This is a genomic window from Amycolatopsis sp. NPDC003676 (assembly GCF_053587275.1).
In genome coordinates, this window is the sequence record NZ_JBSFNS010000005.1 from 1 (window position 1) to 57671 (window position 57671).

At 68.7% G+C, this 57671-nt stretch carries 50 protein-coding genes, 1 pseudogene and 1 riboswitch (1 of these 52 running past the window's edge); of the genes and pseudogenes, 24 read left to right on the forward strand and 27 right to left on the reverse strand.

The genetic code is table 11. The annotated features are described in order from the left end of the window. The 9 genes and pseudogenes from ACWDNU_RS04290 to ACWDNU_RS04330 all read right to left on the reverse strand — a co-directional run. Positions 1 to 191 (reverse strand): annotated as a pseudogene (locus tag ACWDNU_RS04290) (lipoyl synthase); the annotation flags it as partial. Further along, positions 188 to 1465: a serine hydroxymethyltransferase gene (gene glyA / locus ACWDNU_RS04295; RefSeq protein ID WP_370939561.1), complete on the reverse strand. Its 1278-nt coding sequence runs from the start codon at positions 1463 to 1465 to the stop codon at positions 188 to 190. The pseudogene ACWDNU_RS04290 and the gene glyA, both read right to left, overlap by 4 nt. Then, the gene (gcvH, locus tag ACWDNU_RS04300; protein ID WP_067589411.1) at positions 1465 to 1842 is read right to left on the reverse strand and encodes a glycine cleavage system protein GcvH; all 378 of its coding nucleotides are present in this window, start codon (positions 1840 to 1842) and stop codon (positions 1465 to 1467) included. Before gcvH ends, glyA begins: the two co-directional genes overlap by 1 nt. Positions 1843 to 1857: 15 nt before the next feature. Then, positions 1858 to 2946 (reverse strand): glycine cleavage system aminomethyltransferase GcvT, encoded by a 1089-nt coding sequence (gene gcvT, locus ACWDNU_RS04305; protein WP_449667718.1) that lies wholly within the window; start codon positions 2944 to 2946, stop codon positions 1858 to 1860. A gap of 35 nt (positions 2947 to 2981) precedes the next feature. Beyond that, a complete protein-coding gene (gcvP, locus tag ACWDNU_RS04310) occupies positions 2982 to 5813 on the reverse strand; it encodes an aminomethyl-transferring glycine dehydrogenase (RefSeq protein WP_449667837.1) in 2832 nt (943 codons plus the stop codon). Positions 5814 to 5953: 140 nt separating this feature from the next. After that, positions 5954 to 6046, reverse strand: a riboswitch (glycine riboswitch). Positions 6047 to 6198: 152 nt separating this feature from the next. Further along, on the reverse strand, positions 6199 to 6966 hold the full coding sequence (locus ACWDNU_RS04315) for a 3-oxoacyl-ACP reductase (protein WP_182892139.1): 768 nt from the start codon (positions 6964 to 6966) through the stop codon (positions 6199 to 6201). Between the two features lie 5 nt (positions 6967 to 6971). Beyond that, entirely contained in the window at positions 6972 to 8336 is a 1365-nt protein-coding gene (locus tag ACWDNU_RS04320) for an aldehyde dehydrogenase family protein (protein ID WP_449667719.1), read from the reverse strand. Continuing rightward, positions 8333 to 9046 (reverse strand): gamma-glutamyl-gamma-aminobutyrate hydrolase family protein, encoded by a 714-nt coding sequence (locus ACWDNU_RS04325; protein WP_449667720.1) that lies wholly within the window; start codon positions 9044 to 9046, stop codon positions 8333 to 8335. The genes ACWDNU_RS04320 and ACWDNU_RS04325 overlap by 4 nt, the downstream gene beginning before the upstream one ends. Continuing rightward, positions 9027 to 10373, reverse strand: coding sequence for a glutamine synthetase family protein (locus ACWDNU_RS04330; protein WP_449667721.1), 1347 nt, complete (start codon positions 10371 to 10373; stop codon positions 9027 to 9029). The genes ACWDNU_RS04325 and ACWDNU_RS04330 overlap by 20 nt, the downstream gene beginning before the upstream one ends. A 256-nt stretch (positions 10374 to 10629) precedes the next feature. Here ACWDNU_RS04330 and ACWDNU_RS04335 point away from each other — a divergent pair, with 256 nt between their 5' ends. Then, positions 10630 to 11151, forward strand: coding sequence for a general stress protein (locus ACWDNU_RS04335; protein ID WP_009074217.1), 522 nt, complete (start codon positions 10630 to 10632; stop codon positions 11149 to 11151). 298 nt (positions 11152 to 11449) lie between these two features. Here ACWDNU_RS04335 and ACWDNU_RS04340 read toward each other — a convergent pair whose 3' ends face one another. Together ACWDNU_RS04340 and ACWDNU_RS04345 are read right to left on the reverse strand one after the other, a co-directional pair. Continuing rightward, positions 11450 to 12682, reverse strand: a complete 1233-nt coding sequence (locus ACWDNU_RS04340) for an HAAS signaling domain-containing protein (protein WP_449667722.1) — start codon at positions 12680 to 12682, stop codon at positions 11450 to 11452. A gap of 46 nt (positions 12683 to 12728) precedes the next feature. After that, positions 12729 to 13052: a PadR family transcriptional regulator gene (locus ACWDNU_RS04345; protein ID WP_449667723.1), complete on the reverse strand. Its 324-nt coding sequence runs from the start codon at positions 13050 to 13052 to the stop codon at positions 12729 to 12731. A gap of 161 nt (positions 13053 to 13213) precedes the next feature. On the opposite strand from ACWDNU_RS04345, the gene ACWDNU_RS04350 reads away from it, so the two are divergent. Both ACWDNU_RS04350 and ACWDNU_RS04355 read left to right on the forward strand, forming a co-directional pair. Continuing rightward, on the forward strand, positions 13214 to 13795 hold the full coding sequence (locus ACWDNU_RS04350; protein ID WP_449667724.1) for a TetR/AcrR family transcriptional regulator: 582 nt from the start codon (positions 13214 to 13216) through the stop codon (positions 13793 to 13795). Further along, positions 13779 to 15227: a nitrilase-related carbon-nitrogen hydrolase gene (locus ACWDNU_RS04355; protein WP_449667725.1), complete on the forward strand. Its 1449-nt coding sequence runs from the start codon at positions 13779 to 13781 to the stop codon at positions 15225 to 15227. Before ACWDNU_RS04350 ends, ACWDNU_RS04355 begins: the two co-directional genes overlap by 17 nt. A 20-nt stretch (positions 15228 to 15247) precedes the next feature. Here ACWDNU_RS04355 and ACWDNU_RS04360 read toward each other — a convergent pair whose 3' ends face one another. Continuing rightward, positions 15248 to 15817, reverse strand: coding sequence for a TetR/AcrR family transcriptional regulator (locus tag ACWDNU_RS04360; RefSeq protein WP_370939572.1), 570 nt, complete (start codon positions 15815 to 15817; stop codon positions 15248 to 15250). Between the two features lie 91 nt (positions 15818 to 15908). On the opposite strand from ACWDNU_RS04360, the gene ACWDNU_RS04365 reads away from it, so the two are divergent. Then, positions 15909 to 16868, forward strand: a complete 960-nt coding sequence (locus tag ACWDNU_RS04365; protein WP_449667726.1) for a ketopantoate reductase family protein — start codon at positions 15909 to 15911, stop codon at positions 16866 to 16868. A gap of 201 nt (positions 16869 to 17069) precedes the next feature. Here the strand turns inward: ACWDNU_RS04365 and mutM are convergent, their stop codons facing one another. From mutM to rsmD, 8 genes are all read right to left on the reverse strand, one after another. Beyond that, complete coding sequence (mutM, locus tag ACWDNU_RS04370) at positions 17070 to 17930, reverse strand: bifunctional DNA-formamidopyrimidine glycosylase/DNA-(apurinic or apyrimidinic site) lyase (protein ID WP_449667727.1); 861 nt, start codon at positions 17928 to 17930, stop codon at positions 17070 to 17072. Between the two features lie 110 nt (positions 17931 to 18040). After that, the gene (gene rnc, locus ACWDNU_RS04375; protein WP_182892148.1) at positions 18041 to 18781 is read right to left on the reverse strand and encodes a ribonuclease III; all 741 of its coding nucleotides are present in this window, start codon (positions 18779 to 18781) and stop codon (positions 18041 to 18043) included. 14 nt (positions 18782 to 18795) lie between these two features. Next, positions 18796 to 18978 carry a 50S ribosomal protein L32 gene (gene rpmF, locus ACWDNU_RS04380; RefSeq protein ID WP_009074209.1) on the reverse strand — a complete coding sequence of 61 codons (183 nt, stop codon included), beginning with the start codon at positions 18976 to 18978 and terminating at the stop codon, positions 18796 to 18798. Between the two features lie 74 nt (positions 18979 to 19052). Next, complete coding sequence (locus ACWDNU_RS04385; protein ID WP_449667728.1) at positions 19053 to 19670, reverse strand: YceD family protein; 618 nt, start codon at positions 19668 to 19670, stop codon at positions 19053 to 19055. Positions 19671 to 19948: 278 nt separating this feature from the next. Beyond that, complete coding sequence (locus ACWDNU_RS04390; RefSeq protein ID WP_449667729.1) at positions 19949 to 20674, reverse strand: DivIVA domain-containing protein; 726 nt, start codon at positions 20672 to 20674, stop codon at positions 19949 to 19951. 153 nt (positions 20675 to 20827) lie between these two features. After that, positions 20828 to 21547, reverse strand: coding sequence for a ribonuclease domain-containing protein (locus tag ACWDNU_RS04395; RefSeq protein WP_449667730.1), 720 nt, complete (start codon positions 21545 to 21547; stop codon positions 20828 to 20830). Positions 21548 to 21688: 141 nt separating this feature from the next. After that, positions 21689 to 22171 (reverse strand): pantetheine-phosphate adenylyltransferase, encoded by a 483-nt coding sequence (coaD, locus tag ACWDNU_RS04400; protein WP_344285825.1) that lies wholly within the window; start codon positions 22169 to 22171, stop codon positions 21689 to 21691. 52 nt (positions 22172 to 22223) lie between these two features. Beyond that, a complete protein-coding gene (gene rsmD / locus ACWDNU_RS04405; protein WP_449667731.1) occupies positions 22224 to 22790 on the reverse strand; it encodes a 16S rRNA (guanine(966)-N(2))-methyltransferase RsmD in 567 nt (188 codons plus the stop codon). Positions 22791 to 22915: 125 nt separating this feature from the next. Here rsmD and ACWDNU_RS04410 point away from each other — a divergent pair, with 125 nt between their 5' ends. From ACWDNU_RS04410 to ACWDNU_RS04480, 15 genes are all read left to right on the forward strand, one after another. Continuing rightward, the gene (locus ACWDNU_RS04410) at positions 22916 to 25036 is read left to right on the forward strand and encodes a HelD family protein (protein WP_449667732.1); all 2121 of its coding nucleotides are present in this window, start codon (positions 22916 to 22918) and stop codon (positions 25034 to 25036) included. Positions 25037 to 25121: 85 nt separating this feature from the next. Then, positions 25122 to 26117: an LLM class flavin-dependent oxidoreductase gene (locus tag ACWDNU_RS04415; RefSeq protein ID WP_449667733.1), complete on the forward strand. Its 996-nt coding sequence runs from the start codon at positions 25122 to 25124 to the stop codon at positions 26115 to 26117. Further along, the gene (locus tag ACWDNU_RS04420) at positions 26117 to 26920 is read left to right on the forward strand and encodes an alpha/beta fold hydrolase (protein WP_449667734.1); all 804 of its coding nucleotides are present in this window, start codon (positions 26117 to 26119) and stop codon (positions 26918 to 26920) included. Before ACWDNU_RS04415 ends, ACWDNU_RS04420 begins: the two co-directional genes overlap by 1 nt. Positions 26921 to 27209: 289 nt before the next feature. Continuing rightward, a complete protein-coding gene (locus ACWDNU_RS04425) occupies positions 27210 to 27983 on the forward strand; it encodes an MlaE family ABC transporter permease (protein ID WP_009074192.1) in 774 nt (257 codons plus the stop codon). Further along, positions 27983 to 28825, forward strand: a complete 843-nt coding sequence (locus ACWDNU_RS04430; protein WP_449667735.1) for an MlaE family ABC transporter permease — start codon at positions 27983 to 27985, stop codon at positions 28823 to 28825. Before ACWDNU_RS04425 ends, ACWDNU_RS04430 begins: the two co-directional genes overlap by 1 nt. Further along, on the forward strand, positions 28822 to 30063 hold the full coding sequence (locus ACWDNU_RS04435; protein WP_449667736.1) for an MCE family protein: 1242 nt from the start codon (positions 28822 to 28824) through the stop codon (positions 30061 to 30063). The genes ACWDNU_RS04430 and ACWDNU_RS04435 overlap by 4 nt, the downstream gene beginning before the upstream one ends. Further along, a complete protein-coding gene (locus ACWDNU_RS04440; protein ID WP_449667737.1) occupies positions 30060 to 31061 on the forward strand; it encodes an MCE family protein in 1002 nt (333 codons plus the stop codon). The genes ACWDNU_RS04435 and ACWDNU_RS04440 overlap by 4 nt, the downstream gene beginning before the upstream one ends. Then, positions 31058 to 32041, forward strand: coding sequence for an MCE family protein (locus ACWDNU_RS04445; protein WP_370939586.1), 984 nt, complete (start codon positions 31058 to 31060; stop codon positions 32039 to 32041). Before ACWDNU_RS04440 ends, ACWDNU_RS04445 begins: the two co-directional genes overlap by 4 nt. Continuing rightward, positions 32038 to 33036: an MCE family protein gene (locus ACWDNU_RS04450; RefSeq protein ID WP_449667738.1), complete on the forward strand. Its 999-nt coding sequence runs from the start codon at positions 32038 to 32040 to the stop codon at positions 33034 to 33036. Before ACWDNU_RS04445 ends, ACWDNU_RS04450 begins: the two co-directional genes overlap by 4 nt. Continuing rightward, on the forward strand, positions 33033 to 34079 hold the full coding sequence (locus ACWDNU_RS04455) for an MCE family protein (protein WP_449667739.1): 1047 nt from the start codon (positions 33033 to 33035) through the stop codon (positions 34077 to 34079). The genes ACWDNU_RS04450 and ACWDNU_RS04455 overlap by 4 nt, the downstream gene beginning before the upstream one ends. Next, positions 34079 to 35284, forward strand: a complete 1206-nt coding sequence (locus tag ACWDNU_RS04460; RefSeq protein WP_449667740.1) for an MCE family protein — start codon at positions 34079 to 34081, stop codon at positions 35282 to 35284. Before ACWDNU_RS04455 ends, ACWDNU_RS04460 begins: the two co-directional genes overlap by 1 nt. Continuing rightward, the gene (locus ACWDNU_RS04465) at positions 35263 to 35973 is read left to right on the forward strand and encodes a hypothetical protein (protein WP_449667741.1); all 711 of its coding nucleotides are present in this window, start codon (positions 35263 to 35265) and stop codon (positions 35971 to 35973) included. Before ACWDNU_RS04460 ends, ACWDNU_RS04465 begins: the two co-directional genes overlap by 22 nt. Positions 35974 to 36587: 614 nt before the next feature. Then, on the forward strand, positions 36588 to 37058 hold the full coding sequence (locus tag ACWDNU_RS04470) for a hypothetical protein (RefSeq protein ID WP_370939591.1): 471 nt from the start codon (positions 36588 to 36590) through the stop codon (positions 37056 to 37058). A gap of 34 nt (positions 37059 to 37092) precedes the next feature. Further along, the gene (locus tag ACWDNU_RS04475) at positions 37093 to 37728 is read left to right on the forward strand and encodes a hypothetical protein (protein WP_449667742.1); all 636 of its coding nucleotides are present in this window, start codon (positions 37093 to 37095) and stop codon (positions 37726 to 37728) included. Between the two features lie 330 nt (positions 37729 to 38058). Further along, positions 38059 to 38670, forward strand: a complete 612-nt coding sequence (locus tag ACWDNU_RS04480; RefSeq protein ID WP_449667743.1) for a DUF6801 domain-containing protein — start codon at positions 38059 to 38061, stop codon at positions 38668 to 38670. Positions 38671 to 38717: 47 nt separating this feature from the next. Here the strand turns inward: ACWDNU_RS04480 and ACWDNU_RS04485 are convergent, their stop codons facing one another. Beyond that, entirely contained in the window at positions 38718 to 39530 is an 813-nt protein-coding gene (locus ACWDNU_RS04485) for an RCC1 domain-containing protein (RefSeq protein ID WP_449667744.1), read from the reverse strand. Between the two features lie 366 nt (positions 39531 to 39896). Here ACWDNU_RS04485 and ACWDNU_RS04490 point away from each other — a divergent pair, with 366 nt between their 5' ends. Further along, positions 39897 to 41441, forward strand: coding sequence for a DUF6801 domain-containing protein (locus ACWDNU_RS04490; protein ID WP_449667745.1), 1545 nt, complete (start codon positions 39897 to 39899; stop codon positions 41439 to 41441). Positions 41442 to 41780: 339 nt separating this feature from the next. Here ACWDNU_RS04490 and ACWDNU_RS04495 read toward each other — a convergent pair whose 3' ends face one another. Beyond that, positions 41781 to 43079, reverse strand: coding sequence for a PucR family transcriptional regulator (locus ACWDNU_RS04495; RefSeq protein ID WP_449667746.1), 1299 nt, complete (start codon positions 43077 to 43079; stop codon positions 41781 to 41783). A 349-nt stretch (positions 43080 to 43428) separates the two neighbouring features. Between ACWDNU_RS04495 and ACWDNU_RS04500 the strand changes: the two genes are divergently transcribed. Both ACWDNU_RS04500 and ACWDNU_RS04505 read left to right on the forward strand, forming a co-directional pair. Continuing rightward, a complete protein-coding gene (locus tag ACWDNU_RS04500) occupies positions 43429 to 44157 on the forward strand; it encodes a hypothetical protein (RefSeq protein ID WP_449667747.1) in 729 nt (242 codons plus the stop codon). After that, a complete protein-coding gene (locus tag ACWDNU_RS04505; RefSeq protein ID WP_449667748.1) occupies positions 44158 to 44544 on the forward strand; it encodes a GntR family transcriptional regulator in 387 nt (128 codons plus the stop codon). It begins immediately after the preceding gene. A 146-nt stretch (positions 44545 to 44690) separates the two neighbouring features. On the opposite strand, the gene ACWDNU_RS04510 is transcribed toward ACWDNU_RS04505, so the two are convergent. From ACWDNU_RS04510 to ACWDNU_RS04525, 4 genes are all read right to left on the reverse strand, one after another. Continuing rightward, positions 44691 to 45488 carry an arginase family protein gene (locus ACWDNU_RS04510; RefSeq protein WP_370939599.1) on the reverse strand — a complete coding sequence of 266 codons (798 nt, stop codon included), beginning with the start codon at positions 45486 to 45488 and terminating at the stop codon, positions 44691 to 44693. 119 nt (positions 45489 to 45607) lie between these two features. Continuing rightward, the gene (locus ACWDNU_RS04515; RefSeq protein WP_449667749.1) at positions 45608 to 48985 is read right to left on the reverse strand and encodes a pyruvate carboxylase; all 3378 of its coding nucleotides are present in this window, start codon (positions 48983 to 48985) and stop codon (positions 45608 to 45610) included. A gap of 142 nt (positions 48986 to 49127) precedes the next feature. Further along, positions 49128 to 50060 carry a S8 family peptidase gene (locus tag ACWDNU_RS04520; RefSeq protein ID WP_449667750.1) on the reverse strand — a complete coding sequence of 311 codons (933 nt, stop codon included), beginning with the start codon at positions 50058 to 50060 and terminating at the stop codon, positions 49128 to 49130. Positions 50061 to 50313: 253 nt separating this feature from the next. Continuing rightward, a complete protein-coding gene (locus tag ACWDNU_RS04525) occupies positions 50314 to 51531 on the reverse strand; it encodes an erythromycin esterase family protein (protein WP_449667751.1) in 1218 nt (405 codons plus the stop codon). A gap of 31 nt (positions 51532 to 51562) precedes the next feature. On the opposite strand from ACWDNU_RS04525, the gene ACWDNU_RS04530 reads away from it, so the two are divergent. Further along, the gene (locus ACWDNU_RS04530; protein ID WP_449667752.1) at positions 51563 to 52195 is read left to right on the forward strand and encodes a TetR/AcrR family transcriptional regulator; all 633 of its coding nucleotides are present in this window, start codon (positions 51563 to 51565) and stop codon (positions 52193 to 52195) included. A gap of 362 nt (positions 52196 to 52557) precedes the next feature. On the opposite strand, the gene ACWDNU_RS04535 is transcribed toward ACWDNU_RS04530, so the two are convergent. Beyond that, a complete protein-coding gene (locus ACWDNU_RS04535) occupies positions 52558 to 53085 on the reverse strand; it encodes a GNAT family N-acetyltransferase (protein ID WP_370939604.1) in 528 nt (175 codons plus the stop codon). Between the two features lie 344 nt (positions 53086 to 53429). On the opposite strand from ACWDNU_RS04535, the gene ACWDNU_RS04540 reads away from it, so the two are divergent. Beyond that, positions 53430 to 57671, forward strand: partial view of an RHS repeat-associated core domain-containing protein gene (locus ACWDNU_RS04540; RefSeq protein WP_449667753.1) — the 5' portion only. Its footprint extends 966 nt past the window's final position; the window shows 4242 of its 5208 coding nt (coding positions 1-4242); it begins with the start codon at positions 53430 to 53432; its stop codon lies beyond the right edge, outside the window.

Below are 57671 nucleotides of genomic sequence, written 5' to 3' on the forward strand. Positions count from 1 at the left end.
TAGATGTTGGGACAACCAGCTTCTTCGCAAACCGTGTGCAGACCCTCGCGCTTGACCAGGCCCTTGAGTTCGGTGAACTCCGGACCCATCCGCACCCGGGTCTTGATCCACGACGGCTTCTTCTCGATCGGCGTCTCGCTGTTGCGCACCTCAAGCCGCAACAGCTTCCGCCCCTCGGGCTGCGCGCTCATCGGCTCAGGTCCGCGTACAGCGGGTGCTTCTTGGCCAGCAGCTCCACGCGACCCCGCAGCGCCTGCTGCGCGGCTTCGTCGAAGTCCGGCTTCAGCGTCTCGGCGATGATGTCGGCGACCTCGGTGAAGTCGTCGGCGCCGAAACCGCGGGTGGCCAGCGCCGGGGTGCCGATCCGCAGCCCCGAGGTGACCATCGGCGGACGCGGGTCGAACGGCACCGCGTTGCGGTTGACGGTGATCCCGACCGAGTGCAGCCGGTCCTCCGCTTCCTGGCCGTTGAGCTGGGAGTTCACCAGGTCGACGAGCACCAGGTGCACGTCGGTGCCGCCGGTGAGGACGCGGACGCCCGCCTCGGCGCAGTCGGTGCGCGAGAGCCGGTCGGCGAGGATCTTCGCGCCTTCCAGGGTGCGCTCCTGGCGCTCGCGGAACCCGTCGGTCGCGGCGATCTTCAGCGCCACGGCCTTGGCCGCGATCACGTGCTCCAGCGGACCGCCCTGCTGGCCGGGGAACACCGCCGAGTTGATCTTCTTCGCCAGCTCTTGGCGGGACAGGATCAGGCCGCCGCGCGGACCGCCGAGGGTCTTGTGCGTGGTGGTCGTGACGATGTCCGCGTGCGGCACCGGCGACGGGTGCAGCCCGGCGGCCACGAGACCGGCGAAGTGCGCCATGTCGACCATCAGCTTGGCGTCGACCAGGTCGGCGATCCGGCGGAACTCGGCGAAGTCGAGCTGGCGCGGGTAGGCCGACCAGCCGGCGACGATCAGCTTCGGCTTGTGCTCGACCGCGAGCCGCTCGATCTCGGCGACGTCGACGATCCCGGTCTCCTTGTCGACGTGGTAGGCGACCACGTTGTACAGCTTGCCGGAGAAGTTGATCTTCATCCCGTGCGTCAGGTGGCCGCCGTGCGCGAGGTCGAGGCCGAGGATGGTGTCGCCCGGCTTCAGCACCGCGAACATCGCCGCCGCGTTGGCCTGCGCGCCCGAGTGCGGCTGCACGTTCGCGTGCTCCGCGCCGAACAGCGCCTTGGCCCGGTCGATCGCGAGCTGCTCGACGACGTCGACGTGCTCGCAGCCGCCGTAGTAGCGGCGGCCCGGGTAGCCCTCGGCGTACTTGTTGGTCAGCACCGAGCCCTGCGCCTCGAGCACGCCGACCGGCGCGAAGTTCTCCGAGGCGATCATCTCGAGCGTCGACTGCTGGCGGTCCAGCTCCGCGGCCACCGCGGCGGCGACCTCGGGGTCGACCTCGGACAGGCGGGCGTCGAACGGGGCGGTCATCAGTTCTCCTGGGTCAGCTCGGCGTACGCGGACGCGTCGAGCAGCTCCGGGACGTCGCCCGAGAGCCGCACCTGCAGCAGCCATCCTTCGGTGTAGGGGTCGGAGTTGATGACCTCGGGGGTGTCCGATGTGGCCTCGTTCACCGCCACCACCTCGCCGCTGACCGGCGAGTACAGCTCGCTGACCGATTTCGTCGACTCGACCTCGCCGAACACCTCGCCCGCGGTGACGGTGTCGCCGACGCCGGGCAGCTGCACGAACACGATGTCGCCGAGCGAGCCGGCCGCGAACGCGGTGATGCCCACCGTCGCGACGCCGTCGGAGACCGACAGCCACTCGTGTTCCTTCGTGTAGGACAGGTTCTGGGGGATGCTCATTGTGCGAAGGGCCTCTCAGGCTCGGGAGTAGAAGGGCAGGGCGACGACCTCGACCGGCTCGACGCGGCCCCGGATGTCGACGGACAGCGCGGTGCCGGGCTCGGCGTGCTCCCGGTCTACATACGCCATGGCGATCGGGTAGCCCAGCGTCGGCGACAGCGCGCCGCTGGTGATCTCCCCGATAGTGGCATCCCCGGACAGCACGGCGTACCCGTGCCGCGGGGCGCGGCGGCCGGTGCCGCGCAGGCCGACCCGCACCCGCGGGACGTCGGCCTTCTTCAGCTCCTCCAGGGCCGCGCGGCCCACGAAGTCGCCCGGCTTCTCGAACTTCACGACCCGGCCGAGACCGGCGGCGAACGGGTTCAGCTCGCGGCTGAGTTCGTTGCCGTACAACGGCATTCCGGCTTCCAGACGCAGCGTGTCGCGGCACGCGAGTCCGCACGGAACCAGACCGTGGTCCTGGCCCGCCTCGGTCAGCAGCGCCCACAATGCCGGAGCCTCGGCCGCGGGCACGAACAGCTCGAAGCCGTCCTCGCCGGTGTAGCCGGTGCGGGCCAGCAGGACCTCGTGGCCCTTCACGACCGCGGGCACGCTCGCGTAGTACTTCAGCGAAGCGAGGTCCGCGTCGGTCACCGCGGCGAGCACGTCGACCGCCTTCGGGCCCTGGACCGCGATCAGCGCGGTGTCCGCGGACCGGTTCTCCACCACCGCATCGAAGCCGGCGACGCGCTCGGCCAGCGCGTCCGCGACCACGGCGGCGTTGCCCGCGTTGGCCACGACCAGATACTCCTCGTCGGCGAGCCGGTAGACGACCAGGTCGTCCAGCACGCCGCCGTCGGCGTCGCAGATCATCGTGTAGCGGGCGCGGCCCGGCTTCACGCCGGTCAGGTTGCCGACCAGCGCGTAATCGAGCACGTCGGCGGCCTGCGCGCCGCGGACGTGGATCTCGGCCATGTGCGACAGGTCGAACAGCCCGGCCGCCTCGCGCACGGCCTTGTGCTCGGCCAGTTCGCTGGCGTAGCGCACCGGCATCGACCAGCCGGCGAAATCGGTGAAGAGCGCACCGAGATCCTTGTGGACCTCGTGCAGGGGGGTTTCCGTCACAGGAAGCCTTTCGTTGTCGCGAGCGGAGGACACGCTCACGCGTCGTAGGAGTCGAGGGGCGGGCAGGAGCAGACGAGGTTGCGGTCGCCGCGCGCGCCGTCGATCCGCCGCACCGGCGGCCAGTACTTGGTCTTGCGCGCCACGCCGACCGGGTACGCCGCCAGCTCGCGGTCGTAGTCCGCGGTCCACTCGCCGATGACCGACGACGCGGTGTGCGGCGCGCCGCGCAGCGGGCTCGTCTCGGCGGTCCAGCGACCGGCCGCGACCTCGTCGATCTCGTGCCGGATGGCGATCATCGCCTCGCAGAACCGGTCGATCTCGGCCAGGTCCTCGCTCTCGGTCGGCTCGACCATGAGCGTGCCCGCGACCGGGAACGACATGGTCGGCGCGTGGAAGCCGTAGTCGATGAGCCGCTTCGCGACGTCGTCCACGGTCACGCCGGTTTCCTTGGTGATGCCGCGCAGGTCGAGGATGCACTCGTGCGCGACGAGGCCGTCCTGGCCGGTGTAGAGCACCGGGTAGTGCGGCGCGAGCCGGGCGGCGATGTAGTTGGCCGCGAGCACCGCGACCTTGGTGGCCTCGGTGAGCCCGGGCGCGCCCATCATCCGCACGTACGCCCACGAGATCGGCAGGATCGACGCCGAACCGTAGGGCGCGCCGCTGATCGGGCCGACGCCGGTGTCCGGTCCGGCCTGCGCGAGCAGCGGGTGGTTCGGCAGGTACGGCGCGAGGTGTTCGCGCGCCGCGACCGGGCCGACGCCGGGACCGCCGCCGCCGTGCGGGATGCAGAACGTCTTGTGCAGGTTCAGGTGCGAGACGTCGCCGCCGAACTCGCCCGGCTTCGCCAGGCCCAGCAGCGCGTTGAGGTTCGCGCCGTCGACGTACACCTGGCCGCCGCCGTCGTGCACGATCTTGGCGAGCCGCTCGATGCCGTGCTCGTAGACGCCGTGCGTGGACGGGTAGGTGACCATGATCGCGGCGAGGTCGTCGGCGTGCTGGTCCACTTTGGACTGCAGGTCTTCGAGGTCGACGTTGCCCTCGTCGGTGCACTTGACCACGACCACGCGCATCCCGGCGAGCACCGCGGACGCGGCGTTGGTGCCGTGCGCGGACGACGGGATCAGGCAGACGTCGCGCTCGGGCTGTCCGTTCGCCTGGTGGTAGGCGCGGATGGCCAGCAGCCCGGCGAGCTCGCCCTGGCTGCCCGCGTTCGGCTGCAGCGACACCTGGTCGTAGCCGGTGACCTCGGCCAGCCAGCCGGACAGCTGGCGGACCAGCTCGTGGTAGCCCTCGGCGTCCTCGGCGGGCGCGAACGGGTGGATGCCCGCGAACTCGCGCCAGCTGATCGGCTCCATTTCGGTGGTGGCGTTGAGCTTCATCGTGCAGGAACCGAGCGGGATCATCCCGCGGTCGAGCGCGAAGTCCTGGTCGGCGAGGCGGCGCAGGTAACGCAGCATCGACGTCTCGGACCGGTGCGAGCTGAACACCTCGTGCGTAAGGTAGCCGCTCTCGCGGGCGAGGCCGTTCGGGAGCGCCTGCGCGGCTTCCCACTCACCGTCGACACCGAAGGCGCGAAGCACCTTCGCGAGCGTGTCGGGACGCGTGACCTCGTCGGAGGCGATGCGGACGTGGTCAGTGTCGATGTGGCCGAGGTTGATCCCCGCTTCGCGCGCGGCCGCGTGCACTTCAGCGGCACGGCCAGGCACCTTCGCGACGACAGTGTCGAAGAAGGCCTCGTGGATCACTTCGACGCCACCGGCGCGCAGCGCGTTCGCGAGACCGGCAGCGAGTTCGTGAACCCGCGTCGCGATCGCCTTCAGACCCTCGGGACCGTGGTAGACCGCGTACATCGCGGCAAGCACTGCGGGCAGCACCTGCGCGGTACAGATGTTGGAGGTCGCCTTCTCGCGACGAATGTGCTGCTCGCGCGTCTGCAGCGCGAGGCGGTACGCGGTGTTCCCGTCCGCGTCCACGGACACGCCCACGAGACGTCCCGGCAGCGAACGCTCCAGACCGGCGCGCACCGCCATGTACCCGGCGTGCGGACCGCCGTAGCCCAGCGGCACGCCGAAGCGCTGCGTAGAACCGACGGCGACGTCCGCGCCGAACTCACCGGGCGCGGCGATCAGGGTGAGCGCGAGCAGGTCGGCAGCGACCGTGTACAGCGCGCCCGCAGCCTTCGCCGCTTCGGAAACCGCGTGGTAGAACTTGCGGCCGCGCAGCACGCCGGACGCGCCGGGGTACTGCACGACGACGCCGAAGAACTCCTCCGGCAAACCGGTGAGCAGGTCGCGCACCTGCACCTCGATGCCGAGACCGGCGGCGCGCGTCCGCACGACCTCGACGGTCTGCGGAAGACATTCGGAGTCGAGAACGACCACATTGGACTTCGACTTCGCCGCGCGGCGCATCAGCGTCATCGCCTCGGCCACGGCGGTGGACTCGTCGAGCATCGAGGCGTTGGCGATCGCCAGCCCGGTCAGGTCGGACACCGCGGTCTGGAAGTTCAGCAGCGCTTCGAGCCGCCCCTGCGAGATCTCCGGCTGGTACGGCGTGTACGCGGTGTACCAGGCCGGGTTCTCGAGCACGTTGCGGCGGATCACGCCCGGGGTGACGGTGTCGGAGTAGCCGAGGCCGATCATCTGCGTCATCGGCCGGTTGCGCGCGGCAAGGGCGCGCAGCTCAGCAGTGGCCTCTTCCTCGGACGCGGGCTCCGGCAGCGCCAGGTCGCCCGCGGTGCGGATGGCGGTCGGCACCGCCGCTTCCACGAGGGCGTCCAGGCTTCCGTAACCGCATTCGGCGAGCATCTTCGCCCGCTCGGCCTCGCCGGGACCGATGTGGCGGGTGTCGAAGGGGGTGGAGGTGATGGGAGCTCCTCGGGACGGGCACCGGGCGCGGCGGTGCACTGGGAACTCCCCCTCTGTCATGGGCACCTGAGAGTTTCACCGCGCTCGACGCGGCTTTCACCTTGGGTGAGGCGCGGGTGCGCCTGCTTTCCAGAGTGGCCTCGCCAAAAGCGGTAGCGGTTACCTGAGAGATTCCGGGGAGTTTGCTCCTTCGGTGTCCCACTGCTGACATGGGACTCTCCCGCTCCGGCTCGAACGGCCCTGTGTTCAGTTGTGGTTGCGGCCACCCTACCTGCCGCTTCACCCCTCAGTCTACTGCGCCCGGCCTACGCCACACCCCTCGCCGAAGGTACGTGAGGGGAACCCTGATTGACTCTGATTCCCTCAGGGTTCCCCTCACGTACGGTCACAGCGGGGTTACGTAAGCGCCCGAGATGCCGCCGTCGACGAGGAACTGGGCGGCAGTGATGAAGCTGGCGTCATCGCTCGCCAAGAAGGCCACCGCGGCAGCGATCTCCTCCGGTTCGGCGAAGCGCCCGACGGGAACGTGCACCAGACGCCGGGCCGCGCGCTCCGGGTCTTTAGCGAAGAGTTCCTTCAGCAGCGGCGTATTGACCGGCCCCGGGCACAGCGCGTTGACCCGGATGTTCTCGCGCGCGAACTGCACGCCCAGCTCGCGCGTCATGGCGAGCACACCGCCCTTCGAAGCGGTGTACGAAATCTGCGACGTCGCGGCCCCCATCACGGCCACGAACGACGCGGTGTTCACGATCGAACCGCGGCCCTGGCGCTGCATGTGCGGCAACACGGCCTTGCAGCACAGGTACACCGAGGTCAAGTTGACCCGCTGCACCTTCTCCCAGGCTTCGATGCCGGTGGTGAGGATCGAATCGTCCTCGGGCGGCGAGATGCCCGCGTTGTTGAACGCGACGTCGACCGCGCCGAACTCGTCGACCGTCGTCTGGAAAAGGGCCTCGACCTGGTCCGCGTCGGTGACGTCGACCTGGACGAAGGCCCCGCCCACGGCGTCGGCGGCCGCCTTGCCCTGCTCCGGCGTGACGTCGCCGATCACCACCTTCGCGCCTTCGCTCGCCAGCCGTTTGGCGGTGGCGAGGCCGATGCCGCTCGCGCCGCCGGTGATCACCGCGACGCGGCCGTCAAAACGCTGCACCATCTGGTTCATTCCTCCGTGCTCAGGAAAACGTTCTTCGTTTCGGTGAAGGCGGCCGCGGCGTCCGGGCCTAGTTCGCGGCCGAGGCCGGACTGCTTGAAGCCGCCGAAGGGCGTCCAGTAGCGGACCGAAGAATGCGAATTCACCGACAGGTTCCCGGATTCGACGCCGCGCGCGACCCGGAAGGCACGGCCGACGTCGCGGGTCCAGATCGAGCCGGACAGGCCGTATTCGGTGTCGTTGGCCATCCGCACGGCCTCGGCCTCGTCGCGGAAGCGGACCACCGCGACGACCGGGCCGAAGATCTCGTCGCGGGCCAGCGGATCGTCGAGCCCGGGCGGGAGCACGACGGTCGGCGCGAACCAGTAACCCGGTCCGGACGGCGCGCTACCGCGGACGGCCACCGGCGTCTGTTCGGTGACGTAGGAGGAGACTTTCGCGTGGTGGTCCGCGGAAATCAGCGGGCCCATCTCGGTCGCCTCGTCGCCGGGATCGCCGACGACCACGCCCTGCACCGCGGGTTCCAGCAGTTCGAGGAACCGGTCGTAAACGTTGTCCTGCACCAAGATCAGCGACCGTGCGCAGCAGTCCTGCCCGGCGTTGTCGAACACCCCGTACGGCGCGGTCGCCGCGGCCTTCTCGAGGTCGGCGTCGGCGAACACGATGTTGGCGTTCTTGCCGCCCAGCTCCAGCGTCACCCGTTTCACCTGTGCCGCGCAGCCGGCCATCACCTGCTTGCCGACCTCGGTGGAGCCGGTGAACACGACCTTGCGCACCGCCGGATGCGTGACAAACCGTTGCCCGACAACCGATCCCTTGCCCGGGAGCACTTGGAAGACGTCTTCGGGGATTCCCGCTTCACGAGCGAGTTCGGCCAGCCGCAGCGCGGTGAGCGGAGTCAGCTCGGCCGGTTTGAGCACGACCGTGTTGCCCGCCGCGAGCGCGGGCGCGAAACCCCAGCCCGCGATCGGCATCGGGAAGTTCCACGGCACGATCACGCCGACCACGCCCAGCGGCTCGTGGAAAGTGACGTTGACACCGCCGTCGACCGGGATTTGCTTGCCCAGCAACCGTTCCGGCGCGCCAGCGGAATATTCGAGCAGGTCGCGTACGTTGCCCGCTTCCCAGCGGGCGTTGCCGATGGTGTGCCCGGAGTTCTCGACCTCCAGCCGGGCAAGGGTCTCCCGGTCGGCGTCGACCGCGTCCGCGAACCGGCGCAGCAGCCTCGCCCGATCGCCCGGGGCGACTGCCCGCCAGGCCGGGAACGCGGCGTGCGCGCGGGCGATCGCGGCGTCGGTCTCCGCCTCGCTGGTCAGCTCGACCTGGCGCACCACCTCCGCGGTCGCCGGGTTGCGCACCTCGAACGTCGTCATTTCCCCTCCCTCGCAGCGTTCACCAGCGCGGCGAACAGCCGGAGGTCGTCGCTGTCCTGCTCCGGATGCCACTGCACGCCGAGCACGAACTCCCCCGGCACCTCCGCGGCCTCGACCGTCCCGTCCGCCGCGTGGCCGGACGCGATCAAGCCGGAGCCGAGCCGGTCAATCGCCTGATGGTGGTAACACTGGACTTTCGTTTCCTGGCCCAGAATCGCGGCCGCCCGCGTGCCGTCGACCAGGCTGACCGTGCTGGTGCCGAACGTCGCCGGGGCTGGCTGATGCGTTGCGTCGCCGAGGGTTTCCGGCAGGTGCTGCGCGAGCGTGCCCCCGAGCGCGACGCTCAGCACCTGCAGCCCGCGACACACCCCGAGCACCGGCTTTCCGGCCGCGCGCGCCGCCGCGAACAGGCCGAACTCGAACGCGTCGCGCTCCGGGCGGATGTACGTCTTCTCGTGCGGCTCCTGGCCGTAACGGCTGGGTTCGACGTCCGCGCCACCGGTAAGGACGAGGCCGTCGATGCGTCCGACGAGCGTGTCGTAGTTCGTGCTCACTGGCGGCAGCAGCACCGGAATCCCGCCCGCCTTGACCACGCAGTCCGCGTACACCCGGTGCAGCAGTGTCGCCTCGGTGTCCCAGGCCAGGAACTTCGCACGTTCCGAGTAAGTGCTGAGCCCGATGACAGGTGGGTCAGAGTCGTTCGAAACCACGGATGCGCTCCCAATCGGTCACAGCTCGCTCGTACGCTTCGCGCTCGATCCGCGCGGCGTTGAGGTAATGGTCGACTACATCGGCACCGAAGGCATCTCGCGCGATACGGCTGCCTTCGAGGACTTCAGCGGCTTCGGCGAGCGTGACAGGCACAGTGGGCTTGTCGGACGCGTACGCGTTGCCCACGAACTCAGGCTCCAGCGGCAGCTCGTTCTCGATGCCGTGCAGCCCAGCAGCGATCATCGCGGCGACTGCGAGGTACGGGTTCACGTCTCCGCCGGGTACGCGGTTCTCGACGCGCAACCCGTCACCGTGCCCGACAACGCGCAACGCGCACGTACGGTTGTCCGTGCCCCACGCGATCGCTGTCGGCGCGAAGCTGCCAGGGACGTAACGCTTGTACGAGTTGATGTTCGGGGCGAAGAAGTACGTCAGCTCGCGCAACGCCTCCAACTGTCCGGCGAGGAAGTGCTGCATCAGTTTCGAGAAGCCGTGGTCGCCGTCGCCGGGAAGCACCGCTTCGCCGGACTTGCTGCGAAGGCTCAGATGGATGTGACAGGAGTTGCCCTCGCGTTCGTTGTACTTCGCCATGAACGTGAGGCTCTTGCCCTCTTGCGCGGCGATCTCCTTCGCACCGTTCTTGTAGATGCCGTGGTTGTCGCACGTCGCGAGCGCTTCGGCGTACCGGAAGGCGATCTCGTGCTGGCCGGGGTTGCACTCGCCCTTCGCCGACTCCGGATACAGGCCCGCGCCCGCCATCCCGTTGCGGATCCGGCGCAGCAGCGGCTCGATGCGCGCGGTGCCGAGCATGGAGTAGTCGACGTTGTACTGATTGGACGGCTTGAGGTCCTGATACCGCTTGTCCCACGCGGTCTCGTAGGAGTCGTCGAACACGATGAACTCGAGTTCGGTGCCCACGTACGCCTTCAGATCGTGCTCAGCGAGCCGGTCGAGCTGGCGGCGCAGCACCTGGCGCGGCGATACGGAAACCGGGCCGCCCTGCACGCGCTCGACGTCCGCGAGCACCAGCGCGGTGCCCTCCTGCCACGGAATCTCCCGCAGCGTCGCGAAATCCGGCCGGAGCACGAAGTCGCCGTAGCCGCTCTGCCAGGACGAGATGTCGTAGCCGTCGACGGTGTTCATGTCGACGTCCACCGCGAGCAGGTAGTTGCACGCCTCGGTCGCGTGGCCGGCCACCTCTTCGAGGAAGTACTCCGCCGAACAGCGCTTGCCCTGGAGCCGCCCCTGCATGTCGGTGAGCGCGACGAGCACCGTGTCGATCGTGCCCGCCGTCACCCGTTCGCGGAGATCTTCGAGCGTGAGCATTCCTCGCCTGGCCGCCATCGCATCGCCCCAAAGGTTCGGATCAGGTCCTTTGCGGCTTCTTCTTACCGGGCGGTCCTGCCAGGGTCAATCCACTGAAAGGTATTTTCATAGACCTTTAAACGCGGGTCCGGCGCGGCTCGCCCAGGCGGCGCCTGCTATGTCCGGGTTGCCCGGCTGAGAAGATACTGTGAATCGGGTGCGTCCGGGACCAAATCCGCCGCCTCGTGCGTTGGACCGGGCAAGAGAGGTGAGAGGGATGACTGAAGCATTCACGCAGACCACGTTCAGCCAGCAGCAGGCGCGGCCGCAGCTCCCGACGCTGCCCACCGGGTGGCCGATCGGGTCGTACGAGTCCTACGAGCAGGCCCAGCAGGCCGTCGACCACCTCGCGCACGCTGATTTCCCGGTCACCGACGTCACGATCGTCGGGGTCCAGCCGATGCTCGTGGAGCGCATCGCGGGCAAGATGAGCTGGAGCCGGATGCTCAGCAGCGCGGCCATGTCCGGCGCGGTGTTCGGCCTGTTCCTGGGCCTGGTGCTGAGCATGCTCAACCCGGCCGCCGGGCTGCTGTCGATCGTGCTCGGCCTCGCCGCGGGTGTCGTGTTCAACGTGGCCTTCGGCGCGCTGGGCTACGCGGCGAACCGCAACAAGCGCGGGTTCATCTCGCAGAGCCAGCTGGTCGCGCAGCGCTACGACGTGCTGTCGCAGCCGCGCAACGCCGAGAAGGGCCGCCAGCTGCTGGCGGACCTGGCGGCGCGCTCGGCGTTCAACCACTGAGTTTCGCCGACTCGCCTCCCGGGCGCCCGGGCCGTTTCGCGGCCTTGGCGCCCGGTTTCGCGTTCCGGGCCTTGCCGGCCTACGAATCCGGCACGGCGAGATCGGCTTGACCAAGCGAAACCCAGCTGCGGCGTTTCCGGTGCCGGTTCTCGAACCGGGGCAGGCTCCCGCCGAGCGACCGGCACCGGGCAACGACCGCTGTCTCCGCCGGAGGCAGCTGCGGCAAGGCTGGGCCAGCGGCCGTCGCGGTGCTGGCCGAGTCTCGTGAGCGAGGCAGCGGAACCAGCCTTCCCCCGCACTACCTCGTCGGCGGAGCGGACTTCGGCGGGCTGCTCGGCGGAACAGGAGTCCCGGATGTCGCCGGAGCCTTCGGGATCACCGCCGCGAACGGCACCCCCGCGTCCTCCCGGCAATAGCCGCGATAACCGTTGTAGCCGTTGACGTTCCCGTGGTCGTCCTGCACTCCCTCGACGACCTTCGGACGCGGGAACTGGTTGTCCTGCCCCGTCATCTGGCTCGTGCCGGTGTCCTTCTCGCAGCCGTAGCGCGTGATCGTGAGCGGGCGGCCGCGGTCGTCGTAGAGATAGACGTTCTCCAGCGGTTTGCCGTTCGCGTCGAAGGCATACAGATTGGTCAGTTCGTGCTGGCCGTAGCGCAGCGACTCGTTGCCGTGGGAGTCCTGGTACATCGACGAGGCGTACGCCGGGGTCGAACTCGACGAATACGTGCGGTCCCGGACCAGGTGGACCGCCGCGCCGAGGCCGCCGAACGCGCTGCCCACCACGAACGCCGACACCGGCACCGCGATCCACAGCATCCGGCCGTCGGCCTTGATCCGCGGGCCCGCCCACATCACCAGTCCCGCGCCGACGAGCAGCACCGGCAGCAGCAGGACCGCGTGCAGGTCCCGGATCATCAGCAGCAGCCCGAACGCGAGCAGCGCGAACCCGCAGACCACCCACCACGCCGGCTTCAGCGAATTGAGATACGTGAGCGCGCGGTCGGCCGAGCGGTCCTCCCGCATCGACTTCACCATCGCCCGCGCGCGGACCACCTCCGGCAGCTCCCGCATCGCGTCGAGCCCGCGCAGCAACAGGAACGCCACGCTCACCGCGAACACCGGGGCCAGCAAGATCATCCCGGCCAGCGCCTCGGCATTGAAGCGCACCGCGGTGTAGAACGCGATCATCGCCGTCCCCGCCGCGCAGAAGACCAAGCCCCACAGGGCAAGCCGCGGTCCCACCCGGCTCGGCTTCGTCGTCGGCAGCACCTCAGTCACCGCTTCCGACGCCGCCGGGGCGGACGGATAGCCGCCGGACGCCCGCAGTTCGGCCGCGTAGCTCTCGGGAGTGCCGAGCCGCGCGACGAGGTCCTCGACCCGCGCCGCCGCGCCCGCTTCCGACTCCATCTCGGCCAGCTGCGGCCGGACGTCCTCGAGCAGTTCCTCGATCTCGTTCGCGGGCAGGTCCGCGAGCGCGGTGCGCACCCTCGACAGGTACACCCGCGCGGCCGTCGGCTTGTCCGTGCTCATGCTGCCTCTCCCCGATTCGTGCCCGCGGTTTCGCCTGTCCGCGCGGTCAGGCCCGCTCTTTCACCAAACTGTCCATAGTGGACGCGAAGCTGCGCCACGTGCGCGCCGACTCGGCGAGCCGCGCCCTGCCCCGGTCGTTCAAGCTGTAGTACTTGCGATGCGGGCCCTCTTCGCTCGGAACCACGTACGACGTCAGCAATCCCGCCTTGTACAGCCGCCGCAGCGTGCCGTACACCGACGCGTCCCCGACCTCCTCCAGGCCGGCGGTGCGCAGCCTTCGCAGCACGTCGTATCCGTACCCGTCGTCGTCGCGCAGCACCGCGAGGACCGCCAGGTCCAGCACTCCCTTGAGCAGCTGACTGATCTCCACGGCGTTCCTTCCCCGGTCCTGCGCGAGAGAAGCTACCACGCATAGCGCAGTAGTGTGCGCGGCGAGCGGCCGTTCGGCGGTATCGCTGCCCATTCGACCAGGTCAGCGGGAGACGAACGGACAGGTATACGACGTAGACCTCCGTGGTCTACAGTGTAGACATGGTCGAGATCCCGACAGCAGAACGGCTCGCGACGGCAGCGCGCGAGATCATCGCCGCCGAGGGCGCGGCGGCGGTCAGCATGCGCCGGGTCGCCGAAGCCGCCGGAGTCACCGCGATGGCGATCTACCGGCATTACGAAAACCGCGAGGTTCTGCTGCGCGCGGTCGCCGACTCCACCGGCCGCGAACTGGGCGCGGCATGGAAAGACCCGGAGCCGGACGGCGAATGGTTCGACCGCTTCGACACGCTGCTGGACCGGTTCCTGGATTTCGCCCTCGGCCAGCCGCATCTGTACCGCTTCTTGATGACCGAAAGCTGGGCACGGGCCCGGGTATATCCCGACAGTTTCCGCGAACCCGGTTCGCCGCCGTTCACCGCGCTGGTCCGGCTGATCGAAGAAGGCATCCGCGACGGCGTGCTGCGCGACGACGATCCGCCGGAAGCCGCGTTGACCGTCAGCACGCAAACGCAAGGCATGGTGCTGCACTACCTCGCCGGCCGGATGGGGGCGGCGGAACCCGAGTTCCGTGCGCTGTGCCGACGTACTTCCCGGAGGATTTTCGATGGCCTCAGAACGTAATGCCCGCTGGCAAGTCCCGGTCGCGCTGCTTTCTTCAGCCGCGCTCTTCTACTTCGGCACCGGACTGGACCCGATCGCCGCGCTGACTTGGCTCGCGCCGTTTCCCGTGCTGCTGCTGGCAACCCGCGCCAGCGGCTGGACCGCGGTGAGCACCGCGTTCGGCGCGTTCCTGCTCGGCACCGCGAATACGTGGGCCTACCAAACACATTCCGGCGACGAACCGTTGTGGCCGTTCGGCGCCGCCATCGACGTCGGGATGTCGCTGGTGTTCACCTTCGCGGTGTGGCTGTTCTGGGCTTTGGTACGCCGAAGCCGGACGCTGCTGGCCAGCCTCGCCGCACCGGCGGCGTGGACCGCGCTCTTGTACCTGATCGCCACGCTGAACCCGATGGGGATGATGGGTTCCCTCGCCAATGACCAGGGCGACACGCCGCTCGTGCTTCAAACCGCTTCGTGGGCCGGGATGTGGGGCGTCGAGTTCCTGGTGCTGCTGCCCGCTTTCGCGGTCGCCGCGATGTGCGCGCCCGGAGCGTCGCGGGTGCGCATTGGCGTTGTCGCCGCGGTCATTGTGGCTTTGTCCCTTGGCGGCGGAGCTTTACGGCTTTCCGGCACAGGCGGCTCGACGGTGCGGATGGCCGCTATCACGCAGAATGCTGGCTACCACTGGGGTCCCTCGCTCGGCACCGCTCAAGGCAGGGCCCTGGTCAACGACTACCTCCAGCAGATCTCCGCCATGCCGGACGGCGTGAAGCTCGTCGTGTTGCCCGAAGCCGCTTTCAGTGCCGAGGAGGAATGGCCAGCCGCGTTGGTAGAGCCGATGCGGCGCGCGGCCAAGACCCGGGGCGCGGCGATCGTGGTCGGCTTCGAGTACTACGACCGGCCAGGCAAGCACAACTACGACTACGCGCTGGCCTTCCCCGCCGACGGCTCGTCACCCGCTCGGTACCTGAAGCACCACGACCTGGTGAGCCCGCCGGGACGCGATCTGGTGTTCGTTCCGGGCGCCGAGGTCCCGACCGGACTGGTGATCTGCGGCGACACGACGTTCGCCTCCCCCAGCCGCGACTACGCCGCCGCCGGTTCGCGGATCCTCGCGATCCCGGCCGAACTGGCCGTCCCGCCAGGCACCAACGACGAGGGCGGCTGGCAGCACACCCGCAACGCGCTGCTCCGGGGTGTCGAAAGTGGACAGTCGATCGCGCTCTCCGACGCGAACGGCAGCCTGATGCTGTCCGACGGCTACGGCCGCGTCCTCGGCGAGGCCCGCACCGGCGGACCAGCCCCGTTCACGACCGTCGCCGCCGACGTTCCAGCGGGTCCCGGCCAGACGTTCCACACGCGCTTCGGCGATTGGTTCGCTTGGCTCGCGGTCGCGATTACCGTTGCTGGCTTGGTTTTCGCTCGCCTCCGCGCGACTACGCGACCATCCTGAAACCGCACCGCCGCGCGGTGTCACTGCGGACGGCGCAGCCCGTCCAGCAAGAGGGTGATGACGTCGTCAGCCTCGGCACGCCAATGTGGACGGTCGTGGGCCGCGCCGATGCCGTGCAGCACCATCATCACGGCACCGGAATCCACGTCGTCGCGAATGCTGCCGTCCCGCACCGCGGCGGCCACCAAGTCGGCGACAGCCTGCTCCAGCGCCTGACTGCCCTCGGCGAGATCGCCTGACCGTTCGGCCATGAGCGTGGCCAGCGTCCGGGCCAACCCCTCGTGGGCGTCGATGTGGTCGACCATGCCGCGCAGGAAAGTCGCCAAAGCCTCCGCCGCGGGCAGCGTGGCCCGCAGTTCGCGCGCGCGGTCGCACAGCGCGGCGACTTCCCCGTGGTAGACCGCCTCGGCGAGCGCCTCCCGGGTGGGGAAATGCCGGTAGAGCGTGCCGGTGCCCACCCCGGCCAGGCTCGCGAAGTCGTCGAAGCGCAGGTCGAAGAACTCGCCGGCGTCGAAGATCTCTCGTGCCTTGGCGATGAGGACGTCGCGGTTGCGCCGGGCGTCGGCCCGCAGCGGCTTGTCGGCGGTCATGCTCTCCCTCGCGTTGACAAGTGGAGGTAATCTCCATATTTTGAAAAGTGGAGATTGTCTCCACATCGAATGCTACCCCACGAGGTGCAGCGTGAAGATCCTGATGTTCGGCCGAGGCGTGATCGCCACCATCTACGGCTGGGCCCTGCAACGAGCGGGACACGAGGTCGAGTTCTACGTCCGGCCGGGCCGCGCGGCGACGTACGGGGACACCGTCGAGTTCGACCTGTTCGATATGCGGCACCGGCCGCTGGGGCAGCGCGTCGTCGAGAAGTGGCCGGTGCGCCTCCGGGAGGAGCTCGAACCGGACCACGACTTCGACCTGATCGTGCTCAGCGTGGGCCACCACCGCCTCGCGGAGGCGACGGATTTCCTGGCTCCGCGCGTCGGCCGGGCCACGGTGCTGGTCTTCGGCAACCTCTGGACCGAGCCGCTGGACGCGATCGGCGCACTCCCCGTCGACCAGGTCGCCTGGGGCTTCCCCCAAGGCGGCGGAGGTTTCGGCGCGGACGGCGTGCTCCGCGGATTCCTGCTGCGGTCGGTCGTCTTCGGCACTCTCGGCGAGCCCCCGACCTACCGGGAATTGGCCGTGCGCAAGGCGTTTCGCGAGGCCGGACTCCGGATCAAGGAGCGGCCGGACTTCCGCGGCTGGCTGTGGGTCCATTTCGTGTCGGATGCGGGCCTGTTCTCCCAGGGCCTGCGGCTGGGTTCCCTGTCCGACCTGGCCGGATCGACGCGCGACATGCGCGAGGGCCTGCTGGCCGGGCGCGAACTTCTGCCGCTCCTCGAAGCGCGCGGTATCGACCTGCGACGGCACCGCGGCGGCCTGCTGCTGTTCCGAGCGCCCACCTGGCTGACGGCCCCCGTGCTCGCCTGGCTGACCGCCCACGTCGGGCCGGTGCGCGCGAGTTTCGCGGCACACAACAACCCTGACGCGGAGGAGCCGCGCGAGGTCTGCCGGGACACGCTGGCCGAAGCACGCCGGTCAGGCATCTCGGTCCCGCGGCTGGAAGCGGCGGAACCGCTCTTCGCCCGCGAGGAGACAGCTTGAGCTTGAATTCACCGATGTGCCAGCAGCACAAGGCTTTTCGCCGCCCAATGTCGGTGACGCGGAAGGAAAAGGCCGCTGGTTCGCGCGGTTCGGGCATCGCTACCGGTCAAGTCGCGCGGTGCTCAGCGACCTCCCGTTCTCGCCCGACCACACCCACAACGGACCCGCCCAGCCCAGCCTCGCCACCGGTCCACCGCGCGGCTAAGCCACCCGAGCCCGCCGCTGACACCGCGGACATGAAAACGACGACCGGTTCATGAACGGCTCCCGCCGGATCGGCGAACCGCAGCGGCGGCACGGCATTCCTTCCTGGCCGTACGCGTCGAGCGAGCGCTCGAAATACCCCGATTCCCCGTTCACGTTCACATAAAGCGCGTCGAACGACGTACCTCCCGCGAGCAGCGCCGCCGACATCACGTCGCTCGCCGCGGACACCAGCGTTCGCCCCTGTGCGGCAGTGAGTTTCTCGGTCGGCCGCGACCAATGCAGTTTGGAGCGCCACAACGCCTCGTCGGCGTAAATGTTGCCCACCCCGGACACCAGCGTCTGGTCGAGCAGCGCGCGTTTCACCTCGGTCCGCCGCGAACGCAGCGCGCGCACGGCGGCCTCCGGGTCGAACTTCGGGTCCATCGGGTCCCGGGCGATGTGCGCGATGGTGCCGGGCAGGCTGTCGCCGTCGACCTCGACCAGTTCGTCCAGCGCTAGGCCGCCGAACGTGCGCTGGTCGACGAACCGCAGTTCCGGCCCGCCGTCGGCGAAGCGGACGCGGACGCGCAGGTGTTTCTCGTCCGCCGAGCCCTCGGGCTGCACCAGCATCTGGCCGCTCATGCCGAGATGTGCCAGCACCGCTTCGCCGTCGGACAGTTCCAGCCACAGGTATTTGCCGCGCCGCCGGGCCGCCTCGATCGTGACTCCGGCGAGCCGTCCGGTGAAGTCGGCAGCTCCCTGGGCGTGCCGCCGGATGGCGCGGTCGTGCAGCACCTCGACGGCCCGGACGGTACGGCCGGCGACGTGCGCTTCGAGACCGGCGCGGACGGTCTCGACCTCGGGTAGTTCGGGCATGCGCTCATTCTGCCCGGCGCCCCCGACAAAACCGGCGGGCCCGTGCCTCAGAACCAAAAACCGAGGCCGGCCGACATTCACGTCGGCCGGCCCCGGGAAGAAAAAACGACTCAGCTCGCGTCGTCGCCGGTGCCGAGTTCCTCCGACAGCGCCCGCCAGGCGGTCTCCGCGGCCTTCTGCTCGGCTTCCTTCTTCGTGGTGCCGTTGCCTTCGCCCAGCGCGCGGCCCGCCACCAGCACGGTGGCGGTGAATTCCTTGCGGTGGTCGGGACCGCTGTCCTCGACGCGGTACTCGGGCACGCCGAGTCCCCCGGAGGCGGTCAGCTCCTGCAGGCTGGTCTTCCAGTCGAGGCCAGCCCCGCGCAGCGGAGCCTCGGCCAGCAACCCGTCGAAGAGGTGGTGCACCAGCTTGCGCGCGACCTCGATGCCGTGCGCGAGGTACGTGGCGCCGATGACGGCTTCGAGACCGTCGGCGAGGATGCTCGCCTTGTCCCGGCCGCCGGTGAGCTCTTCGCCCTTGCCCAGCAGCAGATGCGCCCCGAGCCCGCCCTCGCCGAGCCCGCGTGCGACGCCCGCCAGCGCGTGCATGTTGACGACGCTGGCGCGCAGCTTCGCGAGCTGGCCCTCGGGCAGGTCGGGGTGGGTGGTGTAGAGGTGGTCGGTGACGACGAGGCCGAGCACCGCGTCTCCGAGGAACTCCAGTCGCTCGTTCGGCGGCAGGCCGCCGTGCTCGTACGCGTACGAGCGGTGCGTGAGCGAAAGACGGAGCAGCTCGGGGTCAAGAACGACCCCGAGCGCCTCGAGCAACGATGCGGGATCGGCCGCGGGTCCTCCGACGGGCTTACCCCCCATGGTCGGCTGCCCGCTCAGGCGGGCTCGACGACCTGGCGGCCGTTGTGCTGGCCGCAAGCCGGGCAAGCGACGTGCTGGATTTTCGGCTGGCGGCAGGCGCGGTTGGAGCAGGGCACCAGCTGAACCGGAGCCGCCTTCCACTGGCTGCGGCGGGAGCGCGTGTTGGATCGCGACATCTTCCGCTTCGGGACGGCCACGAGTAGATCTCCTTCAAACGGTCTGCTCGCGGATGCGAGCGAACTTACTTCTCCCGGATCGAGCTGGACGCTCGTCAGGCTTGCTCTCCGGAGCCGTGCGCAGGCTTTTCGCCCGCGTTCTCGTCGAATCGCTCGACCAGCGCGGCCCACCGAGGATCTATCTTCTCATGCCCGTGTCCGGGCTCGAGATCGGCCCACTTGACGCCGCATTCGATGCACAGACCGGGGCAGTCCTCGCGGCACAGCGGGGCGAGCGGAAGCGCCAGCACCACGGCGTCGCGGACGGTCGGCTCGAGGTCGATCCGGTCGTCGACGAGGCGAGGGATCTCGTCCTCGTCGGTGGTCTCCTCGGTGGCCGAGCCCGGGTAGGCGAACAGCTCGGTGAGGTCGACCTCGATGTGCTCGGTGACCGGGTCGAGGCAGCGCGAGCACTCGCCGGTGGCGACCGCGGTCGCGGTGCCGGTGACGAGGACGCCCTCGACGACGGATTCGAGCATCAGGTCGAGCTCGACGGGCTCGCCTTCGCGGATTTCGAGCACGCCGGGGACGCCGAGCGCGGTCGGCACGGGCGCGCTGCGGCGCAGCTCCCGGCTGAGTCCCGCGCGGCGGCCGAGCTCACGGGTGTCGACCACCCACGGGCTGCGGTCGTCGAGCTGCGCGGGGCGGGGGTTCTGGGCAGGGTTTTCGGACATCGCCTACCAGCGTACGCAGGCCCCGCAACCGCGTTGGAGGTGGCCGGACCTGGCGAGCACCGATCGCGGCCGGAACCGTGACCGGCACGCACGGGCCGCAGTGCCGGGCGGTACCGGATGCGCGGCGGTCATGCGCCCCAATGTGGCATTGGGTGCATGCGACGCACCGAACGCCACATTGGGTGCATCTGACGCACCCAATGCCACATTGGGGCCGCTTGCCCCGCCGACAGCCTCGGCATCCCGTCCCAACCGGCCGGAACACCCGCGGCGGGAACTCAGACCTGGTAGTCGTACAGCGTCGAGCGGCCGTTGCCGTGGCCGGTCGAAGGCGAACGCAGGTGGTTGCGGCCCGAATCGACGGTGCGCAGCGTGGTGGCCAGCAGTTCGGAGAACTCGGCCAGCTTGCCGTCCACGTACGCGTCGCAGTCGGCGCGCTGGCGGTCGGCTTCGGCGTGCGCCTCGTCGACGATGCGCGCGGATTCGGCGTGCGCGGCCTGCACGACCTCGGTCTGCGAGACGAGCCGGGCCTGTTCGGCGCGGGCGTCCTCGATCGCGCGGTCGTAGGCGTCGCGGCCGGCCTGGATCATCCGCTCGGACTCGGCGCGGGACCGTTCGGTGAGGTTCTGGTACTCGGCCTGCCCGCCCGCGACCATGCGCTCGGCCTCGTTGTGCGCGTCGCCCAGCATCTGCTCCGCGTGGGCGCGCGCGTCGGCGAGGATGCGCTCGGCCTCGGACGTGGCGTCCGACACCGTCCGCTCGGCTTCCTCGTTCGCGCCGGCGACGGTCTCCCCCGCCTCCTTGCGCGCGGCCAGCAGCAGGTCGTCGCGTTTGTCGAGCACGTCCTGCGCGTCGTCCACTTCGCCGGGAAGCGCGTCGCGGACGTCGTCGAGCAGCTCGAGGACGTCGCCGCGGGGCACCACGCAGCTGGACGTCATGGGAACCCCACGCGCCTCTTCGACGATCGTGACGAGCTCGTCGAGTGCCTCGAAAACCCGGTACACGGCCACTCCCTCAAGCAGTTTCCCCGATCACTGGCTTCCAGTCTGCCCGCTTCGCAGCCTGAACCGGTGAACGAGCACCCGACCGGGCGTGTCCTGGCACGGACGGGAAGGGGCGGCCTCACCCGTCGGTGAGACCGCCCCGCCGCGCCGCGATCAGCCGTTGAGATCGATCTTCTGGAAGGTGGCGTAGTGGTCCGGCGTGTAGACGAGTTCGCCGCCGTCGCCGGAGATCACGCGGTCCTCCGAGCCGACGTCGTACAGCGTGTAGTAGCCGGCGTCGCACGCGGGCAGGACGCCCTCGCGGTTCTGGTAGGTCGTGCCGTCGCTGAGGGTGCCCGCGCGCACGCCGTCGACGACCTTCTTGGCCTCGTCGGAAAGCGTCGAGTAGCCGACCGGGCTCAGCTTCGACAGGTCGCCGCACTTCGTGGGCGTGCTGCCGCCGTCGATGTCGATGACCTGGAACGTGGCGTAGTGGTCGCCGGTGTAGAAGTACTCGCCGCCCTGGCCGGTCACGATCCGCCGGGTGCCGCGGTTGCTCGAACCGGGCGTGGGCACGGTGTACTCGTGGTAGTAGCTCGACGCGCAGGAGGGCAGGATCCCCTCCCGGTTGGTGAACACGACGCCGTCGTTCTTCGGGTACGGGAACGGGCCGTTCGTCTGGATGAGCTTGTAGGTGTCAGTCGCCTGCGCGGGCAGCGCCGACAGCTTGACGTGCGTGAACCCGGACAGATCCCCACAGGAGTTCTGCTTCGGCTGCACGGACGCCGGCGCCGCCGGGGACAGCGGGACGGCCTCCGCGGCCGTGCCGAACCCCAGGAAACCGACCAGCAGTGCGAAAAGGACACCGACTATGCGGCTGCGGTTGTTGGTCATTTTCGGACGGTAACCCGGTCGGGTAGTCCGCAGAATGACGTGAGGTGAACAGCTTCAGGTCGCGGCCGAAGTCCCGACGAAGGCTGTAATCCGTTCAGGCTAAATCGGCCGCTGGGCTGGCGTTGCGGACGGAAGCGGTGCTCAGTCCTGTTTGGCGTAGACGGCGACAAGGCGTTCGTATACCACCGGCGGCACCAGGTTCTCGATGTCGCCGCCGAGCGCCGCGATCTCCTTGACCAGCGAACTGGACACGAAGCCGTACGCGGGGTTGTTGGCCATCAGCAGCGTTTCGAGGCCGGTGAGCTCGCGGTTCATCTGAGCCATCTGCAGCTCGTAGTCGAAGTCGCTGACCGAGCGAAGGCCCTTCGCGACCGCGGCGATGTCGTTGTCGCGGCAGTAGTCCACGAGCAGGCCCTGCCACGAATCGACGCGTACATTCGGCAGCTTCGCGGTGATCTCGCGGAGGATCTCCATGCGTTCCTCGACGCTGAAGAGGCCTTTCTTGCTCTTGTTCACCCCCACCGCGACGACAACCTCGTCGAAGAGCGCCGAAGCACGCTCGATGATGTCGAGATGTCCGTTGGTGGCCGGATCGTAAGAACCGGGACAGACCGCACGCCGCATGGCGCGGACGCTATCAAGCCACGCGGTCGCGCGCGCACTCGTGACGACTGCGTCACACCTCGGATGAGCTGTCGTACTCCGCCCAGTACAACGCTGTATCGCCGTAGCGCTTGTCGCGAAGCGGCTTAAACGTCGACGGCCACTCCGGAGCACCGTCGCGCGCAGCCCGTTCAATCACCGTCAACGCGCCGTCAGCAAGCCAGCCACCACTGTGCAACGAAGCGAGCACAGTACCCAGCGAAGCAGCATCGACCGCGTACGGCGGGTCTGCGAGCACCACGTCGAACCGCACCGACGCAGGCGCAGCGACAACCGTCTCAACCTGGCCCGCGCGCACTGTCCCGCCTAGCCGTAAATCGGCAACGTTGCCGCGAAGCACCTCTACCGCCCGACGGTCGGCTTCCACGAACCAAGCGTCCGCGGCACCCCGCGAAAGCGCTTCGAGACCGAGCGCGCCCGAGCCGGCGTAGAGGTCGAGTACGCGGGCTCCGTCCAGCTCACCGGCCACTTCGAGGGCGTTGAACAGTGCTTCCCGCACCCGCTCCGACGTCGGACGGGTGCCTTTGGGCGGCACCTTCAGCCGCCGTCCGCCCGCCTTCCCCGCCACGATCCTCGTCACCCGGCCATCTTCGCCCAAGGTCGCGATGTGGCGTTGGGCAGGACTTGCCGAACCCTCGCGCGCGGGCGCGTAGAGTCGTCCTTCGCCCTCCAGAGGCGAGGTCATGGTGTTCAAGGGAGCGTTGCGTGTCGGAACCCCGGGTGAGACGGGCTGAGATCGCCGTCGAGCAGGCACACGTCGACCGGGTCTACACGCGGCTCGCCGAGCTGCGGACCCAGGCCGAGGCGATGCGGGCCAAGGGCTACGAGCTGGGCCAAGGCGCCCAGCGCGAAGCGATCTTCGAGCAGGCGTCGATGCTGTTCGAACGCGACATGATGGTCTACCACGCGAACCAGACCCTGCAGACGCTCGACGCCGAGTACGAGGGCCTGGTCTTCGGCAGGCTCGACCACCTCGACCGCGAGCACATCTACGTGGGCCGCCTCGGCATCCGCGACACCGAGTTCGACAACCTGGTCACCGACTGGCGCGCGCCCGCCGCCGCCGCGTTCTACCAGGCCACCGCCGAAGAGCCGATGGACGTCGTGCGCCGCCGCGTGATCCGCTGCTCCGGGCAGACGGTGCTGGACGTGGACGACGACGTGCTGATCGCCGACGCCGTGCCCGAGGACATGCAGATCGTCGGCGAGGGCGCGCTGATGGCCGCGCTCGGCCGCTCGCGCGGCGAGAAGATGCGCGACATCGTCGCCACGATCCAAAAGGAACAGGACGACGTCATCCGCGCGCCGTGGCGCGGGGTCACCGAGATCACCGGCGGTCCGGGCACCGGCAAGACGGCGGTCGCGCTGCACCGCGCGGCGTACCTGCTGTACCGGCACCGCCGTCAGCTCGGCGGCGCGGGCGTGCTGGTGATCGGCCCATCGGGCGTCTTCACCACATACATCTCGCGCGTGTTGCCGTCGATGGGCGAAACGAACGTCGAACTGCGCGCGCTCGGCGAAGTGCTCGACGGTCTCGAAGCGACGCGACAGGACACAGCCGCGCTGGCCGCGATCAAGGGTTCGCTGCGGATGCGAAAGGTGCTTCTGCGCGCGTTGCGCGACACCCCACCCGAAGCGCCGACGGAGCTGAAGATCGTCTACCGCGGCGAAGTACTGAAGCTCACCGCGCGCGAGTTGGAGAAGGTACGGCGCAAGGCGCACACGCAGGGCGCGCCGCCGAACAGGTCGCGCGTACGCGTGGCAGAGCTGCTTCTGGCCGCGCTCGCGGACAAGGCCGAGGAGTACGCGAAGGCGGACGGCAAGGAGATCGACCGCGCGGAGCTGATCAACGATCTCGGCGAGCGCATCGACTTCCACCGCTTCCTCGTCGTGTGGTGGCCGGTGCTGTACCCGGCGCAGGTGCTCAAGTGGCTCGGCACGGAGAAGCGGCTGGCCGCGACGTCGAAGGGCATCCTGAACCGGAACGAGATCAGCTTGCTGGCGGCCGATTTCGCGGACCGTGCGCGCGGCTGGTCGGTGGCCGACGTCGCGTTGCTGGACGAGCTGCGCGTGCTGGTCGGGCCGGAGCCGAAGCGGCGCCGTCGCCAGACCGTGGTCGAGGTGGCCCCGGAGCGCGGCAGTTCCGGCGGCGCGCCGCACCGCCCGGAACACTACGACGAGTACTCGCACGTGGTCGTCGACGAATCGCAGGACCTTTCGCCGATGCAGTGGCGGATGGTCGGCCGTCGCGGCAAGTACGCGAGCTGGACCGTCGTGGGCGACCCGGTGCAGAGTTCGTGGCCGGATCCGGACGAGGCGGCACAGGCCCGTGACCAGGCGTTCGGCGTGAAGACCACGCGGCGGCGCTTCACGCTGCGCACGAACTACCGGAACTCGGCGGAGATCTTCGACCTCGCGGCGAAGGTCGTGGCCGGCCACGCGCAGGCCGACGAGCTGCCCAAGGCCGTGCGCACCACCGGAATCGAGCCGGAGGTCCGTCCGGTCGACCAGGCCGCGTTGGTGACCACGACGCAGACCGCAGTGAAGGAGCTGCTCGGCGCGGTCGAGGGCACGGTCGGTGTGATCACTGCCATGGACCGCGTCGAAGAGGTCGAAGGCTGGCTCGCCGGGCAGACCGACGAGCGGCTGAAGGTCGTCGGCAGCCTCGATTCGAAGGGCCTCGAATACGACGCGGTCGTGCTGGTCGAGCCCATGGACCTGGTCACCGAGTCCTCCACCGGACGGCGCGTGCTGTACGTCGCGCTCACCCGCGCGACGCAGCAGCTGATCGTGCTCGCCTCGAACCCGGACTGGCTGCCCTCGTGAGTGGCAATCGCGGTTAGAACCGTGATTGCCACTCACGAGAAGGCAACCGGGAAGGGAACCGCCGCCCCGCGCGTTACGCCCTTACGTGACCTCTCTGCCTGACGTGCCGCTGTCCGTGCTCGACCTCTCCCCCGTTTCCGAAGGGAAGGGGGTCGGCGAGGCGCTGCGCAACACGCTCGATCTCGCCCGCAACGCCGAGCGGCTGGGCTACCACCGGTACTGGCTCGCCGAGCACCACAACATGCCCGGCATCGCCAGCTCGGCCACGGTGGTGCTGATCGGGCACGTCGCGGACGCCACCGAGAGCATCCGCGTCGGCTCCGGCGGGATCATGCTGCCGAACCACGCGCCGCTCGTGGTGGCCGAGCAGTTCGGCACGCTGGAGGCGTTCCACCCGGGCCGGATCGACCTCGGCATCGGCCGCGCGCCGGGCACCGACCAGCGCACCGCGCTCGCGCTGCGCGGGCCGGGCGGGCTGTCCGCGGAGAACTTCCCCGAGCACCTGATGGAGCTGATCTCCTACTTCGAGCCGGACGCGGCGCGCGGCGTCAACGCGGTCACCGCCGAAGGCAACAAGCCGCCGGTGTGGCTGCTGGGTTCGTCCGGCTTCAGCGCACAGCTGGCCGGACGGCTGGGGCTGCCGTTCTCCTTCGCGCACCACTTCGCGGCCGAGAACACGATTCCGGCGGTTCGGCTGTATCGCGAGAACTTCCGTCCGTCCGAGGTGCTTTCCGAGCCGTACGTGATGCTGGGCGTGCAGGTGATCGCCGCCGAGACCGACGAGCGCGCGGAGTATCTCGCCGGACCTAGCGGGCTGACCTTCCTCAGCCTGCGCCGCGGCCGTCCGATCGCGCTGCCGACGCCGGAGGACGCCGCCGAGTACCCGTACACCGAAATGGACCGCGCGTTCCTCGCCGAGCGGTTCGGGTCGAGCATCGTCGGCGGGCCGGAGAGCGTCCGGAAGGGACTGGACCAGCTGCTGGCCGACACCGACGCCAACGAGCTGATGATCACCACGATGGTGCACGGTCACGAGGACCGCGTGCGTTCGTACGAGATCGTCGCGGACCTGAAGCGCTGATGGCGGTCTTCGACTGGCGCGGGCAGCAGGTGCGGTGGTCCCGGCAGGGTGCGGGGCCGCCGCTCGTGTTCTGTCACGGGACGCCGTGGTCGTCGAAGCTGTGGGAGCCGATCGCTTCGACGTTCGCGCAGGACTTCACCGTGTACCTGTGGGATATGCCGGGCTACGGCAGTTCCACGATGGCGGACGGCCAGGACGTTTCGCTGGCCGCGCAGGGCGAGACGTTCGCCGCGCTGTTAGACCATTGGGGTCTCGAAGAGCCGGACGTCGTGGCGCACGACTACGGCGGCGCGGTCAGCCTGCGCGCGTTTCTGTTGCACGGCGCGGCTTATCGGTCGCTAGCGCTGGTGGACGTCGTCGCGCTGGCACCGTGGGGTTCGGAATTCTTCCGTCTGGTGGCCGAGAACGCGGACGTGTTCGCGCAGCTGCCGCCGAACCTGCACGAAGCGCTGGTGCGGGAGTACATCGCCGGTGCCGCCCACCGTCCGTTGTCCGCCGAGGCGCACGACATGCTGGTCACGCCGTGGCTCGGTTCGGCGGGACAGGCCGCGTTCTACCGGCAGATCGCGCAGGCCGATCAGCGGTACACCGACGAAATCGAACCGCGCTACCGCGACATCAGCGTGCCCACGCTCGTCGTCTGGGGCACGGAGGACACCTGGATCCCGGTCGACCGCGCGCACCGGCTCGCCGGGATGATCCCGGGCGCCGGGCTGGAATTGGTCCGTTCGGCCGGACACCTCATCCAGCTCGACGCACCTGAAGCGTTGACGGCTTCGCTGCACCGCTGGCTCGCCCGCTGAAACATCCGGAAACCGCCGCACCGGTATTTATTTTCCGGCACTGACAACCGCATTCCCGGCAGTTGTCACAACCGCACAAGAATTCGGCGGTTACGACGCCGTGACCCCGCGGTACGGGGCAAGTTCTTGTCTGCGGGCAAGGCCCTCGTTAGCGTACTGACCAGTAACGAAACCGCACGGTAACCCCGCCGACGCTTTCCTTCCGCCTCGATCCGCCAAACGGATCAGCACCGGAACGGGCGTTCGGCGGGCATTCCGCCGTGCCCGGAAATTGCTGGGAGGTCGGGCGATGGCGTTTCCCGGCGCCGCGGCACTGCACCAGACCGGCCGGCTTTACGCACTGGGGCTCGACGTCGTCCGGCTGACGTTCCGCCGTCCGTTCCAGTTCCGTGAACTCGTGCAGCAGTTCTGGTTCATCGCGAGCGTGTCGATCCTGCCGACCGCGCTGGTGTCGATCCCGTTCGGCGCGGTGATCGCGCTGCACATCGGGTCGCTGACCACGCAGATCGGCGCGCAGTCGTTCACCGGCGCGGCGAGCGTGCTGGCGATCATCCAGCAGGCCAGCCCGATCGTGACCGCGCTGCTCATCGCGGGCGCGGGCGGCAGCGCGATGTGCGCCGACCTCGGCTCCCGCACCATCCGCGAGGAAATCGACGCGATGGAGGTGCTGGGAGTTTCGCCGATCCAGCGCCTGATCGTGCCGCGCGTGCTGGCCGCGATGGGCGTGGCGGTGTTCCTCAACGGCATGGTCAGCGTGGTCGGCGTGCTCGGCGGCTACTTCTTCAACGTGATCATGCAGGGCGGCACGCCGGGCGCGTACCTGGCGAGTTTCTCCGCGCTGGCACAGCTTCCCGACCTGTGGATCAGCGAGATCAAGGCGTTGCTGTTCGGATTCGTCGCGGCGGTCGTCGCGTCTTATCGGGGGCTGAATCCGCGCGGCGGGCCGAAGGGCGTCGGCGACGCGGTGAACCAGTCCGTCGTCATCACGTTCCTGCTGCTGTTCGTGCTGAACCTGATCCTCACCACGGTGTACCTCCAGCTCGTGCCGCCGAAGGGAAGCTGATGGCCACCCCGACTCCGACGCGCGTGCTCGAGGCGATCGACCGCAGGCTGAGCTTCCTCGACACTCTCGGCGACCAGATCCTGTTCTTCCTGCGCGCGCTCGGCTGGGTGCCGCGCGCGGTGCGCCGGTACCTGCGCGAGATTGTCCGGCTGCTGGCCGAGGTGAGCTTCGGCAGCGGCGCGCTGGCGGTAATCGGCGGGACGATCGGCGTGATGGTCGGGATGACCGTCGCGACCGGGACTGTCGTTGGGCTGCAAGGGTATTCGGCACTGAACCAGGTGGGCACGTCGGCGTTCGCCGGGTTCATTTCGGCGTACTTCAACACGCGCGAGATCGCGCCGCTGGTGGCCGGGCTGGCATTGTCGGCGACGGTCGGTTGCGGCTTCACCGCCCAACTGGGCGCGATGCGGATCTCGGAGGAGATCGACGCGCTCGAGGTGATGGGCATCCCGAGCGTGCCGTATCTGGTGACCACGCGGGTGATCGCCGGGTTCGTCGCGGTGATTCCGCTGTACGCCGTGGGGCTGTTGTCGTCGTATCTCGCGTCGCGGCAGGTCACGGTGTGGGGCTTCGGGCAATCGGCGGGCACGTACGACCATTACTTCCTGTTGTTCCTGCCGCCCGGCGACGTGCTGTGGTCGTTCGGGAAGGTGCTGATCTTCAGCGTCGTCGTGGTGCTCGCGCATTGCTATTACGGCTTCCGCGCGAGCGGCGGTCCGGCCGGCGTCGGCGTCGCGGTGGGCCGGGCGGTGCGGACGGCGATCGTCGCGATCAGCGTCCTGGACTTCTTCCTCAGCCTCGCCATCTGGGGTGCCACGACGACCGTCCAGGTGGCCGGATGAACCGGCGCTGGCACAAGACCCGAGTCCGCACTGCCGGGGTGCTGTTCTTGGCGGCGCTGTCGGCGTTCGTGCTGCTCACGGTGAAGATCTACAACAAGGACTTCACCACCACCGTGCCGGTGACGCTGCAAGCCGATCGCGTCGGCAACCAGCTGCGCGCGGGCGGGCAGGTGAAGGCGCGCGGGGTCGTAGTCGGCGAGATCCGGGGCGTGCACGCGATCCGCGGCGGCGCGGAGATCTCGCTGGCGCTGGACCCGGAGCAGGTAAAATGGCTGCCGGTCAACGTTTCCGCGTTGCTCGTGCCCAAGACCCTCTTCGGCGAACGGTACGTGCAACTGTCCATTCCGGACACTGGCCGAGGGCGGCCGTTGCAGGCCGGAGATGTGCTCTCGCAGGACCGGTCGGCGAACGCGATCGAGCTGGAGCGGGTCTTCGACAACCTGCTGCCGGTGTTGAAAGCCGTCCAGCCGCAGAAACTCGCGACCACGCTGACCGCGGTTTCGACGGCGTTGCAAGGCCGCGGCGCACAACTGGGCCAGACGTTGGCGACCGCGTCGGACTATCTGCGGCGGTTCAACCCGAACCTGCCGCAGCTGGACCGCAACGTGCGCGACCTCGCCACCGTCACCCAAATGTATGGCGACATCGCACCCGATCTGCTCGACGCGCTCACCGATTCGTCGGTCACCCTCGGCACGGTCGACGCGAAGCGCACGGACCTCGGTTCGCTGTATCAGCAGGTCACGACGTCGTCGCAGGACCTCACGACGTTCCTGCGGCAGAACCGGAACAACATCATCGCGTTGTCCTCCGGCAGCCGCCGTCCGCTCGAAATCGGTGCTAAGTACTCCCCCAGCTTCCCTTGCACTCTACAGGCGCTCACCGACATGAAACCGTCGATGGACCGGATCCTCGGCGCCGGATCGAAGGAACCCGGCCTGCACGTCGAGGTCACCGTGTCGCAGTCGCGCGGGAAATACGTGCCGGGCAAGGACGCTCCTGCATATACCGAGAAGACCGGCCCGCGCTGCTACCCGAGCGGGGTCGTGCCGAGCGCCGGAACTCCGGCGACGAAGCCGTCGACCGGCGACCTCGGCATCGCGAATTCCCCTCAGGAGCAACAGTTCCTGGCCCCGCTGATCGCGCCGTCCCTGGGCATGTCGACCGCTGACGTGCCGATGTGGAGCAGCGTGCTCGTCGGCCCGCTCTACCGCGGAACGGAGGTGACGGCGAAGTGAGAAACCTTGCCGCTCCCCTGGTCAAAAGCTTGATCTTCATCCTGGTCACGGTCCTCGCGACGGTCATTCTCGCGTTGTCGATCACCGGCGGTTCGGTCGGCGGGAGCCAGCGGTACGGGGCCACTTTCCTCGACGCCACCGCCCTGAATATCGGCGATGACGTGCGGATTTCCGGGGTGAAGGTCGGGCAGATCGAAGACCTCGGCGTGACCGACCACAACCGCGCGCACGTCAGCTTCTCGCTCGAGAACGGCCGCACCGTGCCGGCCAACGTGACCGCGGTGATCAAGTACCGCAACATGGTCGGCCAACGCTATCTCGCACTGGAACGCCCACGCGCCGCCGCCGGGGTGTTGCCGCCAGACGGCGAAATCCCCCTCGACCGCACGACTCCTGCACTCGACCTGACCGACCTGTTCAATGGCTTCAAACCGCTCTTCCAGGCGCTGTCGCCCAAGGACGTCAACGACCTGTCCGGCGAGATTGTCCAAGTGCTGCAAGGAGAAGGCGGAACGGTCACCGAACTGCTGCAGCACACCGGATCGCTCACCAGCACCCTGGCCAGCCGGGACCGCGTGATCGGCGAGGTGATCGGCAATCTGAACTCGGTGCTGAAAACCGTGAACGGCAAGGGAGATTCGCTCGCGACGCTGGTGTCAACCCTGCGCCAGCTCGTGTCCGGCCTCGCCGAAGACCGCACGGCGATCGGCGACGCGGTGTCCGGGCTGGCCGACCTGACGCAATCCACCAGCGGATTGCTCACCGAAATCCGGCCCGGTCTGAAGGACAGCATCTCCGGTCTCGACGCGCTGACCCGGAACCTGAACAAGGGGGAAGCCGACGTGGACAAGGCACTGACCACGTTGCCGCGCAAGCTCAACGCCATCGGCACGCTCGGGTCGTACGGCTCGTGGATGAACTTCTACCTGTGCAGCGCCGTTCTGGAAACGACTCCGCCGCGAGGCGTGCCGGCGACCGCGGCGAGGTGTGGCGCGTGAAGTCGTTCCGGGAGCGCAATCCGCTCGTGCTGGGAATCGTCGGCAGCGTCGCACTAGCCGCGATCCTCACCGGCACGCTGAACTACAACAACCTGCCGTTCCTCGGCGGCACCACCTACCAGGCCGAATTCGGCGAGGCCGCCGGGCTGCAGGCGGACGACGAGGTGCGGATCGCCGGGATCAAGGTCGGCGAAGTGTCCCGGGTGGACCTGGACGACGACCACGTGCTGGTCAGCTTCCGGGTGAAGAACGCCTGGATCGGCGACCGGACGTCGGCGCAGATCAAGATCAAAACGTTGCTGGGCCGGAAGTTCCTCGCCCTCGACCCGTCCGGCCGCGGGGAACAGAACCCAGACCAGCCGATCCCGCGCGACCGCACGGTGACCCCGTACGACGTGACCGACGCGTTCAACGGCCTCGCCGACACGGCGGGCGCGATCGACACGAAACAGCTCGCGACCAGCTTCTCCACCATCAGCGACACCTTCCGCAACTCGCCGCAGCACGTCCGCACCGCGCTCGACGGGCTCAGCGCGTTGTCGAAAACGGTCTCGTCGCGCGACAACGAGATCGCCGAACTGCTGGCCAACGCACGCAAACTGACCACCACGCTCGCCAACTCGAACGACGACTTCGAGAAGCTCGTCAAAGACGGCGACCTGCTGCTCACCGAACTGGACCACCGCCGTGAAGCGATCCACCAGCTGCTCGTCGGAACCCAGCAGCTCGCGAAACAGCTGTCCGGCTTGGTTTCGGACAACACCGCGCAGCTCGCGCCAGCGTTGAAGCAGCTCGACCAAGTTACCGACCTGCTGCAACGCCAAGACGCGAACCTCACGCAAAGCCTCAAGCTCGCCGGGCCGTACTTCCGCGTGCTGAACAACACGGCGGGCAACGGCCGTTGGCTCGACAGCTACCTGTGCGGCCTCATCCCGGAGAACCGCGATCCGTGCACCCCGCCGAAGGGAGGCGCGAAATGACCGCGCGCACCTACCGTTTCGTCGTCTTCCTGCTGGTGATGGCCTTGGTGATCTGCGGCGTCATGTGGTGGGTGTTCTCCGGATCCGGCCGATACCGCGTCACGGCGTACTTTTCGCGAGCCGTCGGTGTCTACAGCGGATCCGACGTCCGGGTGCTCGGGGTGAAGGTCGGCGAGGTCACCGCGGTTCTCCCGCAAGGCGAGCAAGTCCGTGTCGACTTATCGGTAGATCCGCACATCCCGGTCGCCGCTGACACCACGGCGCTGGTCATCGCGCCGAGCGTGGTCGCGGACCGCTATGTCCAACTGGGCAAACTCGCCCGGAGCGGCCCGCGCTTGGCCGACGGCGCGGTGATCGGCACCGACCGCACGGGCACGCCGGTGGAGCTGGACCAGCTGTACTCGAGCCTGGACACGCTGAGCAAAGCGCTCGGCCCGAACGGCGCGAACTCCAACGGCGCGTTGTCGGATCTTCTGCGGACGGGCGCGGCGAACCTGGACGGCAACGGCAAGGCGTTCAACACCTCCGTCCGCGACTTCGCCCGCCTCGCGCGCACGCTGGCGGGCAACTCCTCGGACCTGTTCGGAACGGTCGACGAGCTGCAGAAGTTCACCACCATGCTCGCCACGAACGACCACCAGGTCGCGGACGTGAACCAGCAGCTGGCCAAGGTGTCCGACACCCTCGCCGCGAACCGCTTTGAGCTCTCTGACGCGCTGCGCTCGCTAGCCAGCGCACTCGCGTCCGTCCAGGGCTTCATCCGGGACAACCGGGCTGCGATCAAGTCCAATGTAGACAAACTGGCCAAGACGACGCAGATCTTGGTCGACCAGCGCGCCTCGCTGGCCGAGGCGCTGGACGTCGCCCCGCTGGCCGCCCAGAACGTGCTGAACGCGGTCGATCCGGCCACCGGACGGCTGCAGGGCCGCTCGAATCTGCTTGAGTACCTGCCGCTGCCGGCAACGGACGTGGCCGTGACGGGAGGCGGCCGATGAAGGCACGACGGCTTTTCCTCGTACTGGCAGTGAGCACGCTCGCCGGCTGCGCGGCACCCAGCGGTTTCCACGGTGTCTACGACCTGCCGCTGCCTGGCGGCGCGGACCTCGGCGCGCATCCGTACGAGATCACCGTCCAGTTCGCCGACGTCCTGGACCTGGTCCCGCAGGCCGCGGTGAAGGTGGACGACGTCCCCGTCGGCCGCGTCCAATCGATCCGGCTGGGCTCCGACGGCTGGACCGCCGAAACCGTCCTGGCCGTCAACGGCGACGTCCACCTGCCCGCGAACGCTGTCGCGCGGTTGCGGCAATCGTCGCTGCTGGGCGAGAAATTCATCGAACTGGCCGCGCCGGTCACTTCGCCGTCCGGCCAGTTGGGCGACAAGGCCGTCATCCCGGTGTCGCGAACCAACCGGAACCCGGAGTTCGAGGAGATCTTCGGCGCGCTGTCGCTGCTGCTCAACGGCGGCGGAATCGGTCAGCTGCAGACGATCAACCGCGAACTGACGAAAGCCATGGACGGCAACGAGGAGGAGATCCGCAGCTTCCTCGCCGGAGTCAACCAGCTGATGACGAACCTCGACGCCCACCGCCGCGACATCAACGCCGCACTGGACGGCTTGAATCATCTCTCCGCGACGCTGGCCGACCGAAACTCCCAAATCGCCGACGCCCTCACCGACCTGACGCCCGGGTTGAAGACCCTCACCGACCAGCGCCCGCAACTGGTGACGATGCTGCAATCGCTGGACCAACTGTCCACAGTGGCCACCGACGTCACGAACAAGAGCCGAGACGACCTCGCCGCTGACCTGCGCGCACTCGCCCCCATCCTGCGCCGTCTGGCCGATGCCGGGCAAAACCTGCCCAAGGCGTTGGAAATCCTGCCCTCGTTCCCGTTCACCGACCCCGTGCTGGACGCGATCAAGGGCGACTACGTGAACGTCTACGCCTCGATGGTCCCCGGCTCCGGCGTGCCGCTGCCGCCACCTGGCCAAGGCGTCCCACCAGGTCTCCCGACCCTTTCGGCGGGGGGCCGCTGATGCTCACCAGACGGATCCGGGTCCAGGTCATCGCCTTCGTGATAGTCGCGCTGGCGGCGACTTCCTTCGTCGGCGCGAAATACGCCGGAATCGCCCGCCTTCTCGGTGCCGGCACCTACACCGTCCGCCTGGAGCTTTCGGAAGGCGGCGGCATCTTCACCAACGGCGAGGTCACCTACCGAGGCGTCGCCGTCGGCCGGATCGGCCAACTGCGCCTGACCGACCACGGCATGGAAGCGGACCTGCTGCTGGACACCTCCGCCCCGCCGATCCCGTCACGCTCCCGCGCAATCGTCGCGAACCGTTCTGCGGTCGGAGAGCAATACGTCGACCTGCAACCTTCCACGGACCAGGGGCCTTTTCTGGAGGACGGCAGCGTAATCCCCCGCAGCGCCACCGCCCTGCCGCTTCCCGTGCAGACTTTCCTGTCCGATGTGGACTCACTGACCGCTTCGGTCCCGACAGAAGACCTGCGCACGGTCGTGAACGAACTCGACAACGCATTACAAGGCAGCGGCCCAGATCTGCAACTGCTGATGGACACCGCGAGGTCCTTCACGAACTCCGCCTCCACCCACCTGCCCTCGACAGTAAAACTCATCGACGACGGCTCGACAGTCCTGAAAACCCAAGCCGCCTCCTCGACCGCGTGGCGAGACTTCAGCCGAAACGCCCGCCTGTTCGCCTCGCAGCTAGCGTCCTCCGACGGCGACCTGCGGAAACTGATCGCCACCGTCCCGCCCGCCGCTACCCAGGTGACGGGCTTGCTGCGGGACACCAGCCCCGGCCTGCCCATCCTGATGGCAAACCTGCTCACGACGGCCGACGTCTTCAGCGCCCGAACCGACGGTCTTGAGCAACTGCTGGTGACCCTGCCGAAAACCGTGGCCGCGACGTCGTCGGCCATCACCCCCGACGGCGGGAAGCTGTCGCTGGCCTTGACGTTCTTCGACCCGCCGCCGTGCCGGAAGGGTTACGAGAGCACGAAGTACCGCAGCAGCGCGGAACTGCCGGTGCTCCCGTTCAACACGTCCGCCGCCTGCACCCTGCCCGCCGGGGATCCGTCGTCAGTGCGCGGTTCGCAGAACGCCCCGCATGCCGGGGTGCCGGAACCGGCCAAGCCCGGCGGTCTCGCCGGGGTGGCTGGCGGGCTTCCGACGTCGACTGATCTGGAGGAGATGCTGTGGCTACGCCGGGGAAACTGAGGTTGTCACCGGAGGTGGCTTCTTCCGGTGAGGTCGCTTCTGGTGCTGAGGTTGACGATTCGCTTCCCATCGGCGACTCCGAACGTCCCGCGGCCATCGATGACGCCACCTCCCCCGCTGCCATCGATGACTCCACCACCTCTGCCCCGGCTTCCGCCGACGTGGACAGCTCGACCCCCGCCACCGCATCCTCGACCGCCAAATCCCGCCGCACCCTGACGTGGGCCGCCGGAATCGCCCTGACCGCAGCCACCGCTTTCGCCGCCTGGTCAGCCTGGTCGTGGCACACCGCAGCGACCGCCCCCACCTCAACCGCAGGCGCCACCAGAGACGAGGCTGTGGCGGCGGGCCGCACCCTGATCGCAACAGTGACCACCTTCGACCCCCACCACCGCGACCAAGACCTGACCCGCTGGCAAGCCGCGACAACCGGCGCCCTCCAAACAACCCTGCCCAGCAACGTCCCACCCGACGGCTCCACGACGACCGGCCACGTCCTGGACGCCGGCCTCTCCGACCTGGATGCCGAAGCCGGCACCGCGAAACTCCTCGCGTCAGTGGAAATCACCGTGGCCAAGGACGGCGCCACCGAGCCCATCCGCCGGACTCGCCTGGCCGCGACCCTGACCCGTACGGCGTCAGGCTGGAAACTCAGCACCCTGGAACAGTTGGGGGTCGCCGGATCATGAAACTCACCCCGCGCAGGTCGAAGCCCCGCACCGGATCGGCCGATTTCCCTGCTGGCACAACCTCATCCGGCGACCCGATCGGTGCTTCCGCTGAGGCCGCTCGGCCGGGTGCAGCCAGTACGCGCCCCGCGCCTGCCGCGACCGAACCAGCTGAGACGGCCCAGGCGTCTGCCGCAGCCGACGCCACCCAGCCAACCAACACCGGCCAGCCGCCTACCGCAGCCGACGCCACCCAGCCAACCAACACCGGCCAGCCGCCTACCGCAGCCGACGCCACCCAGCCAGCCAATACTGGCGAGGCGTGTACCGCAGCCGAAACCACCCAGTCAGCCAACACAGCCGCTCACCCGCCCACCACAGCGGAAGCCGCCCCGTCACCCACCGGCTCAACTCCCGAGCAGTCCACACCAACCTCCACCCCAGATCAACCACTCACCGCCGCCAAGCCAGTCCAAACTCCCCCCTCCGAACCCGAATCCGAATCTGAAGCCAAACCCGCCCAACCCTCGGCCGCCGACCCACTCGACGCCGAGCCAATCCCCTCCCCCGCCACCCCACCTCCCCCAGACCCCGAACCCACGAAAGCCCGCCGCCTCCCAGCACTCCTCCTGGCTTTGACCGCCCTCCTCACCGCCGCCGGCGTCTGGTGCACCGTCGAAGCCCGCTCCACCTCCGCGTCCGCCGCCGCCTCAAACCACGCGCTGACCGATCAACCCGCCACCGCCGAAGTCACCTCCGCCATCAGCCTCACCCTCAACAAGATCTTCTCCTACACCTACGACAAAACCGGCGTCACCGAGAACGCCGCCGCCACCCTGCTGCGCGGCCACGCCCGCGATTCCTACGAGAAGCTCTTCGCCCAGGTCCGCACGATGGCCCCGGGCCAACAACTGACGCTCACCTCGCGAGTCTCCGCCACGTCCGTCCAGCAACTCACCGAAAACAACGCACAGTTGCTCGTTTTCCTCGACCAGTCCGCCACGAGAGGGAATTCCGCCACCCCAGAAACCGCCGCGGCACAACTGTCCGTCACCGCACAGCGGATTGCCGGAAACTGGTACGTCACCGATCTCGCACCCCGATGAAGTTCTGTTTCCTCACCGCCGAAGGAGTACCGTCATGCCCATTTCCCGGATCGCCCGAATCGGCGTGCTCGCAGCGGCCGCCGCGACCGCGGTCAGCCTCGCCTCCGCCGTTCCCGCATCGGCGAGCGAAATACCCATTCCGATCTCCTATTCAGTGACGGGCAGCACGGTCGTGAAGAAGACCGGCAGCACGCTCGACCTCGGCCCCGGAACTCTCGCCGGAAATCTCCTGGTCGACGACCAAACCGGCGCCGTCGGCCTCAACGCCAATCTGCAATTGCCGCCGTCCACCGCGCACATTTCGCTGCTCGCCGGCGGTTTCAAGATCAAGGCGACAGTCACCGTCACCCCGACCGCGCCCGCGACCGGCAGCCTCGCGAACGGCACCCTCACCACCCACGAAACCGCGAACATGGAGATCAGCGACATCTGGGCGGGCCCGATCGTGCCGGTCTTCCCGGTGCCGACCGTGCCCGGCAGCTGCACGACCGTCAAGCCGATCGACCTGACCCTGAGCGCGGCGAACGTCGACATCACCAAGCCGATCACGCTCACCGGAAATTACACCATTCCGGACTTCAAGAACTGCTTCATCGCCGATCTCGCGCTCGGCGCACTGGTGTCCGGACCGGACAACACGATATCCCTGACCCTGACCTCGAAGAACTGATCAACCGCAGGAAAAAGGAGTACCGGACACCTTTCCGGTACTCCTTTTTCGCATACCTGATCTTGAATTAATTGTCACGCCGGCACGAAACGCCGATACTGTTTGCGCCGCCGCTGACAAAAGAATCGGTCCAGTTGCCGACCTGCGAACCAGGCGCGGAGCAGGGTTGTTGTCGACTGAACTCACGGGTAACCTTGGGCTCGCGGCCGGGATTCCTTACCGAGCCGATCCCCGTTCCCGGCGAATGTCCCGGAACGGAATCCGCGGAAACCTCCGTCCCCACTGCGCAGGATCGCCGCGAAAACTGCAGTCCGATCTAAGGAGAATGGTATGCCCCGGCTCAGCAAACTGTCCACCGGCGTGATGACCGGAGTCGCCGTAGGCGCGATCGCGATCCTGACCGCGGGCACGGCCTCGGCCGCCACCGCGACCTACCAGGCCGGCCCCGCGACCTACAGCTGCACGTTCCCGGCCATCCCGGCGCAGAACGTGTCGGTCACCGCGCAGTTCAACGGCCCGGACACGATCCCCGTGAACGGCACCACGACCCCGACCAACGTTTCCGGCACCGCGACCATCACCGCACTGGTCCACGCACTGCTCACGGCCGCGGGCTACGACGGAATCCGCGGCACCGCCGACGTCCCGATCACCGTCGACAACGGTTCGCTCTCCCCGTCGGACGCCTCCGGCCTGCAGATCCCGGAGCAGATCTACCCGGCGGGCGGCGCGATCACGGTGAACATCGCGCAGACGTCGACGTCGTCGATCCCGACCTACACCGCGCCGGCCAGCCCCGGCACGGTGACGTTCGGACTCGACACGACGCTGTCGGCGCAACTCGAGTTCCACAAGGCGTCCGACGGCAGCTGGACTCCTTGGACCATGCAGTGCACCGCCGCGTCGGGCACCAGCTTCAGCCCGTCGGGCACCATCTCCTGACCGATTCCGGCGGAGGGGCGGCCGAGTGCCGCCCCTCCGTTGTCGGTTCAGTGGCAGGGAATCGAACGGTCCGTCACCACCAGGCTGAACTCGTCGCCCGCGGACCCGCTGACGACCGGCCCGCAGATCGGCGGCCGAGGCACGGTCGCCTGGCCGTAGGTGTTGTTGCCCCAGCCGACAACGGACCCGTCCGCTTTGAACGCGAAACTGTGGTTCCATCCCGCGTCGATCGCGACCACCCCGCTCGTCGCCGCCGGCGGCACGTCAGTCTGGCCGACGTTGTCGCGCCCCCAAGCGAGCACGCCGCCGTTCTTGAGCGCGAGACTGTGCTCGAACCCGGTCGAGATCGCCGTCACCCCGGATTGTGCCGCCGCCGGAACCGTTGCCTGGCCGTAGGTGTTGTTGCCCCACGCCAGTACGCTGCCGTTCTTCAGCACGAGGTTGTGGTCCCCGCCCGCCGAGATCGCGGCGACGCCCGACTGCGCGAAGTCCGGCACATCCGACCGGCTGCCCCAGCTCACGACCTGACCGTTCTGCAGCAACGCGAGGCTGTGCACCGAACTGGTGGAAATCGCCGTCACGCCGCTGGACACCGTTGGCGGAAGATCAGTCTGGCCGTACCAGTCGTTCCCCCACGCATACACCTTGCCGCCCTTGAGGCCGAGCCCGTGCGTCCAGCCGGCGGCGATCTGACTCGTCCCGGACGCGAGGTCCGCGGGCACCTCGGTCTCGCCGAAGTTGTTGTCCCCCCAGGCGATCACGCCACCGTTCTTAAGTGCCAGCGCGACCAGTCCCCCAGCCGACACCGCGGACACGCCGGACGAGACTGTCGCCGGCGTCCGGAGAATCGCGTTCGTCACCCCCCATGCGTAGACACCGTTCGCCGCCGTCAACTGCGGTTCACTCGCGGCAGCCGCGGTCACCTCGCCTGTCCCGAGCGCGACGACCGCGGCAACGAGTGCCGCGGCCCTGCTCCACCGTCTGTATCCGGTCGCCATCGCAGCCCCTTTCTCCGCACTTTCCGGCGATACTCGCAGCCGTCGGCGGGCGCGCGGATTCTTTGTCAGATTCCGATGAAAACACCGCCCCGAACTAGCCCGCGAGCATAAGAAAACCCTGCCCCGCCAAGGGAAATCCACCGCTGCGGCCGCGCCTCTTGCCCGCCTGGTAAACCCACCGGTAACTTCGCTCGAGAACGATTCCCCGCGGGCGAGGAGGGCGTCTCAATGCCAGCACTCCGCAGACTGACTGCCCGCCGCACGACCTTCACCGCGCTGGCGATCCTCGCCGCCCTCTCGATCGGAACCGGCGGCCTCACCGGCATCAGCTCCGCCGCGACCGACACGACACCCCCGGCCGCCCCACCGTCGCCCGGCGAACAACAAGCATCCGCGGACGTCGCCCTCGACTGCCCGTTCGCCGCCCCAGCCGGCCCTCAGCGGATCACTCTCAAGACGACCGCCACCCTGCCCGCGACGGCGACTGTCGGCTCCGCGGTCAAATTCCGTTCCCTGACCGCGTCGTTCACGCTTCCTCGCGCCGTCGCGACCCAGTTGGCACCGGCCCCCGCCACCAGCCTCCGCGGCGGCTTGACCCTGGACCTGACCGCGCATCAAGGCGACAAAAGCACCGCGATCCCCGCGCCGTTCACAATCGCGCCGACGCCGTTGCCAGAAAACGACGACGTCCAGTTCACCGCGACCGCGGACTTGCCGGACCAGGCGATCACCGTCCCTGGCGAAGTCAGGTTCGACGTCGGCGCCCCGGCCATCGCCCTGAAACCGGCGACCGAATCCACCACCGATGCTACGCCAGTCCGGTGCGCCCTAGCCCCAAACCAGAAGACCGCGCTGGCCTCGATCCTCGTCGCCCCAGCTCCCGCCAAACCAAGCACCGGAAACCCGGACACCCCGCCTCCCGCCGCGCCGCGCAATGAAGCCGCCCCGCAGGACAGCGGCGGGTTCACCATCGTGACGCCGCTGAACCTCGTGCAAATCGTCGCCAATTCGTCGATCTACCGGGTGGGCGCGACCGTCACCAGCAAACCGACCGGCCTGCTCAACGGAGTCTGGACGATTGTGCTGGACGACAACGGCATCCAGCACGATCCGAGCACGATCACGGGTTCCGTCGGCTTCAAGCCGGTCACGGCGACCTTCCTGGGTTTCGGCTTCGTGCCGGTGAGCGCCACGGTCGAGTTCCTCCCCGCCGACTACCACCACGCCAAGCTGATCGAGCTCAACGCGCAGCTCAGCGCACCGCCCGGCGAGACCATCCTGACCACTCACGTCAAGGTCATGGCCAGGATGAGCAACGCGACGGTCAACGGCGTCCCCCTTGACCTCGGCCCGGACTGCGTCTCCGCCTCGCCGATTTCCCTCAACCTTTTCGGCCCGTACAACGCACTGCAAGGCGGCACCGTCGGCACCGACCCGAACGCGCCGGACCCCGACTACCGCGGTTTCACGTTGCCCCCGTTCGTCCACTGCGGCGTCGCCGAACCGCTCAACCCCCTGCTGACCGGCATGGCCTCCACCACGACGAACATCAACCAGGCCAAGGTCGTCGCCGTCAACTTCGGCGAATGCACCAAGCCGAACCACACCCAGTGCCCGCCGCCCCCGATCCCGCCGGGCTCGACCCCCAAACCGAACACCGCGCCCAACACCGGACGGACGCCCAACACCGGGACAGAGACAACCCCGCCGACCCCCGGCTCCAAAACGAACCGTCCCGTCACAGCCGGCTCCCCGTCTCCCCACCCGAACTGACGAACACCGCCTTTCAGCCAACGCCGCCCCACAATGCTCTGACGGGCTTTGGCCGCAGAACGGCGAATCCTCGCCGCCAACAAAGCACAACGTCGCTTCGACGGCTCGCCCATTCGACGCTGGACCACCGAACCAGCGGCACCCTCGCCCCCACCGACCTGGCCAACCGCCATTCATCGCACCGTCGGCGAACCAGCGGCATAACCAACTGCTGCCAACTCAACCGAAGCCAGGCCCCGTTACCCCAACTCAGCCGCAGCCGACCCGAAGCACGTCAACCTGGCTTCGAGAGGCGCTCGCCGACGTTTCGCCGTTTTTCGGCAACAGCCGGGATGCTGGTCAGCCGCGGCTTTTCGCGTCCTCGTACGAGCTGGGCCGTCGACTGGGCGGCACCACGCTCGCGCTCTTGAGCGGTGTCGGCCAGAGCAGTTCTGCCCGCAGGTTCTCGGGCGCGGCCGCGCGCAGGACCAGCTCCATCTCGAACCGCGCAGCCGGATCTCGCAGGAGCTCGCCGAACGTCGCCTGCAGCTGGCGCATGCGGTATCGCACCGTCTGCGGATGGACTTGCAGACGCTCGGCAATCTCGACGACGTTCCCCTGGCTGTCGAGCCAAGCGCGCAATGTCTCGAGCAAACGATCCTGCTGCTTGTCGGTCATATCCGCCAAGGGAGCAAACAGCCGGGCACGGAGGAGTTCCGTCAGCGCACCATCCGAATGCACCAGCAGAGCCGCGAGGTGTTCCTCCGCGCGGAGCACCCGCTCGGTCGGGATTCGCCCCCTATCGGCGAGAACCAGTGCCCGTCGGGCCCAGCGCAAGGAATCGGCGAGGCTGGCCAACGGCACACACGGCCCGACGGACAACCGGCAATTCGGTAGCGCTGCCTGGAGTGTCGCCAGTCGCGCACCATTAACCGCGCCGGGGACGACGATGCACGGCTCGGCGGAGTCCAGGTCTGCCAGGACGTCGGAGTCCAACGTCGCGTGCCGGCGGGCCCTGCCGTTCAGCGGCGAATGGACGGCAATCGGCGACGCCTGTTCCGGCACGGCCCAACCGGTGAGCTGCGCCAGCTCCGCAATCGCCTTCGGCGGAGCAGCAGGCACCTCCAGCAAGACGCCAAGCAACCGTCGCCGCCAAGTGTCCAACGCGCCGGCGGTGCGGGCTTTCGCCTCTAAGTAGCCATCCAGCGCGACAGACGCCAATTCGTCCATAAACGCCAACATGGCATCAGCCAGCTGCGACATCACTGCCGACGAAAGACCAGCCCGCCGTCCGACGCGCATGATCCGGCGCCACGACACGCGCGCGCCCACCCGGTAGGCCGACTGCAAGGTGTCGAGGCTCCGTCCTTCCCGCATCTCGTTCTGACCGAGCCGATGGTGCACCTCGTGCGACTGTTCCTTCGACGCCCTCGGGTCGGCGATCTGCGCGACGAACAACGTGATCGCGTACTCGACGCCCGCGCGGATCGATCTCCCGTACGGACCGTCGAGCGGCCGCGCGTAGGCGGGGATCGTCGCGCGGATTTCGTCGACGATCTCGGCGGACAGGCTCGCCAGCTCGGGCCGCAGGATCTCGGCGAGTTTGCGCGGCAGCGCAGCCGACGGCACAGCGTGATCGAGTCCCCGCTCCACCGACATCGCAGCTCCTTCGCTCCGCCCCGGTCCCCGGCGGTACCTCGGCACCGCCGAAAGCCCCCGCATCCATTGAGGGGTGACACCCGACACATCGAAAAGCGAACGCCAAATGTGTCACAAGTCGCCGAAGAAACCGATTTCTTGTCACGTTCGTGACAAGTTCACGAGGTCAGAGCGGCACATCGCGACAACACACCACCAGGCGCGCTACGCCGTGCGTACGAACGGGCGAACGCGGGTGCCTGCCTTCAGGGGCGACCCAGCAGGCAGCGAAAGCGACCACAGAGCGTCACTCGGCAAGGCCGACAGCCCTCTTGTAGCATGTGCTTGATACAAGAGGGAGGGGTCCACGATGCAACTCGACTCGGCACTCGCCGTCGCGGGCATCACCGGTCTGTTCGGGCTGATCATCCTCGTCGCGTTGTGGCCAGGCGAGAAGCAAGGCGTTCGGCTGCTCACGAAGTGGGGCGTGCGGAACCCGACCGCCGACCAGGTGCCGGTGGCCGTGCGCTACCTGCGCCGTCGGCGATTCTGGTACCCGTGGCTGTTCCTCGGCCTCCCGCTCATCCCGGGCGCGACGGATCTCGTCGGCGAACGGAACGCGAACTCGCTGGTGTTCGTGGTGCTGCTCGGCGGGCTCGCCGCCGAAATCCTCGCGCAGCGTCCCTCGCGGGCATCCCGCAGGGAAGCCGTGCTCGCACCGCGCGGCGTGCTCGATTTCGCTCCGTTGTGGACGGTCATCGTCTCGGGACTCGCCACCGTCGCCGCCGTCGTGCATCTCGCCGTTTTGCGGCAATGGGGCCCGCTCGCGGTGACCGTCGGCGCGGCCGCGGTGTCGTGGATCATCGTGCTCCTCGCGGTGCGGCGTCCGGCCGCCGGCGACCCGGAAGTCGACCTGGCACTGCGCGTTCGCAGCGCCCGCGTCGCTCTCGGGCTCGGCACCGGAACGGCTGCCACGCTCGGCTGGACGACGATCGGGAACCTCGCCACATTTCTCGCGTTCGTGGTCACCGTCGCCGCGTTCCTCGCGATCGTCGGCCCGCCGCCGAAGCAGCGCGCGACAACCACGGCAGCGCGGTAGATGCCGCTGCGAGTAGTGGTCGACGCCGACAGCGGGGTTCCGCCTTGGCGTCAGGTGCACGACCAAATCGTCCGCGCGATCACGACTGGCTCCCTTGCCAGGGACGCCCGTCTGCCGCCGATCCGTCAGCTTTCGAGGGACCTCGGGCTCGCCTCCGGGACCGTCGCCCGCGTGTACCGCGAGCTTGAGACCGCCGGCTGGGTCACCACCGCACGAGCACGCGGAACCGTCGTGACCGGCCCGGCCGAACGACCGGATCCGGGCACACTGCTTCGCAACGCGGCCGCCGAATACGCCCGGCACAGCCGGGAATTCGGGGTCACGCCGGACGAAGCTGTCGACGCCGTGCGCGTGGCTTTGGCGAGCCTGGACGCACCGCTGCGGTGAATCCGGGCGGTCGTCCGGCCGGCGCGGTTTTCGCCGTTCTGTGAACCGTCTTCCGCACGGTCTCGGGCACACCTCCTTCTTGCCCGTGCGTTCCCGTGGTCCACTCACCGGACGAGGCGCGGATCGTCCCGCCTCGATGCGGAGGTTCAGCCCTCCATCAGCACCCTCCCCACCGCGGCCAGCACGGGTTCCAGCGCGGCGACTTCCGTGCCGACGCATTCCGTGATGCCCGCACCGACGACGTCCATTCCGGAAAGTCCGTCGATTGCTTCGGCCAATTCGGCGATCGTGAGCCCGCCGGGCTCCGGATAATTCACTCCGGGGAACTCTTCGGGATCAAGAATGTCCAAATCAACATGCAGATAAACGCGGTCGGCACCCGCCGCGTTCAGCGCTCCGGCGACGTCGTCGGAGCGCACAACGAGACCGCCGGCAATGGCTTCCTCTTCCGCGGAATCGAGCGAACGGGTGCCGAACAGCACCGCCCGGCCTCGTTCGAGCGCCGGGCTCGCGGCGAAATCCTTGTCGCCCTCGCCGAACAGCGACCGCAGCACCATGCCGTGATACGCGCCCGACGGCGAAGAATCCGCCGTGTTCAAGTCCGCGTGCGCGTCGAACCACGCGACGCCAAGCGTTGCCCCGTAACGGAAACGCGCGACGCCGACCGGGACCAGCTCAACGCCGCAGTCGCCGCCGATCGTGAGCACCGGGCCTTCCGGCGCTTCGAGCGCAGCAAGCTGCAGCTGCCGGTTCGTGCCCGTGAGCACGGCCCGGTTGGCTATCCCGGTCACGACGTCGGATGTCGCCGCGTCCTGGCGCACGTGGTGCACCGGTTTGCCGAGCACGTGCCCGGCCAGTTCGGAAAGTGCCCGGCAGCCCTCGATCAGCCCCCTTGCCCCGGGGCTGAGCGCGCCCTGCCATTGCGGCACCGCGTTGATCAGCATGCATCGACGCTAGCGCGAACACCCCGGAAAAGGCGAGCCGCAAATGGTGCGAGGGGTCCCCTCGCTCCGTTTTGGAGCGAGGGGACCCCTCGTGCGGAAAAAAGTGGCGCGAGAGCGGGTTATTCGAGCACGATGAGAAGGTCTCCGCCCTCGACCTGCTGAACGGAGGTGATTGCCAGCCGACCGACTTTGCCCGCCGCCGAAGCGGTGATCGACGCTTCCATCTTCATGGCCTCGATCGTCGCCACGGTCGCTCCGGCCGCCACCTGGTCGCCCTCGGCCACCTGCAGCGTCACCACGCCCGCGAACGGCGCGGCGATCTGCTTCGGGTTGCCCTTCTCGGCCTTTTCGGTGGCCGGGATGTCCGAGGCGATGGAACGGTCGCGGATCTGGATCGGCCGCAGCTGGCCGTTGAGCGTGGACATGACGGTCCGCATGCCGCGTTCGTCGGCCTCGCCGATGGCTTCCAGCTCGATGAGCAGCCGGACGCCGGGTTCGAGGTCCACCGAGTACTCCTCGCCCGGGCGCAGACCGTAGAAGAAGTCCTTGCTCGGGAGCACGCTGGTGTCGCCGTACGCGTCGCGGTGCGCGAGAAATTCCTTGGTGGGCCCGGGGAACAGCAGCCGGTTCAGCGCGCCGCGGCGGTTGTCGGCGAGTTCCTTGTGGTCCTCTTCGGACAGTTCGGCGACCGGTTTGGCCGCCGAACGGCCTTCGAGCGCCTTGGTGCGGAACGGTTCCGGCCAGCCGCCGGGCGGGTCGCCCAGTTCGCCGCGCAGGAACCCGATCACCGAGTCGGGGATGTCGAACTTGTTCGGCTCCGCCTCGAAGTCCGCCGGGGAAACGCCGGCGCCGACGAGGTGCAGCGCGAGGTCGCCGACCACCTTGGACGAAGGCGTGACCTTCACGAGGTGCCCGAGGATCTTGTCCGCCGCGGCGTACATGGCCTCGATGTCTTCGAACCGGTCGCCGAGGCCCAGCGCGATCGCCTGCGTGCGCAGGTTGGAAAGCTGACCGCCGGGGATCTCGTGGTCGTAAACGCGACCGGTGGGCGACGCGAGACCAGCCTCGAACGGGGCGTAGATCTTGCGGACGCTCTCCCAGTACGGCTCCAAGTCGCCGATCGCGTGCAGGTCGAGACCGGTGCTGCGGTCGGAGTGGTCGGTCGCCGCGACGATCGAGCCGAGCGACGGCTGCGACGTGGTGCCCGCCATCGACGACACCGCGCCGTCCACGGCGTCGGCACCAGCCTGGATGGCGGCCAGGTAGGTGGCGAGCTGGCCGCCGGCGGTGTCGTGCGTGTGGATGTGCACCGGAAGGTCGAATTCCTTGCGCAGCGCGGTCACCAGGCGAGCCGCGGCGGGCGCGCGGAGCAGGCCGGCCATGTCCTTGATGGCGAGGACGTGCGCCCCTGCTCCGACGATCTGCTCGGCGAGCTTGAGGTAGTAGTCGAGCGTGTAGAGCTTTTCGTTCGGATCGGACAGATCGGAGGTGTAGCAGAGCGCGACCTCGGCGACCGCGGTGCCGGTGGCGCGGACGGCTTCGATGGCCGGCCGCATCTGCTCGACGTCGTTGAGCGCGTCGAAGATGCGGAAGATGTCGATGCCGGTCGCGGTGGCCTCTTCGACGAAAGCCGTGGTGACCTCGGTCGGGTAAGGCGTGTAGCCCACGGTGTTGCGGCCGCGGAGAAGCATCTGCAGACAGATGTTCGGCACGGCCTTGCGCAGCCGCTCCAGCCGTTCCCACGGATCCTCGGCGAGGAAGCGCAGCGCGACGTCGTAAGTCGCGCCGCCCCAGCACTCCAGGGACAGCAGCTGCGGCACGGTCGCGGCGACAACCGGGGCGACGGCGAGCAGATCCTTCGTCCGGACGCGCGTCGCGAGCAGCGACTGGTGGGCGTCGCGGAAGGTGGTGTCGGTGACGCCGAGCTGCGGCGTTTCCCGCAGCCAGCGCGCGAATCCCTCCGGGCCGAGTTCGGTCAGCCGCTGCTTGGAGCCGTCCGGAGGAGTGAGATCCGCGGGCAGTTTCGGCAGCTTCGCCGCGGCCTCGGGCGTGCGCGGACGCTCGCCGTTCGGACGGTTCACCGTCTGGTCGGCGAGGTAGGTGAGCAGGCGCGTGCCGCGGTCGGCGGAGTGCCGCGCGGTCAGCAGATGCGGCCGTTCCTCGATGAACGACGTGGTGACGTTGCCCTCGCGGAAGTCCGGATCGTCCAGCACCGCCTGGAGGAACGGGATGTTCGTCGCCACTCCGCGGATACGGAACTCGGCGACCGCGCGGCGGGCACGGCCGACCGCAGTGCGGAAATCGCGGCCGCGGCAGGTGAGTTTCACCAGCAGCGAGTCGAAGTGGGCGCTGATCTCGGTGCCGGAGAACGCGGTTCCGCCGTCGAGGCGGATGCCCGAACCGCCCGGCGAGCGGTAGGCGCTGATCATGCCGATGTCCGGGCGGAAACCGTTGGCCGGGTCCTCGGTCGTGATGCGGCACTGGAGCGCGGCGCCGCGGAGGTAGATCTTGTCCTGCGACAGGCCGAGGTCGTCGAGGGTTTCCCCGGAGGCGATCCGCAGCTGGGACTGCACGAGGTCGACGTCGGTGACCTCTTCGGTGACCGTGTGCTCGACCTGGATGCGCGGGTTCATCTCGATGAACACGTGCTTGCCCTGGCGGTCCAGCAGGAATTCGACGGTGCCCGCGTTGCGGTAGCCGATCTGCCGGGCGAATTTCACGGCGTCGGCGCAGATGCGGTCGCGCAGTTCGGGGTCGAGGTTCGGCGCGGGGGCCAGCTCGACGACCTTCTGGTGGCGACGCTGCACGGAACAGTCGCGCTCGAAGAGGTGGATCACGTTGCCCGCGCCGTCGGCGAGGATCTGGACCTCGATGTGCCGAGGTTCGACCACGGCCTTCTCCAGGAACACGGTCGGGTCGCCGAACGCGGATTCGGCCTCGCGCGCGGCGGCCTCGATCGACTCGCGCAGCAAAGCCGGGTCCTCGACGCGGCGCATGCCTCGGCCGCCGCCGCCGGCGACCGCCTTGACGAACACCGGGAAGCCGAGTTCGTCGGCCGCCGCGACCAGTTCGTCGACGTTGCTGGACGGCTGCGACGAACCGAGCACCGGCACCCCGGCCTCGCGCGCCGCCTTGACCGCGCGCGCCTTGTTGCCGGTCAGTTCGAGGATGTCGGCGCTCGGGCCGACGAAGGTGATCCCCGCTTCTTCGCAGGCCCTGGCCAGGTCGGGGTTCTCCGACAGGAAGCCATAGCCCGGATAGACCGCGTCCGCCCCCGCCTTCTTGGCGGCCTTGACGATCTCCTCGACCGAGAGGTAGGCGCGGACCGGATGGCCCGGTTCGCCGATCTCGTAGGCCTCGTCGGCCTTCAGCCGGTGCAGAGAGTTGCGGTCTTCGTGCGGAAACACAGCCACTGTGCCCGCGCCCAGTTCGTAGCCTGCGCGGAACGCCCGGATCGCGATTTCGCCGCGATTGGCCACCAGCACTTTGCGGAACATGCCCGGTCCTTCCCTTTTCGGATCGGTATCGAAGGCACGTTACCCGGTTCGTCCCGCGGTGCGGGAGCCGTAGTCCAGGTGATGGACATCATGCACGCCGACCTGCATGCATGATGCTGGCCGAGCCGTCGTCCCGCAACCGTCAGGGCGTTCCCGCAGGCAGTGTGCACAAGAGCCGATTCGCGGTTCCGGAGGGCGCATTCTTGACCACGTTCTGCGTTGCGTCCTGCACAATTGCTTCGCTGACCGCATTGGGCGCGGCATCCGGGTGCGAAGACCGGTAGAGGGCCACCGCGCCGGCGGTCACCGCAGCCGCCATCGAGGTACCGGACAGAGTCCCGACGTCGGCGGTTCCGGCGATCGGCGCGGGGATGTCGACACCCGGTGCGTACAGGTCAAGCGACGTGCCGAAGTTCGAGAAGGGCGCGACCTGGTCCTGGACGTCAGTCGCACCCACGGTGAGTGCTTCTGGCACTCGGGCAGGCGAGGTTTGACTGGCGTCGGTGCTGCCCTCCCCCGCCGGAACCACGATTGGCATCGTCGCGGCGACGCCCTTGACCGCGTTGTCGAGCTGCTCGTTCGGCACTCCGCCGATGCCCAGCACCGCGACCGCCGGTTGGTGTGCGTTCTGGGCTACCCAGTTCAGCCCAGCGATAATCGTGTCGGTCGCGCCGCCGCCTGCCTTGTCGAGTACACGGACCGGGAAGATCTGCGCGCCTTTCGCGACGCCGTAGCTGTGGCCCGCAACGATTCCCGCGACTCGCGTGCCGTGGCCGTTGGTGTCCGACGTGTCCGTGCCAGTAGTGAGGAAATCCTTGCCCGGCAGGACCCGGCCCTGCAGATCCGGGTGTTTGGCGTCGACGCCGCTGTCGATCACGTAAACGGTGACGCCGGAACCGTCCGAGTCGTAGTGGTACTTCTGATCGAGGCCGGTTCGCTGGTCGATCCGGTCGAGCGCCCAGCTCGGCGGATTGGCCTGAGTCCCGCTCGCCGCCAGTGCCGCTGGTTGCACACCGGCGACCAGCAGGAATGTCAGTGTTGCCGAAAAAAGGCCACGAGCCGCTCGGTTCCGCATGCCTGCGGTCGTATCCCGGTCGCCATCCAGCGGCAACTCGACGTCACACGATGGGCTGGTCCCGGTCCAGCGCCCGCCCGCGCCGACGCATCGACAAGTAAAAGACAAGGGGGGACGACGAACGGAAGCTGTCGATGTTTCGCCGCTACGGGGCGAACTGCTGTCCGACCGACACGTTTCGCCGCTGAGTGGCCAACGGTTGGCCGGTCGAGAGCTTTTGCCGCTAGCCGGCCAACCGTTGGCAGACCGACAGCTACGTCGCCGCCGGGACGTGCGCGCTCACCGACATCGTCGGCAAGTAGACCAGCGCGTCGAAGGCCTGCACGACGTCGACCTTCGTGAACATGTGCGCGTGCCGCATGCTCGACGATCCGGTCAGGCCTCGCGCTCGGTCTTGCCGCAAATCGACCACGCACGGATCCGCGCCGGCCAATGCCGCTTCGACACTGCCTTCGACGGGTGGCTCCAACTCCTGTTCGTATACCCGGAAGCCGAGGCGCTCGCTCCCGTCCGGTTCGAGGCCAGTGGTCGTGCCAGTGCCTGCGGTCAGGCCGAGGGCGAAATAGTCGTCGCCGAATTCCTCGGCGAGGTGTGTGCCTGCGGAAGGGAACGTCATGGTCGGCAAAGCCGCGAACGGCACTCGCTGCAGATGTCCGTTGTGGACCATCACCACGATTTTCTCGCCTTCGCCGTGTAGCCGGCGAAGGAGCTTCACGGTGGCGGCCATGTACGTGTCGCGAGATGACCCCTGGAGCGACGGTGCCGTTCCCGCCATCATGGCGCTCAACTCGCGCAAGTACGCGTCGACGCGAAGCGCGCCGATCGCGTGGTGTTCGGCGATCGCGTACCTCGCCGGCTCGCTCCGTTGCCGATAAACTGGCGACAGGGAACGAAGGTGGGCTACGAGAGTCGTCAACGCGGCCGTCGCGGCGTCCCGGTCCGCGGTGGCCATTGCCGCATAACGGCCAGGCGCGACCGCGCTGCTGACCGCCGAGTACGGCTCGGACGCGGTGATCGCGGCGTCGACCAGCGGCAGCACCTCCGGATCGACGTCCTCCACGAAGCTGCGGACAATCTGCAACGCTGGTTGCGGCGAACCGGCCGAACTGGGCAGGTCGAGTCCGGAGAAGCGGACGCCGCCGTGGTTGCGCATCCAGGTCAGCATTTCGTGCACTTCGGCCGACTCGCCGAGAGAGAAGGTGAATCCCTCTCGCCCGATATCGGCGACGTCGCCGGGACCACCGCTCAGCCACCGCTGGACCAGGTCGCCCTCGGCGAATCCCGATTCGAACCCGAGCACCGTGAACCCGTGGTCCTCGACGAGCCGGCGGAGCAGCCGGGCGCGGAGTTCGCCGAACTCGCGGATGTGGTGGTTGTTCTCGCCGATCGCGACGATGCGCGCGTCGCCGATCAGGTCGGTGATCGAGGCGACGTCGCCGTCCAGCGGCGAACGGGTGCTCAGCGGTGTCATACTGAGGACACTAATGCAACAGGGGTAGCGATTGACAACCGAGTCACCGGGGACCAGCCGGCCGGGCGGGCGTACGGAACGCACGCGCGTCGCCGTCTTGCGGGCGACGCTCGATCTGCTGGCGGAGGTCGGGTTCACCGAACTGACGGTCGAGACTGTCGCCGAACGGTCGGGCGTGCACAAGACGACGGTTTATCGGCGATGGGAGTCGCGCGAAGGACTGGTCGCGGCCGCGTTGCGGTTCGGCACTGCTGAACCCTGGAGCCCGGCGGACACCGGTTCGCTTGTCGCCGATTTGCGGCAACTGGCGCTGGACGTGGTGCGCGCGTTGACCTCTCCGGGGCAACGCGAGCTGCCGACGGCCGCGATGCTGGCGGCATTCCACTCGGAGCGGGCGGCTGAGGCGTTGCGCGAGTTCTACCAGGACCGGCATGCCCGAGCCGCGGTGATCGTGGAGCGGGCGGTGGCGCGCGGGGAGGTGCCGGCTGATACCGATCCGGACGAGGTGACTCGGACGGTGTGCGGACCGGTGTTCTACAGGTTGTTCGTGTCGCGGGAACCGGTGTCGGAGAAAACGGCTGAGGTCGCGGCGGAGGCGGGGGCCGCGGCGGCTCGGGCGGGGGTGCTGAGCAGGCGGTTGCCCGGGAATGGCGACCGTAGTTGATTCCCGGCTGGGGTGAGGGGGCTTGTTGCCGGGAAATGGCGACGGGTCGAGCGGGGTTGGTAAGCGAGCGGGGTTGGTAAGCGAGCTGGCTTGGCATTCGCCGCGCCACGGCGGCTGGACCATGGCCTGGGCCGTCTGCCAGCGGCCGGTACAAGCGGTCGCCGGCGTGGCGGCGCCGGCGTGGCAGCAATTTGGTGACGGCGAGAAGCTACCGGGCGGGCAAGGAACGCGACGCTGTGCTCACCATCGACGAGCCGCCGCTCAACCTCTATGCGAGCGAGCAGTAGCGAGAACGAGCCCAGTAGCGAGAACGAGCCGAAGCACCGAAGCACCGAAGCACCGAAGCACCGAAGCACCGAAGCCTAATCTCCCAACAGCAGCCGGTACCGGACCTCCTCCAAGGTCACCGCACCGTCGGACATTGTCTCTACCTTGGCTTTTCCGTCCGTGACCCACCCGGCCCGTTCATAGAACTTCCGGGCCCGGGTGTTGGTCGACAGTACCCACAGCGTCGCCGTCTCGAACTGGGTCGACAGGGTTCGTACGCACTCCTCGTGCAGCGCTCGCCCCATTCCCTGGCCCCACTCTGACGGCAGGAGGTAGATCGACGACAGTTCGCCCGTCCGCGGAGTGGCGTCCTCGTCGCGGCTAGGGCCGAAGACCGCGAAACCGGTGATCGTCTCGGAGGTGGCTGCCGCCAGGACGGTGTGTCGCCGGGAGGTGTCCGCCAGGTTCGAAGCCCAGAACTGTTCCCGCGCCTCGATGGACAGGCCGGACAGGAACTCGTCGGGCAGCAGGCCCGCGTAGGCCGCTTGCCAGGAGCCTACGTGGACCGCCGCTATGCCGGGGGCGTCATCCGGGGTCGCGGGGCGGATCACGAGTTCGGGCACCATTCCTCCAGTGGCTCGGCGACGAATCAACCGCCGGCAGTTCAGCACACCAGCACGCGGGGGCGCATGCGGTTTACCGAAGTGGCCACAAAGGACAGTCGTCGGCGCGGAGACGGGCAAAGGCGGGAAAAGCGACCGGGTTCCGAGGGCCGGGACATCAGTCGGGACATCAGCGGCGGGCGGGTGCGAGCAGGCGAGTGTGTTCGGGCAAGGGTTCCGGGAGTTCAGGCACCACAGCGGCTTCGCGGCGGCACCGCGCGGACCCAGCCGATAACCTCGGCGGACCGGCGGAGCAGGCTCCGCTCCTTCGTCCTGCTCGTGCGCACCAGGAAATGGGACAACCGATGACCAACCCGTTGATCGCCCCGGTGAAGGAAACCTCGGCGATGGCCGGGGTTCCGTTGCTGGAGGACGCGACGGGGCTCAAGGAAGCGATCGAGAGCAAGAACTGGGCGGCCGTCGCGATCGGCGCGGTCGGGACCGCGATCGACGTGCTCACCGCGGTGATGGATCCGTTCGGCGCGATCTTCGCCGCCGGGGTCGGCTGGCTGATGGAGCATGTCGGGCCGCTCAAGGAAGCGCTCGACGCGCTCACCGGCAACGCCGACGAGATCAAAGCGCAGGCCGAGACCTGGACGAATGTCGCCAAGGAACTCGAGGGCGTCTCGGCGGAGCTGACCCAGCTGGTCAACAAGGATCTGCAGGACTGGCACGGCGAAGCGGCCGATTCGTACCGGAAGAAAGCGGACGACACCTCGGCGTTGATCGCCAGTGCGCAGAAGGGTTCCGAGGGCGCGGCCAGCGGGGTCAAGACCGCGGGCGAGATCGTGGCGGCCGTCCGGTCGCTGGTGCGGGACACGATCGCGGATCTGGTGGGACACCTGATCTCGTGGGCGTTGCAGGTGCTGTTCACCGCCGGGATCGGGATGGCCTGGGTGGTGCCGCAGGTCGTGTCGGCGGTGGCGAAAACCGCTTCCAAGATCACGCAGGTCACGACGAGGCTCGTCAAGGCGCTCAAGGCGCTGATCCCGTTGCTGAAGAAGGCCGGGACGCTGTTCGGGGACGCCGGCAAAGCGTTGAAGGGCCTCAAGAGCGGCAAATCGGCCCCGACGCACCCGCCCAAGGACATCAACGTCAAATCCGGGGGCGGCACCAGGTCCCACCCCGGCGGGGACGACAGCACGCACACCTCCGGCGCGGAAGGCGGCGGCGGGCACCACGGCGACACCGGGAACACCCACAAGAGCGCCAGCCCGGACGGCGGCGGCAACCACGGCGGCGAACATCCGGGCGGCGGCCAGGACGGCCGCACGTCCGCGTCGGCCAGTTCGCCGTCCGGCAAGCCGAGGGGCACCGGCGACACCTCCCGGTCGCTGGACAACCAGGGCGAGAATTCGCGCACCCTCGGCAACATCTGCACCACCGGCGACCCGATCGACGTCGCGAGCGGCCAGATGGTGCTGACCGAGACCGACGCGACCTTCCTCAGCTCGCTGCCGATGGTCTTCGAGCGGTCGCACTTCTCGTCGTTCCGCGCGGGCGGCTGGCTCGGCTCCGCCTGGGTGTCCACATTGGACGAACGGGTCGAGGTGTACCGCGACCAGGTGTGGTTCGCCGGTTCGGACGGGCTCGTCCAGGTCTTCCCCCGGCCGGTCGGCGACCAGTGGGTCGCGGCCGAGCACGGGCCCGCGCGGTATCTTGCCGAGGAACCGGGCGGCGGATTCGTCCTCGAGGACCGCGAACGCGAGCGGGTCCTGACCTTCGAACGCGGCACCGGCACGGTCCGGCCGATCCGGTCGATCAGCAGCCGCGGCAAGGAGCACATCCACTTCCTGCGCGACCGGCACGGCACGCCGACCGCGATCCGGCACAGCGGCGGCCAGATCATCCGGATCACCGCCGAAAACGGGCTCGTGACCGGGCTGTCCACCGTCACCGGGGACGGAACCGAGGTGCCGCTGGTCCGCTACGGCTACACGAACGGCGAGCTGACCGAGATCACGAACGAATCCGGTCTCCCGTTCCGCTACGCCTACGACGCCATGGGCCGGATCGTCGAGTGGACCGACCGCAACGGCGAGTGGTACCGCTTCCACTACGACCGCGAGGGCCGGGTCGTGCGCACCGAAGGCTCCGGCAACTGCCTCACCGTCACCATGGAATACGGCGACCGGGTCACTCACGTCGTCGACTCGCTGGGCCGCCGCAGCGCCTTCCACCTGAACGAAACCGGCCGGGTCGTGCGCGAGATCGACCCGGCGGGCGCGACGCGCGCCTACGAATGGGACGAGCTGGACCGGCTGGTCCGCGAAACCGACGAACTGGGCAGGCAGCGGGCCTACCGCTACGACGAGATGCACAACCTCGTCGCCATCCAGCGTCCGGACGGCTCGGAACTGACCATCGAGCGCAACGACTTCGGCCAGGCGGTCCGCATGGTCGAGGCGCCGGGCGTCGAAACCCGTTGGGAATACGACGAACGCGGCAATCTGACCCGCGTCGTGGAACCGGGCGGCGGGGCCACCGACTACACCTACGACGAGTGGGGGCACGTCGCGTCGGTCCGCGACCCGAACGGCTTGACGCTGACTGTGGTGTCCGACGACTCCGGAAACCCGATCACGATCACCGACTCCCGCGGCGTGACGACTGCCTACAGCTACGACTGTTTCGGCAGGCTCGCCACAGTTGTCGATCCGAACGGCGCGACCGAGGAATTCGGCTACACCGTCGACGGCGCGCTCGCCTGGCACCGGCGGCCGGACGGATCGCTCGAGGAATGGCGCTACGACGGCGAAGGCAACAACCGCCTGCACGCCGACGCCTCCTCGGCGATCACCCAGCAGGAGGTGACCCACTTCGACCTGGTCGCGGCCGAGATCCGGCCGGACGGCACCCGGCTCGAATACGCCTACGACACCGAACTGCGGCTCACCGCGGTGACCAACGAGCAGGGCCAGGTCTGGCGCTACGAATACGACCTGGCGGGCAACCTCGCCCGCGAGACCGATTTCGGCGGGGCTTCCTCCGTTTACGGCTACAACGCCGCCGGGGAACTGACCGAAATCCGCAACGAAGAAGGCGAGGTCGTCACCCTGCGCCGCGACGTCCGCGGCAACATCGTCGAAGAGATCGTGGAAGGCCCGTCCGGGACGTTGCGCACCCGCTTCGAGTACGACGTCCTCGGCGAGCTCATCGCCCTCGACGACGGGACGACCCGCGTCGAGTACACCAGGGACGCGGCGAGCCGGATCGTCGGCGAAACGGTCAACGGCCGGACCGTCCGCTCCGAATTCGACGCCTCGGGCAACCAGATCCGGCGGCAGACGCCGTCCGGAGCGGAAAGCGCCTGGGAATACAACGAAGCCGGTGTCCCGGCCGCGATGCGCGCCGCGGGGCGCACCACCCGGTTCGAGTACGACCGGGCCGGCCGCGAAACCCTCCGCACGTTCGGGCAGGGCGCGGCGATCGCCCGCGGCTGGAACCCGGCGGGACGGCTCGCCAGGCAAGCGGTGCGGTCGGCGACCGGCGAACTGGGCCAGGACCGGCAGTACCACTACCGGCCCGACGGCCTGCCCGCCCGGATCGACGACGGGTCGGCCGGATCGCGCTGGCTCGCCATGGACGTCCGCGGCCGGGTGATCTCGGTGCGCGCCAAGGGATGGAACGAGCAGTACGCCTACGACCCGACCGGACGGCTCGTCGACGCCGACTGGCCCGCGCCCGAGGAAGAGGACCGGCGCGGCAGGCGGTCCGGACCCGCGTCGGTGATCACCGAGGCCGGCGGCGCCCGCTACGCCTACGACCAGGCCGGCCGGATGCGCACCCGCCAGCACGAGGACGGGCGGACCTGGACCTACGCCTGGGGTCCGCTGAACCGGCTCGCCTCGGTCGAGGTCCCGGACGGCACGACGTGGCGCTACACCTACGACCCGCTGGGCCGCCGGATCCGCAAGGAACATTTCGCCGCCGACGGGACGACTTCGCTCGAACGCGTCGACTTCGCGTGGGACGGCGAAACCCTGGCCGAGGCGACCCGTTCCGGTCCCGGCACCGCCGAAACCACGGTGTGGGACTACGAACCGGGCACCTTCGTGCCGCTGCTGCAGCGCCGGCGCACCGGTTCCGCGGACCGCGCCGGCCAGGACCGGATCGACGAGCAGTTCTTCGCCATCGTGGCCGAACCGTCCGGCACGCCGACCGAACTGATCGACGACCGCGGCGAAATCGCCTGGCAGGCCCGCAGCAGCCTGTTCGGCGTCGTGGTCGACGAGTCCGGCGGCGAGGGGACGCCGCTGCGGTTCCAGGGCCAGTATTTCGACGAGGAAACCGGGCTGCACTACAACTTCCACCGGTACTACGACCCGGTGCTCGCCCGGTACCTCAGCCCGGACCCGCTCGGACTCGGCGGCGGACTGGACCCGCACGCCTACGTCAGCAACCCGCACGTCTCGGTCGACCCGCTCGGCCTCGTCGGGGGCTCCTGCGGCAAACCCCGGGGCTTCGGCGACGGGCACGGCTCCGGCGGCTCCCAGCGCGGCCGCGGCCGCACCCGCTCGCCCAGCCCCGGCCCGAACGGGGAGCGG

What these genes read in the sequence shown, in the direction of transcription:
- ACWDNU_RS04475 (WP_449667742.1), top strand. Translation starts at nt 37,093, where the DNA reads ATGCCCATTTCCCGGATCGCCCGAATCGGCGTGCTCGCAGCGGCCGCC.
- ACWDNU_RS04480 (WP_449667743.1), top strand. Translation starts at nt 38,059, where the DNA reads ATGCCCCGGCTCAGCAAACTGTCCACCGGCGTGATGACCGGAGTCGCC.
- ACWDNU_RS04505 (WP_449667748.1), top strand. Translation starts at nt 44,158, where the DNA reads ATGCCGCTGCGAGTAGTGGTCGACGCCGACAGCGGGGTTCCGCCTTGG.
- ACWDNU_RS04335 (WP_009074217.1), top strand. Translation starts at nt 10,630, where the DNA reads ATGACTGAAGCATTCACGCAGACCACGTTCAGCCAGCAGCAGGCGCGG.
- coaD (WP_344285825.1), bottom strand. Translation starts at nt 22,171, where the DNA reads ATGCGGCGTGCGGTCTGTCCCGGTTCTTACGATCCGGCCACCAACGGA.
- ACWDNU_RS04435 (WP_449667736.1), top strand. Translation starts at nt 28,822, where the DNA reads ATGAACCGGCGCTGGCACAAGACCCGAGTCCGCACTGCCGGGGTGCTG.
- ACWDNU_RS04525 (WP_449667751.1), bottom strand. Translation starts at nt 51,531, where the DNA reads ATGACACCGCTGAGCACCCGTTCGCCGCTGGACGGCGACGTCGCCTCG.
- ACWDNU_RS04330 (WP_449667721.1), bottom strand. Translation starts at nt 10,373, where the DNA reads ATGCTCACGCTCGAAGATCTCCGCGAACGGGTGACGGCGGGCACGATC.
- ACWDNU_RS04520 (WP_449667750.1), bottom strand. Translation starts at nt 50,060, where the DNA reads ATGCGGAACCGAGCGGCTCGTGGCCTTTTTTCGGCAACACTGACATTC.
- ACWDNU_RS04455 (WP_449667739.1), top strand. Translation starts at nt 33,033, where the DNA reads ATGAAGGCACGACGGCTTTTCCTCGTACTGGCAGTGAGCACGCTCGCC.
- ACWDNU_RS04385 (WP_449667728.1), bottom strand. Translation starts at nt 19,670, where the DNA reads ATGTCCGAAAACCCTGCCCAGAACCCCCGCCCCGCGCAGCTCGACGAC.
- ACWDNU_RS04360 (WP_370939572.1), bottom strand. Translation starts at nt 15,817, where the DNA reads ATGACCGCCGACAAGCCGCTGCGGGCCGACGCCCGGCGCAACCGCGAC.
- ACWDNU_RS04350 (WP_449667724.1), top strand. Translation starts at nt 13,214, where the DNA reads ATGGTCGAGATCCCGACAGCAGAACGGCTCGCGACGGCAGCGCGCGAG.
- ACWDNU_RS04425 (WP_009074192.1), top strand. Translation starts at nt 27,210, where the DNA reads ATGGCGTTTCCCGGCGCCGCGGCACTGCACCAGACCGGCCGGCTTTAC.
- ACWDNU_RS04420 (WP_449667734.1), top strand. Translation starts at nt 26,117, where the DNA reads ATGGCGGTCTTCGACTGGCGCGGGCAGCAGGTGCGGTGGTCCCGGCAG.
- ACWDNU_RS04320 (WP_449667719.1), bottom strand. Translation starts at nt 8,336, where the DNA reads ATGACGACGTTCGAGGTGCGCAACCCGGCGACCGCGGAGGTGGTGCGC.
- ACWDNU_RS04315 (WP_182892139.1), bottom strand. Translation starts at nt 6,966, where the DNA reads ATGGTGCAGCGTTTTGACGGCCGCGTCGCGGTGATCACCGGCGGCGCG.
- ACWDNU_RS04500 (WP_449667747.1), top strand. Translation starts at nt 43,429, where the DNA reads ATGCAACTCGACTCGGCACTCGCCGTCGCGGGCATCACCGGTCTGTTC.
- mutM (WP_449667727.1), bottom strand. Translation starts at nt 17,930, where the DNA reads ATGCCCGAACTACCCGAGGTCGAGACCGTCCGCGCCGGTCTCGAAGCG.
- gcvH (WP_067589411.1), bottom strand. Translation starts at nt 1,842, where the DNA reads ATGAGCATCCCCCAGAACCTGTCCTACACGAAGGAACACGAGTGGCTG.
- ACWDNU_RS04340 (WP_449667722.1), bottom strand. Translation starts at nt 12,682, where the DNA reads ATGAGCACGGACAAGCCGACGGCCGCGCGGGTGTACCTGTCGAGGGTG.
- glyA (WP_370939561.1), bottom strand. Translation starts at nt 1,465, where the DNA reads ATGACCGCCCCGTTCGACGCCCGCCTGTCCGAGGTCGACCCCGAGGTC.
- rnc (WP_182892148.1), bottom strand. Translation starts at nt 18,781, where the DNA reads ATGGGGGGTAAGCCCGTCGGAGGACCCGCGGCCGATCCCGCATCGTTG.
- ACWDNU_RS04395 (WP_449667730.1), bottom strand. Translation starts at nt 21,547, where the DNA reads ATGACCAACAACCGCAGCCGCATAGTCGGTGTCCTTTTCGCACTGCTG.
- ACWDNU_RS04495 (WP_449667746.1), bottom strand. Translation starts at nt 43,079, where the DNA reads ATGTCGGTGGAGCGGGGACTCGATCACGCTGTGCCGTCGGCTGCGCTG.
- ACWDNU_RS04460 (WP_449667740.1), top strand. Translation starts at nt 34,079, where the DNA reads ATGCTCACCAGACGGATCCGGGTCCAGGTCATCGCCTTCGTGATAGTC.
- ACWDNU_RS04515 (WP_449667749.1), bottom strand. Translation starts at nt 48,985, where the DNA reads ATGTTCCGCAAAGTGCTGGTGGCCAATCGCGGCGAAATCGCGATCCGG.
- ACWDNU_RS04450 (WP_449667738.1), top strand. Translation starts at nt 32,038, where the DNA reads ATGACCGCGCGCACCTACCGTTTCGTCGTCTTCCTGCTGGTGATGGCC.
- ACWDNU_RS04355 (WP_449667725.1), top strand. Translation starts at nt 13,779, where the DNA reads ATGGCCTCAGAACGTAATGCCCGCTGGCAAGTCCCGGTCGCGCTGCTT.
- ACWDNU_RS04430 (WP_449667735.1), top strand. Translation starts at nt 27,983, where the DNA reads ATGGCCACCCCGACTCCGACGCGCGTGCTCGAGGCGATCGACCGCAGG.
- ACWDNU_RS04490 (WP_449667745.1), top strand. Translation starts at nt 39,897, where the DNA reads ATGCCAGCACTCCGCAGACTGACTGCCCGCCGCACGACCTTCACCGCG.
- ACWDNU_RS04510 (WP_370939599.1), bottom strand. Translation starts at nt 45,488, where the DNA reads ATGCTGATCAACGCGGTGCCGCAATGGCAGGGCGCGCTCAGCCCCGGG.